The sequence below is a fragment of the Micromonospora polyrhachis genome (assembly GCF_014203835.1).
Lineage (GTDB): Bacteria > Actinomycetota > Actinomycetes > Mycobacteriales > Micromonosporaceae > Micromonospora_H > Micromonospora_H polyrhachis.
Map to the genome: position 1 here is coordinate 1902166 of NZ_JACHJW010000001.1, position 57671 is coordinate 1959836.

General features: G+C 68.4%; 45 protein-coding genes and 2 pseudogenes (2 of these 47 only partly in view). 25 read left to right on the forward strand and 22 right to left on the reverse strand.

From position 1 onward, the window contains the following. Positions 1-434, forward strand: partial view of a hypothetical protein gene (locus tag FHR38_RS07785; protein ID WP_184534037.1) — the 3' end only. It extends 2179 nt beyond the left edge of the window; 434 of the gene's 2613 nt are visible here — the last part of the coding sequence; its start codon lies beyond the left edge, outside the window; it ends in the stop codon at positions 432-434. Between the two features lie 132 nt (positions 435-566). After that, positions 567-3239, forward strand: coding sequence for an ATP-binding protein (locus tag FHR38_RS07790; protein WP_184534038.1), 2673 nt, complete (start codon positions 567-569; stop codon positions 3237-3239). Between the two features lie 93 nt (positions 3240-3332). On the opposite strand, the gene FHR38_RS07795 is transcribed toward FHR38_RS07790, so the two are convergent. Beyond that, the gene (locus FHR38_RS07795) at positions 3333-4661 is read right to left on the reverse strand and encodes an AAA family ATPase (RefSeq protein ID WP_184539376.1); all 1329 of its coding nucleotides are present in this window, start codon (positions 4659-4661) and stop codon (positions 3333-3335) included. 260 nt (positions 4662-4921) lie between these two features. Here FHR38_RS07795 and FHR38_RS07800 point away from each other — a divergent pair, with 260 nt between their 5' ends. The 6 genes and pseudogenes from FHR38_RS07800 to FHR38_RS32080 all read left to right on the forward strand — a co-directional run bounded on the left by FHR38_RS07800 (position 4922) and on the right by FHR38_RS32080 (position 11612). Further along, complete coding sequence (locus FHR38_RS07800) at positions 4922-6520, forward strand: restriction endonuclease (protein ID WP_184534039.1); 1599 nt, start codon at positions 4922-4924, stop codon at positions 6518-6520. Between the two features lie 3 nt (positions 6521-6523). Beyond that, positions 6524-7213, forward strand: a complete 690-nt coding sequence (gene darT, locus FHR38_RS07805; RefSeq protein ID WP_184534040.1) for a type II toxin-antitoxin system toxin DNA ADP-ribosyl transferase DarT — start codon at positions 6524-6526, stop codon at positions 7211-7213. Continuing rightward, positions 7210-8286, forward strand: a complete 1077-nt coding sequence (gene darG, locus FHR38_RS07810) for a type II toxin-antitoxin system antitoxin DNA ADP-ribosyl glycohydrolase DarG (RefSeq protein WP_184534041.1) — start codon at positions 7210-7212, stop codon at positions 8284-8286. Before darT ends, darG begins: the two co-directional genes overlap by 4 nt. 175 nt (positions 8287-8461) lie before the next feature. After that, a pseudogene (locus FHR38_RS32070) lies at positions 8462-9874 on the forward strand (DEAD/DEAH box helicase); the annotation flags it as partial. Between the two features lie 358 nt (positions 9875-10232). Further along, a pseudogene (locus FHR38_RS32075) lies at positions 10233-10409 on the forward strand (helicase-related protein); the annotation flags it as partial. 249 nt (positions 10410-10658) lie between these two features. Further along, positions 10659-11612, forward strand: coding sequence for a DUF3427 domain-containing protein (locus FHR38_RS32080; protein ID WP_312882528.1), 954 nt, complete (start codon positions 10659-10661; stop codon positions 11610-11612). 471 nt (positions 11613-12083) lie between these two features. On the opposite strand, the gene FHR38_RS07820 is transcribed toward FHR38_RS32080, so the two are convergent. From FHR38_RS07820 to FHR38_RS07830, 3 genes are all read right to left on the reverse strand, one after another. Continuing rightward, the gene (locus FHR38_RS07820) at positions 12084-12641 is read right to left on the reverse strand and encodes a class IV adenylate cyclase (protein WP_184534042.1); all 558 of its coding nucleotides are present in this window, start codon (positions 12639-12641) and stop codon (positions 12084-12086) included. Between the two features lie 129 nt (positions 12642-12770). Further along, positions 12771-14276 (reverse strand): hypothetical protein, encoded by a 1506-nt coding sequence (locus FHR38_RS07825; RefSeq protein WP_184534043.1) that lies wholly within the window; start codon positions 14274-14276, stop codon positions 12771-12773. Further along, on the reverse strand, positions 14273-15544 hold the full coding sequence (locus FHR38_RS07830; RefSeq protein ID WP_312881950.1) for a hypothetical protein: 1272 nt from the start codon (positions 15542-15544) through the stop codon (positions 14273-14275). Before FHR38_RS07830 ends, FHR38_RS07825 begins: the two co-directional genes overlap by 4 nt. A 201-nt stretch (positions 15545-15745) precedes the next feature. Between FHR38_RS07830 and FHR38_RS07835 the strand changes: the two genes are divergently transcribed. Both FHR38_RS07835 and FHR38_RS07840 read left to right on the forward strand, forming a co-directional pair. Then, the gene (locus tag FHR38_RS07835) at positions 15746-16999 is read left to right on the forward strand and encodes a PucR family transcriptional regulator (protein WP_184534044.1); all 1254 of its coding nucleotides are present in this window, start codon (positions 15746-15748) and stop codon (positions 16997-16999) included. Between the two features lie 182 nt (positions 17000-17181). Next, positions 17182-17436, forward strand: a complete 255-nt coding sequence (locus FHR38_RS07840; protein ID WP_184534045.1) for a cation:proton antiporter regulatory subunit — start codon at positions 17182-17184, stop codon at positions 17434-17436. 82 nt (positions 17437-17518) lie between these two features. Here FHR38_RS07840 and FHR38_RS07845 read toward each other — a convergent pair whose 3' ends face one another. Further along, entirely contained in the window at positions 17519-18766 is a 1248-nt protein-coding gene (locus tag FHR38_RS07845; RefSeq protein WP_184534046.1) for a globin domain-containing protein, read from the reverse strand. Positions 18767-19298: 532 nt separating this feature from the next. Between FHR38_RS07845 and FHR38_RS07850 the strand changes: the two genes are divergently transcribed. From FHR38_RS07850 to FHR38_RS07860, 3 genes are all read left to right on the forward strand, one after another. Further along, entirely contained in the window at positions 19299-19685 is a 387-nt protein-coding gene (locus FHR38_RS07850) for a hypothetical protein (RefSeq protein ID WP_221448945.1), read from the forward strand. Further along, positions 19682-20167 carry a roadblock/LC7 domain-containing protein gene (locus FHR38_RS07855; RefSeq protein ID WP_312881953.1) on the forward strand — a complete coding sequence of 162 codons (486 nt, stop codon included), beginning with the start codon at positions 19682-19684 and terminating at the stop codon, positions 20165-20167. Before FHR38_RS07850 ends, FHR38_RS07855 begins: the two co-directional genes overlap by 4 nt. 223 nt (positions 20168-20390) lie before the next feature. Next, complete coding sequence (locus tag FHR38_RS07860) at positions 20391-21101, forward strand: RICIN domain-containing protein (RefSeq protein WP_184534048.1); 711 nt, start codon at positions 20391-20393, stop codon at positions 21099-21101. A 2-nt stretch (positions 21102-21103) separates the two neighbouring features. Here FHR38_RS07860 and FHR38_RS07865 read toward each other — a convergent pair whose 3' ends face one another. From FHR38_RS07865 to FHR38_RS07895, 7 genes are all read right to left on the reverse strand, one after another. Then, positions 21104-22372 carry a PQQ-dependent sugar dehydrogenase gene (locus tag FHR38_RS07865; RefSeq protein WP_221448946.1) on the reverse strand — a complete coding sequence of 423 codons (1269 nt, stop codon included), beginning with the start codon at positions 22370-22372 and terminating at the stop codon, positions 21104-21106. Positions 22373-22468: 96 nt separating this feature from the next. Continuing rightward, the gene (locus FHR38_RS07870) at positions 22469-22933 is read right to left on the reverse strand and encodes a hypothetical protein (RefSeq protein ID WP_184534049.1); all 465 of its coding nucleotides are present in this window, start codon (positions 22931-22933) and stop codon (positions 22469-22471) included. Positions 22934-23016: 83 nt separating this feature from the next. Beyond that, on the reverse strand, positions 23017-24225 hold the full coding sequence (locus tag FHR38_RS07875; RefSeq protein ID WP_376771391.1) for an IS30 family transposase: 1209 nt from the start codon (positions 24223-24225) through the stop codon (positions 23017-23019). Positions 24226-24305: 80 nt separating this feature from the next. Continuing rightward, positions 24306-25394, reverse strand: a complete 1089-nt coding sequence (locus tag FHR38_RS07880) for a hypothetical protein (protein ID WP_184534050.1) — start codon at positions 25392-25394, stop codon at positions 24306-24308. A gap of 124 nt (positions 25395-25518) precedes the next feature. After that, complete coding sequence (locus tag FHR38_RS07885) at positions 25519-26175, reverse strand: response regulator transcription factor (protein WP_184534051.1); 657 nt, start codon at positions 26173-26175, stop codon at positions 25519-25521. After that, entirely contained in the window at positions 26172-27500 is a 1329-nt protein-coding gene (locus FHR38_RS07890; protein ID WP_184534052.1) for a sensor histidine kinase, read from the reverse strand. The genes FHR38_RS07885 and FHR38_RS07890 overlap by 4 nt, the downstream gene beginning before the upstream one ends. A gap of 62 nt (positions 27501-27562) precedes the next feature. After that, positions 27563-28531: a helix-turn-helix domain-containing protein gene (locus FHR38_RS07895; protein WP_184534053.1), complete on the reverse strand. Its 969-nt coding sequence runs from the start codon at positions 28529-28531 to the stop codon at positions 27563-27565. 143 nt (positions 28532-28674) lie between these two features. On the opposite strand from FHR38_RS07895, the gene FHR38_RS07900 reads away from it, so the two are divergent. Further along, positions 28675-32448, forward strand: coding sequence for a S8 family serine peptidase (locus FHR38_RS07900; RefSeq protein WP_184534054.1), 3774 nt, complete (start codon positions 28675-28677; stop codon positions 32446-32448). A 37-nt stretch (positions 32449-32485) separates the two neighbouring features. Here the strand turns inward: FHR38_RS07900 and FHR38_RS07905 are convergent, their stop codons facing one another. From FHR38_RS07905 to FHR38_RS07920, 4 genes are all read right to left on the reverse strand, one after another. Further along, positions 32486-33484 carry an RNA methyltransferase gene (locus FHR38_RS07905; protein WP_184534055.1) on the reverse strand — a complete coding sequence of 333 codons (999 nt, stop codon included), beginning with the start codon at positions 33482-33484 and terminating at the stop codon, positions 32486-32488. Positions 33485-33615: 131 nt separating this feature from the next. Continuing rightward, complete coding sequence (locus FHR38_RS07910) at positions 33616-34023, reverse strand: hypothetical protein (RefSeq protein WP_184534056.1); 408 nt, start codon at positions 34021-34023, stop codon at positions 33616-33618. Beyond that, positions 34020-34481: a hypothetical protein gene (locus FHR38_RS07915; RefSeq protein ID WP_184534057.1), complete on the reverse strand. Its 462-nt coding sequence runs from the start codon at positions 34479-34481 to the stop codon at positions 34020-34022. Before FHR38_RS07915 ends, FHR38_RS07910 begins: the two co-directional genes overlap by 4 nt. Positions 34482-34772: 291 nt before the next feature. Beyond that, positions 34773-35828, reverse strand: a complete 1056-nt coding sequence (locus FHR38_RS07920) for a winged helix DNA-binding domain-containing protein (RefSeq protein WP_184534058.1) — start codon at positions 35826-35828, stop codon at positions 34773-34775. A 202-nt stretch (positions 35829-36030) separates the two neighbouring features. Between FHR38_RS07920 and FHR38_RS07925 the strand changes: the two genes are divergently transcribed. Next, positions 36031-36990 (forward strand): TIGR03557 family F420-dependent LLM class oxidoreductase, encoded by a 960-nt coding sequence (locus FHR38_RS07925; protein ID WP_184534059.1) that lies wholly within the window; start codon positions 36031-36033, stop codon positions 36988-36990. Positions 36991-37021: 31 nt separating this feature from the next. Continuing rightward, entirely contained in the window at positions 37022-38161 is a 1140-nt protein-coding gene (locus tag FHR38_RS07930) for an L-dopachrome tautomerase-related protein (protein WP_184534060.1), read from the forward strand. Positions 38162-38209: 48 nt separating this feature from the next. On the opposite strand, the gene FHR38_RS07935 is transcribed toward FHR38_RS07930, so the two are convergent. The 5 genes from FHR38_RS07935 to FHR38_RS07955 all read right to left on the reverse strand — a co-directional run bounded on the left by FHR38_RS07935 (position 38210) and on the right by FHR38_RS07955 (position 45356). Further along, positions 38210-38869: a response regulator gene (locus FHR38_RS07935; RefSeq protein ID WP_184534061.1), complete on the reverse strand. Its 660-nt coding sequence runs from the start codon at positions 38867-38869 to the stop codon at positions 38210-38212. Beyond that, positions 38866-40020, reverse strand: coding sequence for a sensor histidine kinase (locus FHR38_RS07940; RefSeq protein WP_184534062.1), 1155 nt, complete (start codon positions 40018-40020; stop codon positions 38866-38868). Before FHR38_RS07940 ends, FHR38_RS07935 begins: the two co-directional genes overlap by 4 nt. Then, complete coding sequence (locus FHR38_RS07945) at positions 40017-40850, reverse strand: CPBP family intramembrane glutamic endopeptidase (protein WP_184534063.1); 834 nt, start codon at positions 40848-40850, stop codon at positions 40017-40019. The genes FHR38_RS07940 and FHR38_RS07945 overlap by 4 nt, the downstream gene beginning before the upstream one ends. A 185-nt stretch (positions 40851-41035) precedes the next feature. Beyond that, positions 41036-43180, reverse strand: coding sequence for a DUF262 domain-containing protein (locus tag FHR38_RS07950; protein ID WP_184534064.1), 2145 nt, complete (start codon positions 43178-43180; stop codon positions 41036-41038). A gap of 31 nt (positions 43181-43211) precedes the next feature. Then, positions 43212-45356: a UvrD-helicase domain-containing protein gene (locus FHR38_RS07955; RefSeq protein ID WP_184534065.1), complete on the reverse strand. Its 2145-nt coding sequence runs from the start codon at positions 45354-45356 to the stop codon at positions 43212-43214. A gap of 167 nt (positions 45357-45523) precedes the next feature. On the opposite strand from FHR38_RS07955, the gene drmD reads away from it, so the two are divergent. The 7 genes from drmD (at position 45524) to FHR38_RS07990 (ending at position 55688) form a co-directional block, all read left to right on the forward strand. Then, a complete protein-coding gene (gene drmD / locus FHR38_RS07960) occupies positions 45524-48748 on the forward strand; it encodes a DISARM system SNF2-like helicase DrmD (protein WP_184534066.1) in 3225 nt (1074 codons plus the stop codon). Continuing rightward, the gene (locus FHR38_RS07965; RefSeq protein WP_221448947.1) at positions 48748-52899 is read left to right on the forward strand and encodes an Eco57I restriction-modification methylase domain-containing protein; all 4152 of its coding nucleotides are present in this window, start codon (positions 48748-48750) and stop codon (positions 52897-52899) included. Before drmD ends, FHR38_RS07965 begins: the two co-directional genes overlap by 1 nt. A 32-nt stretch (positions 52900-52931) precedes the next feature. Beyond that, positions 52932-53459: a DUF6244 family protein gene (locus FHR38_RS07970; protein ID WP_184534067.1), complete on the forward strand. Its 528-nt coding sequence runs from the start codon at positions 52932-52934 to the stop codon at positions 53457-53459. A gap of 194 nt (positions 53460-53653) precedes the next feature. Then, complete coding sequence (locus tag FHR38_RS07975; RefSeq protein WP_184534068.1) at positions 53654-54001, forward strand: CdiA C-terminal domain-containing protein; 348 nt, start codon at positions 53654-53656, stop codon at positions 53999-54001. A 13-nt stretch (positions 54002-54014) separates the two neighbouring features. Continuing rightward, positions 54015-54464, forward strand: coding sequence for a SitI3 family protein (locus FHR38_RS07980; RefSeq protein WP_184534069.1), 450 nt, complete (start codon positions 54015-54017; stop codon positions 54462-54464). Positions 54465-54743: 279 nt separating this feature from the next. Next, positions 54744-55193 (forward strand): SitI3 family protein, encoded by a 450-nt coding sequence (locus FHR38_RS07985; protein ID WP_184534070.1) that lies wholly within the window; start codon positions 54744-54746, stop codon positions 55191-55193. A 72-nt stretch (positions 55194-55265) separates the two neighbouring features. Beyond that, positions 55266-55688 (forward strand): Imm1 family immunity protein, encoded by a 423-nt coding sequence (locus tag FHR38_RS07990; protein ID WP_184534071.1) that lies wholly within the window; start codon positions 55266-55268, stop codon positions 55686-55688. On the opposite strand, the gene FHR38_RS07995 is transcribed toward FHR38_RS07990, so the two are convergent. Further along, positions 55689-56078, reverse strand: coding sequence for a hypothetical protein (locus FHR38_RS07995; protein ID WP_184534072.1), 390 nt, complete (start codon positions 56076-56078; stop codon positions 55689-55691). It abuts the gene before it with no gap. A gap of 391 nt (positions 56079-56469) precedes the next feature. Between FHR38_RS07995 and FHR38_RS08000 the strand changes: the two genes are divergently transcribed. After that, positions 56470-56778, forward strand: a complete 309-nt coding sequence (locus tag FHR38_RS08000; protein ID WP_184534073.1) for a hypothetical protein — start codon at positions 56470-56472, stop codon at positions 56776-56778. Then, positions 56775-57671 carry the 5' portion of an alpha/beta hydrolase gene (locus FHR38_RS08005; protein ID WP_184534074.1) on the forward strand. It continues 738 nt past the right edge of the window, so 897 of the gene's 1635 nt are visible here — the first part of the coding sequence; the start codon lies at positions 56775-56777; its stop codon lies beyond the right edge, outside the window. The genes FHR38_RS08000 and FHR38_RS08005 overlap by 4 nt, the downstream gene beginning before the upstream one ends.

The following is a 57671-nucleotide window of genomic DNA, read 5'->3' on the forward strand; positions in this document are numbered from 1 at the left end:
ACTGGCGGGACCGGGCTGACTTCATCCAGTTGGTCCGGGAGGCCGTCGATCCGGCCAAACTAGCCGAGGCGGCCTTCCCACCGGCGGTGCCCGGCTTCGACGATGTGGTCATGGCCGGGTCCGAGGAGTTCGACGGTGACGACCTCCGGTCCCCCGTGCCGATCGAGGAACTCGTGCAACACCGGATGGACAGCGTCGACCGGACGATCCTGTCGGTGGAGATCGAGTTCGCGAAGCGGGGATGCGAAGCCAGCCGCCGGCACCGCACCGAGTTGTGCAATCGGGACCTGCGAGGCGGACAGTTGCTGGCGGGGCAGGCCCGCGAGATCTGCAACCGGCATGCGGCCCGGTGGCGGCGGGTCGCCGAACACATGGCCGAGGCCGGGCTGACGGTGTCGGCCAGCGAGCCGGTCGACATCCAGCAGCGCCCGTGACCGCTCGACCGGCTGATCGGGCGCATCGACTGGTTCCCGATACGCGCCAGCCGGTTCACGGGGCAGAAACAACGAGACCCGTCTGGGAGGATCGAAACCCACGATTGCCAGGTCATTCTGAGCGGAGTCGGCATGCCGATGAAGGCGTTCGTCGATCGGGAAAACGAGTTCGCGATCATCCGGGCCTTCGTCGAGCAGGCATGTGCTGGTCAGGGTGGCATTCTCGTCGTCGAGGGACCGGCAGGCATCGGAAAGAGCGCCCTGCTGGACCGGGTCACTGCGGCGGGTGGGCCGGCGACCTTCATCCCACTCCGCTGCCACGCCCAGGTGGGACAGCTTGAGGCGTACGGTCCGCTGCTGGATCTGCTCGCGCAGATGGAGGAGACCCGCAGCCGACGCAAACGGCTGCTGCGCCGTTCGGGCGAGTCCTTCCGCTCGCGATGGCCGGAGTTGCTCACCCTGGTACCCAGTTTTGGGCCGACACTGAAGATGGTCGCCGAGACACTGTCCGGTCCGGTCCCGGGTGCACCTCTCGTGGACAACCGGATGGCCGCCCGATCGATAGCCGAAGCCGTACTCCTCACGCTCCGCGAGAAGCAACCCGTCGTGGTAATGATCGACGATGCCCATCGCATCGACGGAAGCTCCTGCGCCGCGCTCTCGTATCTGTCCTCCGCCCTGGCGGACCAGCCGGTCCTACTCGTCCTGGCTGCTCGGGACGACGAGCTGACGGACAACCCGCCGGCTCGACACCTCGTGGAAGACCTCTGCCTACACGACATGGCCCGCCGGCTTCGGCTCGGAGGACTGCCGGTTCCGGCGGTTGCCGAGTTGGCCCAACTGGTCGTCGGTCGCCAGCCCTCCGCCTCCACGGCACGCCGGATCACCGAGCAGACCGGCGGTTACCCGTTCCTCCTGCAGTACTACTTCTCCGAGGAGAAGACCAGACTGGCACTACCTGCCGCAGCGGTAACACTGGGTGATGTGGGAAACGAGCTCGCGGGCAACAGCAATCCTGAGAGCGGGCTGGCCGACCAGGTCGGCGCGGTGATCTGGGCGAGGCTACGCCGGCTGAGCGACGACGACCTCCGTTTACTTTCCGTCGCATCGGTTCAGGGCAGGGAGTTTCACAGCAAGGTCGTCGCACGGCTTGTCGAGCAGCCGCACGACGCGGTCGCGACCCGGCTCCACCGGCTGGGGAAGGAAACTCGCCTGATCTATCCGGTCGAACCGGATGACTGGGACGAGTCCATCGGCAGCGACCGGTACTCGTTCGAACACGATCTCCTTCAGGAGACGTTGTACCGGGACCAGACTCCAAGCCAGCGGCGTGAACGCCATCGAAAGATCGGGCAAGTAATGGGGGCCTACTCGCAGGAGCATCCGGAACCACCACAGGAGATAGCACTAGACCTCGTCCGACACCATCGGATGGCCCGCGACTGGTTGGCCGCTGGACGCGCCGCCCATGACGTCGCCTGCCGTCTGGCGACGACCGGCGCGTCGACCCGAGAGGTGGTCGCGATAACCGCGCAGGGTCTCGACGACATCCGGAGGATGCGTGGTAGCAGCGAGGCGGACCGCCTCCGCGCGCAACTGATCGAACTGATGCTCACCGCGAGCGAACTGAGCTGGCGAACCCGTCCGGAAGCGGATGGCACCGTTCGGCTGGAGGCACTCTCCACCGAGGCGCTCGCCGCTGCCCGTACGGCCGGGGACATCGATCTGGAGATACGAATCCGCTACCTACATGGCAAGGTCCTGCTCTACACCCGGGGCGTGCCGGCGGCGCTCGGGCCATTGCGGGAGGCATGGGAGCGGGCTTTGCACAGTGGCAACGCGGTCAGCATCCTGCTCGCGGGATGCGAGTACGGGCGGCAGTTGCCGAAGGCCGACGTCGCGGCGGGGTTGCAGGTCCTCCACCAGACCGAGACCACCGTCGCAGGTCTCCCAGAGGTAGCGAACAACGCTGACCCCGTCGTGCAGCGGGCACGATACATGTTGGCCCTTCAGCTCGGCATCAGTCTGTTCGACGCGGGCCAGATCGGCCCCGCACTCGATCGGCTTCGTACGACCATTCCCGCCGTCCGGCTACGGGCCGCGCTCGGGCTGCTCCCGATCGGGCTGAACTATCTGGCCCAGGTGGAGGCGGCAGCCGGCAACCTGGCCGAGTCGGAGGCGCTGCTCACGGAGGCGGTCGAACTGAACGACGGCAGCGAACCGGACGGATGGCACGCGGTCAACCTGGCCTATCTCGGCACGAGGATGACGCTGGACCGGGCGGAACCCGCCGGTCTGCCCCTACTGGAGCAGGCGCGAGCCGAAGCGGAGCTGACCTGGCAGGCCAATCTCGCTCCCCTGGTAGCCAACCTGTACGCGACAAGCCTCATCGCCATGGCCGCCACGAATCCGATCCACTACGACACAGCTCGCCAGATATTAGAGGAATGCCTTTCCGAAACACGCCGCACCGGAATGCGCCGCAGCGAGATAGTTGCCCTTTCCCTGCTCGGCCGGCTGCATCTGGCGGTCGGTGACACCATGACGGCCGACGGGTACAGCGCGGCGGCGGTGGACAAGCTACGCGAGGTCGACTGGCGACTGGCCGCAGTATGCGTCGAGGAGGTTCTCTATCATCACAGCCGCATCCAGGAGGCAAGAGGAGACGGCGAAGGCGCGCACGAATCCCTCCGTCTGGCGCGGGCGGAGGTCCTTCGCAAGGCGGGCAGCCTGACCGGACCGGCCCGCGAACGGTTCCTCCAAGCGGTCGACCTCAACCAGAGGATCTCGGCCGGTCACGGCTGATCGGGCGCATCGCCGGCACACGACGTCGGGTCGCGTCAGACAGGCGGTGTCGGGTCGGACCAAGGAGGCTGTGCCGGCTCGTACCGGAAAGGGCTATGCCGGCTCGCCGGCCACGACGGCACCGGCGTGCGCCCGGAGCCGGGCCAGGACCGCCTGGTTGGCTTCCCAACCGTCGGGGAACTTGACCGGGACGTTGAGGTGGACCGGTTCGGTGGACGGGTGGGCGTCGAGCAGTTCGGCGATGCCGCCCCGAGCCACCACCAGGCAGGCGTGCCGGTGCCGGCTGGTGAGCACACAGAGCCGCCCGGACTCCAGGTGGAAGGCGGTGGCGTCCCGCCGGCCGGAGAGCGGATGCAGCACCACGGTCACGTCGTACTCCCGGCCCTGCAACCGGTTGGCGGTGTCGACGGTGATGTCCGCGCCGGCCGGGCCGAGCTGGGATCGGATCACCGCGACCTGGTCACGGTGCGCGGCCCCGATCGCGATCCGGTCGGCGGTGACCGGTGCGCCCGCCGGGGCGCGTTCGGAGACCGCGACCGCCTTGCGGTCCAGGATGCGCAACGCCAGCGCCGCGCAGGCCGAGGCGGCCTCCGTATCGGTACGGGGTACGAACCGGGCCGGCAACTCGTACCAGCCCCAACCGGTGGTGGCCGCCAGTTCCACGCTCGCGTCGAAGGCGTCACCCGGACCGGGCTCGGTCAACGTGAGCACCCGGTCGGCCTCGGTGGTGCCGGCCCGGAATCCGGTGAACGGATAGAACGCCGCCGCCACCACCGGAGCCGCCGAGGCGGGCAGCCGCCAGGACACCGGCAGCCGGTGCACCGGCAGATCCGGGTTGTGGCGCAGCAGCACCGCGACCGCGCTCTGCATCGGGTCCCAGGTCAGCCCGGTCCAGCGGACGGTCTCCACCGTCGAGAACGGGTCGAGCTGTCCGGGGTCGCCGACGAACAGCGCCCGTTCGAACCGGCTGGCCACGCGCAGCAGGGCGTCCGAGCGCATCTGGTACGCCTCGTCCACGATCGCCCACGGCCACGAGCCCTCGGTGACGGTGGCCCACTTGGCAGCCGTTCCGATGATGACGGCCGGTCCGCCGAGTTCCGCGACCTTGCTCCCGACCCGGACCCCCGTGTGCTCCTGCACCCGGGCCGAGGGTACGTAGTCAGTGGCTGACAACCGGCCGATCCGCAGCTCGGGGGCGGAGTTGGCCAATCGGTCGATCAGGTCGTCGACCTGCTCGTTGGTCTGCGCGATGATGATCAGCGGCTCGCCGGCCGCGGCCAGTTCGCCGGCGGCGCGCACCACCAGGGTCGACTTGCCCGCCCCGGGTGGCGAGTCCACCACCACCCCACGATGGTCGCCGGAGCGCAGGTCGGCCAGTACGGCGGTGATCACCCGTTCCGCCTCGACCCCCGGCGGCACCATCAACTCGGCTCGCAACCTCGCTCCAGCCTCCCCGCATGCTCCCCGGCACACTACCGCTCGGCCCTCCGCCGTCACGAACCCATCGACGTGGGACCGATTGGCCATTCATCCTGACCTGTCCGACCACCGGTAACCACCAGTCTCTGCATCCCCAGCACGCCAAACGGTCACGCATACCCACCCGGCACGGCACCGTCAGTTACATTCATCGTCAATCTTCGTTATGGTGTCCGCTCCACCCCTCGATCGAGTAGGACAGCATGGGCATCATCAAGGAGATGCAACGGGCGCATGCCCGACAGGTACGCGCCCAGCAACGCGCCGGCGCGGCCGCCCACCGTCATCAGCAACAGCTACGCCGCGATGCGGAGCGCGCCATGAAGGCCGCCGAGCGCGCGGCGGCCGCCGATGAGCGTGATCGAAAGCGCCTGTACATCGAAGCCCGGCTCGCTGAAGTCGCCGCTGACAACTCCGATCTCAACGCCCGCCTCGACGAGCTGGACTCGCTGCTGGCGATGACGCTCACCGTCGATGATCACATCGACCTCGCGCTTCTCAAGAAAACGGTCTCCCACCCTCCGTTCACCCCTGGGCCGGTCGGCGTACCGCTGCCCCCGCCAAACTGGCACCAGTTCGAACCGCCCTCGCCAAGTGGACTCGGCAGGCTATTCGGCAGCCAGGCAAAGCATCAGCAACAGATCGCTGCCGCACAGCAAGCCTTCGACCAGGCTCAGGCGCAACACGCAGCAGCTGAGACGCACCGACAGCGGCGGCTGACGGCCGCTCACCAGCGATACCAGCAGCAATGTCAGCAAGTCGAGGCACAGATTGCCGCACACAACGCGGAGGTTGACCGGTTCGCGATCGCGGTGGCGAAGGGAGAGCCGAACGCAGTCGTCGATTACCTCGGGATGGTGTTGGGCAACTCCGTCTACCCAGATGACTTTCCCCAACACTACCGGTTGGCCTATGTCCCCGAGTCGCGCCAGCTCGTCGTGGAGTACCACCTGCCGACACTGGAGGTTGTCCCAGCGGTACGCGAGTACCGGTATGTCAAGGCACGTGACGAGGTCACCACATCGGCTCGGCCGATGAAGGAAATCAAGGATCGGTACGCGAACCTCATCGCGCAGGTGACCCTGCGTACCGTTCATGAGCTCTTCGAAGCTGATCGTTCGAGCCTGGTCGAAACGATCGTCTTCAACGGGATCGTCGATACGACCGATCCGCGCACAGGCGCTGCTGTCCAACCCTGCCTGGTCAGTCTCCGAAGCACTCGTGAGGTGTTCACGTCGCTCAGTCTGGACCGAGTCGAGCCAACAGCTTGCCTAAATCATCTAAACGCTACAGTGTCAAGGCGGCCCGAGGCACTCGCACCGGTCCGGCCGGTGCTTGAGTTCGACATGGTCGACAAGCGCTTCGTCGACGAGGTCGACGTCCTGGCCGACCTGGACCAGCGCCCCAACCTGCTGAAGCTCAGCCCGACCGAATTCGAGAGCTTGATCCAGAACTTATTTACCAAAATGGGCCTGGACACGAAGCAAACTCGCGCTTCCCGGGACGGAGGTGTCGATTGTGTCGCCTTCGATCCTCGGCCAATCTTCGGCGGAAAGGTCGTTGTCCAGGCCAAGCGCTATCGCAACACGGTTGACGTGTCCGCTGTCCGCGACCTCTTCGGCACCATGCAGAACGAGGGAGCATCCAAGGGAATCCTTGTTACCACCAGCGGCTACGGGCCCGCGTCTTACGAGTTTGCATCGGGGAAGCCTCTGGAACTGATCGATGGCTCCAACCTGCTCTACCTACTCGCCGAACACGCAGGGGTGAGGGCCAGAATCGACGCCAGCGAGCTGGACTGACAGTTGAACAACTGGGCGCGTCCGCCCGAACGGGCACTGATCATGCACTTCACCCATATCACCAATATGCCGGCGATCCTCGCATCAGGACGGCTGATCGCGGACAGCTCGGTAGCCGCTCTCCTGGTGACAAATGTCGGCGCAACCGACATCAAGGCCGCACGCCGTCAACGACGTGTCAGTTGTCCACCTTTCGGTATGGTTGCCGATTATGTCCCGTTCTATTTCGCGCAGCGTTCACCAATGATGTACCGCATCGCGTGCGAGCACCGGGACCAGGCTGCAGACCGCTATCCCGGAGGAGACGATCCTCTGGTTTACCTGGTGAGCTCGGTGGACCGAGTACACGACGCCGGGTTGGCATGGGCTGCGAGCGACGGCAACTGCGCTGCCTCACTGACAAGATTCACCCGATCTCTTCATGATCTTGCCGAGTTGGTGGACTGGCCCCTGATGGGAGAGGAGATCTGGAAGAACTTGCCGGACGACCGGGATCGGGTCCGACGACGCATGGCGGAGTTCCTCGTCCATCGCGAGTTTCCGCTCGATCTGGTAACGGGGTACGTGGTACGTACCCCGTCTCGGAAGGAAGAGCTGCGGCAGGTCCTACGATCGGCCGGCGCCCCAAGGGCTTACGTTGATGTCAGACCGAGCTGGTACTACGGGTACGCTCCGGGGGAGGTGAGCAAGTGATCATCGTCAGCCATGGCAACCTGCTGACGGCAGACGCCGAGGCACTGGTCAACACCGTCAACACCGTGGGGGTGATGGGCAAGGGAATCGCGCTGCAGTTCAAGCGCGCCTACCCGGCAAACTACGCAGCCTATCGAGCTGCGTGCGCCACAGGCAAAGTCAAACTGGGCGAAATGTTTCTTTTCGACTCCGCTCGCCTCGGCCCTCGTCGCTATGTGATCAATTTCCCGACAAAGGGCCATTGGCGGTCAAACTCCAAGCTTGCCGATATCGAGGCTGGCCTGGCCGCCCTGGTCCGGTTGGTACGAGAGCTCGGGATCAGCTCCGTGGCAGTGCCCGCGCTCGGCTGCGGCAACGGAGGACTCGACTGGGATCGGGTCCGATTGGCGATCGAGCAGGCATTCGAGGCGCTGCCAGACGTACGGGTGCTCCTTTTCCCTCCCGAAGGTGCACCTGCCCCCGCCGAGATGCCGGTTGCCACCGCAAAGCCACCGCTTACCCCTGGCCGGGCAACTCTGCTGAGAGGAATCGATAGCTACCTTGATCGCGCCCGCACTCTCGAACCACGTGACGGTGTAACCGAGCTGGAGATTCAGAAGATCAGCTATTTTCTCCAAGCACTTGGTCAACCCTTCCGCCTCTCGTTCGGCCGTGGCCCGTACGGGCCGTACGCCGAGAGTCTTCACCGCGTTCTGGAGCTACTGGAGGGCCACTACCTCATCGGCTATGGCGACAGGTCGGCTCGAGTCGAAGAACTCAGGCCCATCAACCTGACACCCGGTACATCCGAAGCCGTCGCGGCCTGGTCCGCTTCACATGACACGGACAGCTCAGACAAGGCGTTGGACCAACTCGCCCGGCTCATCGATGGGTTCGAGACGCCCTACAGCCTTGAGTTGCTCGCCACCGTGCACTATGCCGCCCAGCAACATCCGCCATCCGCCGACATCAACGAGTTGGTCCACCGCATCCAGACCTGGAGTGGCCGAAAGGCAAGGCTATTTACACCCGCCCATATTCAGACCGCCTACGACCGCCTCCGGTCCGCCGGCCTGATGCCCAGTTTTCAGTAACGCCCGCCTGCCATCGATAACCTGTCCGTCGACAGCGGCTCGGCCAGCGACCGTGGGCTCCGGCAAAGTCGTGACTGTGTCCGGTTTGCGAGATTGAGACAGCCACCTTGCCCCTTCGACCTTGGTGATCATGACGCTATAGACATAGCCGGGCGGTTTTAACGTCCATAGGGTCATGATCACCTCGTCGGGGTGTCCCGCGAGAGCATCAACCAGCGGGACGGGTTACCTTCTCCCGGTGACGGATCTGCCCCGCGGCATCTACGAACATCTGATCACCGAAAAGCTCGCCGAGCGGCTCCGCCGCATCGACGCGGACCTGGTCCAGCGGATCGATCTCGACCCGGCCGACGCCGACGAGGTGCTCGCCCGACACATCGCCGCGCTGGCCCGCCGCGCATTACGAGCAGTCCCCAGCAGCGACCGGCACCGGCTGGCCCGACAGGTCGAGGTCGCCAACCGGATCGCCGAGGCGATCGAACACCTCGATCCGGGTGCGAGCGGCGCCACCGACCGGGTGGCTGGCTCACACGACCTCCTGACAGCAATCGTGGCGCGTCCCGCGCCGACGAACGTGGTCAGCTTTCCGGTACGACCCACCACTCCGCTCAACACCGGGGCGTTGCTGGTCAACGGCAAAGGTCAACCCCGCATCGGGCACGAGGTCGGTCACGAGCTCGCCTCCGCCGATGAGGCGGACCTGCTCTGCGCGTTCATCAAATGGCATGGTCTGCGCCTGGTGGAGCAGCCGATCCGGGACCTGATCGAGCGGGGTGGTCGGCTGCGGGTGATCACCACCACGTATCTGGGCGCTACGGACCAGCGAGCCCTGGACCGACTCGTCGAGCTGGGTGCGCAGGTCAAGGTCTCCTACGAGACCAGGACCACCCGGCTGCACGCCAAGGCGTGGCTGTTCCGTCGGGGCAGCGGCGCCAGTACGGCGTACGTAGGCTCGTCCAACCTGTCGAAGGCAGCCTTGGTGGACGGACTGGAATGGAACGTCCGGATAGCGGCGCTGGAACAGCCGCACGTAGTGGACACCTTCGAGGCGACGTTCGAGGACTACTGGGACGATCCGGCGTTCGAGTCGTACGAGCCGAACCGGGACGGGCTGCGCCTGCGGCGGGCACTGGGCGCCGAACGGGCCGGCGGCCGAACCGACCCGCTCGGCATCGAGGTCACGACCATCGACGTGCGGCCGTACGGCTATCAACGCGAAATCCTGGACGACCTTGCCGCCGAACGCGCGGTGCATGGTCGGCACCGCAATCTGGTGGTGATGGCGACCGGCACCGGCAAGACCGTGGTCGCTGCCCTCGACTACCACCGGCTACGTCAGGCGGGGACCGTCGACTCACTGCTCTTCGTAGCGCATCAGGAGCAGATCCTGCGGCAGAGCCGGTCGGTCTTCCGGCATGTGCTGCGCGACGGCACCTTCGGCGAGACGCTGGTCGGCGGTGATCGGCCCAGCCAGTGGCGGCACGTCTTCGCCAGCATCCAGTCACTGCACCGGGCGGAGCTCACGCCGGACCAGTTCGACATGGTGATCGTCGACGAGTTCCACCACGCCGAGGCACCGACCTACCAGCGGCTGCTGGGCCGGCTCGAACCGAAGATCCTGCTCGGGCTGACCGCCACCCCGGACCGCTCCGACGGTGGGGACATCCGCCGCTGGTTCGATGGGCGTACGGCGGTCGAACTGCACCTGTGGGAGGCACTGGACCGGCAACTGCTCGCGCCGTTCCAGTATTTCGGCCTGCACGACGACGTCGACCTGTCCCGACTGCGATGGAAACGTGGCCAGGGCTACGACACCGTCGAGCTGGATCGGTTGTATACCGGCAACGGCGCGCGCCCGTATGGTGTTGCAGGCCGTACGGGACAAGGTGGACGTGGACCGGATGCGGGCGCTCGCGTTCTGCGTCAGCATCGGCCACGCCCAGTTCATGGCCGACTGGTTCAGCCGGGCCGGAGTGCCCGCGCGCGCCGTCACCTCCCGGCTCGACGCCAACGGCCGACACGACGCGCTCGCCGCTTTCCGGGCCGGCGAGGTGCGGGTGCTCTGCACGGTCGACCTGTTCAACGAGGGCATCGACCTGCCGATGGTGGACACGATCCTGCTGCTCCGTCCCACCGAGAGCGCGACGATCTTCCTGCAGCAGCTCGGTCGTGGGCTGCGCCTGGACGACGACAAAGCCTGCCTGACCGTCCTCGACTTCATCGGTGGGCAGCACGCCAACTTCCGGTTCGACCTGCGCTGGCGGGCGCTGACCGGGGCGACGCGCAGGACGTTGGAACGGGCGGTCGCGGACGACTTTCCCACCCTGCCCAGCGGTTGCCATATCGAGCTGGATCGGGTCGCCAAGAGGATCGTGCTGGACAACCTGAAGCGCGCTCTGCCCAGCTCGAACAAGCGGCTCGTCAGCGAGCTACGTCAGCTCGGTGACGTCTCCCTCGCCGAGTTCCTGCACGAGACCGGCCTGGAGATCGAGGACATCTATCGCCGGAAGATCCTCGGCGGCTGGGCCGGGCTGCGCCGTACCGCCGGGCTGGCGAGCACGCCCGCTGGTCCCGACGACACCACCCTCAGCGCCGCCTTCGGCCGGATGCTGCACCTGGACGACCTCGACCGGCTCGACCTGCTAGTCCGGCTCGCTGCCGGACAACGGCCCGCAGCCGGCCGGTTGCTGCACATGCTGCACTTCACGCTCTGGGGCCCGGCAGCGCCACTGGTCGAACTGGACGGGCACCTGGCCCGGCTCTGGGCGGACCCGGCCCGCTGTGCCGAGCTACGTCAGGTCGCCGAGGTGCTGCGTACCCGCATCCACCGGATCACCACGCCACCCAGTTCCGACAACGTGCCGCTACGGATCCACGCCCGGTACAGCAAGAACGAGGCGTGTGCCGCCTTCGGCATGACCAACCCGGGAGCACTACGCGAAGGGGTCAAGTGGATCGAGGCGGAGCGCGCCGACATCTTCTTCGTCACGCTGGACAAGTCGGAGCACCACTACTCTCCCACCACCAGATATCAGGACCGGGCGCTCACCGCCGAGTTGTTCCAGTGGGAGTCGCAGAGCACCACCTCGGCCGGTTCGCCGACCGGCCGGCGCTACGTCGAACACGCGGAACGGGGTTCGACGGTGCACCTCTTCGTCCGGGAGAGCAAGGTCGCCGAGGGCGATCTCGGTGTGCCGCCCTACCTCTATGCCGGGCCGATGACGTACGAGCGGCACACCAGGGATCGTCCGATGCGCATCATCTGGCGACTCGACCGCCCGCTCCCCGCCGACGTGCTGCACGCGGCCCGGGCGATAGCCGCCTGAACAGGCAAGGAACCGCTTTACCTTGCTCACCAACGGACGCGGCAACACTGACGCCCGATATGGACAGCTTGATGTCATTCTCGGGTTACCCACGGAGACCCGTGAAGAACTTGATATGACCGTGCGACACGTCCACGAGCTATGGGATATCGCCGACGCGAATCCCGGTTCCTTCCGAGTCAGCGTCTTCGAGTTCCGCCCGTACCCCGGCATGGCATCGACTAATCGCGACCGGCCGCTATGACCAGCGACAGCTCTTGGACTACAGCGCAGTCGACCTAACGGCGGATGGCCTGGACGATGCGTTACGAGAGCGGGATGAGTTCAACTTTTCGGTCAATATCCAATTCGGCGAGGCCGAACTGGACCGTGCACCCACACGACGTGGCCGACCAGACGCCGGAAGAAATCGTGTCCGCGCTGTTGTCGCGGGTACGACTCCTGCTGCCGTACCGGTCGTGATCGGCGGGGTCAGACCGGCGCAGTCAATGCGGCACGGATCAGGGAGTCGTAGGTTTCCGTGCTGCGCGCCAACTCCACACCGAGCGACTGGGCGAAATCGTCCAACCTGGCCTGCACCTCGACCGCTGACCGGTTGTCATCGACCAGCAGTTCGATCTCAAGGAATGTGCCGAGGTGACGTATCTCGTCAAGGCAGAAGGACATCCCGCCCAGTCGTCCGGTACGCCGGGTCTTGACGATCCGTACCGTCGGCTGGAATCCCATCGCCAGAATCGCCGCGTGCATCGGCTCCCGCTCGGCCACCTCGGTTTCGTACTCCTGGCAGGCGAGTTCGTTGTCGAGTGGCCGCTTGACGCAGAACAGATGGCGGCCGTCCTGCGTACGGAGTCGGGCGAAGGAGACACCGGTCTTGCTCTGCCCGTACGCCCAGCCGGCTGGCGCGTACGCCTGATCGTCCTGCCGGACCGGCGCGGACAGTTCCACGCCCAGCTGCCGTAGCGCGACGACGATCGCGTCCGGTTCGGCGACCCGATACTTGACCTCGATCTCCCGGACGCCATCATTCATTACAAACTCCAGGAATGCTGCATTGACCACAGACTGCCGCAATCTATCTCAGGCGTCGGATATCGAAGCGACGGGACACACCCACTGCGCCGGCCCACCCGATGCTGACCAGGTCTTCAGGGACGAGGGTCAGTTCCACTCCTCGACGGCGTCCTCCTCGGCCGGGGCACCATCACCGGGCGGGCCACCGTGCGTCCACGGTGTCTCCTCCCGCGCCGGGAACGCTCCGGACGGCATGAACCCCTCGGAGAGCGTGGTGTAGCAGAGCCGCTCCCCCACCTCGGGCACACTGCCCGGCGGCGGGGTCAACGATCGGCCCATCCCACCGGAGAGTTCCAGCACCACCTCGGTCTTCTCGACGTCGGCGGTCGGGTTGACGAAGACGACCCGCGCCTTCTGGTTGGGCCGGGTCGGTGAGTAGAGCGACGCCCCCGGCCGCACCAGCACCGGATCGGTGGTGTGCAACATGATCCGGGGACGCAGGACGGGCCGTTTGCCGCTGTCATCGACCCGGGTCGGGGCGGCCAGGGTCACCTCGCCGACGAACGCCTCCCCGGTCAGCCGATGGTCGGCCATGACCAGCGGATCGTCGTAGGCCCGCTGTACCGCGTACGTGGTGAGGGCCCGTTCCAGCCGATGCAGGCGGTGTGCCGCCGCCACCGCCCCGTCCCGCCGGGCCTGCGGATGGCCGCCCTCGTCGACGTACGCCGCGTAGTCGGTGAACGCGTCCCGGTCCGCAGCCCAACGATCGGCCACCCGGGCCCCGGCCGGCTTCGACCGGAGCAGGTCGACCGCCTGCCACATCAGCTGCCAGGTGGGCTCCAGTTGTCCGCGCAGCAGGTCCGCGAGCGCGGCTCGGGCCCGCTGCTGGGCAACCGGATCGTCCGCTGCCGCCTGGTACGCGGCGATCGCCGGGGCCAACTGCCGGTTGTCGAAGTCCGGGTCGGTGGCGGGACCGGCGGGTGGACACACCGCGGGGTCCTCGGCCGCCTCCGCCGCCACCGCACCGGGCACCCCGGCTGGTGGTGTGATCCAGGCCAGCAGCGCGGCGAGGTGGTTGTCCTCCACCGCGCTCTGTCCGGTGGCCCAGTGCAGGGTGAGCGCGTCGGTCAGCGCCAGCAGCAGGGACGATCCGGGATGCTCGGCGCGGTCGGCGAGGAAGCTCAACCACCGACCGAGCAGCGGAACCGACGCGTCGACCGGATAGTCACCGTCGGTACGGCGGAACCGGGTGGACCGGCCCAGCAGCCGCACGAAGGTGACTCCGGCCGGGTTGGGCACCAGGATCTGGGGTGCGTCGACGTACCGGTAGCGCACGTCCTTGCCCCGGTCCACCGGCACCGCCTCGGCGACGCCGCGACGACCATCCAGATAGGGCACGAGGATCGAGGCCAGTTCGGTGGTGAAGGCGAACCGCTGGTCGCGGTTGCGTGGCTGCGGCACGATCAGCAGCTGCGCCCGGTCCGGGGCGGTGCCGACCAGCGCCGCCAGTGGCGCGTTCGCCTCACCGGCCATGGCGAGCGGAACGAGGACGAGTGGCTGCTCGGACAGGTGCAGGTGCCGGACGGTGGCGATCGGTTGGGCCACCCCGCTGGCCACCGCCTGGGCCCGAGCCAGCGCGGTCAGCGTACTCATCCGACGACCGACGGTTGCTCGGCGGCGCGCTGGCTGCCGACGATGCCGGCCGCCCACTCGCCACCGTCGACGCCGACGGTGGCCAGCACCTCGGCGCGTAACCGGGCGGCGGCCTGGAGCAGCGTGGTGGCCTCCACCTGCTCCGCAGCCGGGGTCAGCTCCCCGCTCGCCAGCCCCAGCACGGTCGCTACCTGGTCGATCCCGCCCAGCGCATCGCGGACCGACCTGCCCAGGCTGGCGGTGCTGCCGCGCGCCTCGTGCCGACAGAACCGCGCCAGCTCGCAGGCGGCCAGGCACTCTGGCGCATAACGGGCCTCAACCGCGCCGAGGGTGGCCGCCAGCGCGGCCGGCGGCCGGGTCGGCTGCCCGTCCGGGTCGGGGACCAGGTCGAGGGAGAACCCGTCGGGCAGTACCGCGACCAGTTCCTCGACCCGCGCCATCCGGTCGAGCTGTCGCCGCAACACCAGCAACTGCTTGCGTACGTCGATCAGCGCGGCGGTCGGCTCGTTGGAGAAGTCGCGGGGGCAGACGAGTATCACGTCGGACGAGACGGTTTCCGGATCCTGCCCCGCCTCGGTCAGCAGTTGGCGCATCGCAAGCACGTAGACCGCCGCCTGGGTCGCGGCAGCGGACACCTTACTGGCATCGGCCTGCCCGTCGATCACCGCGAACGACTTGATCTCGACCACGTGGAACCGGCCGGCGAGCTGGAACGCGATCAGGTCCGGTTCGAGGTAGACCCGCTGGCCGGCGACCGTCAGGTGCAACAGCGGATGGTCGAAGAGTGCCCCGCCCGCCGGGGACGGCTGGTCGTCGAGCGCCGGCCCATCAAGCTTGGTGGCCGAGGCGGCGAGTCGGGCCGCCCCGGTCAGCAGTCTGCGACTGTGCGTGTGGCGGTCGGCCGACGGTTGCGGGCGCGATGTCCCGGCACCGTCGGGGTCGTCCGGGTTGCCCAGATCGGTGTAGGACGCGTCGGGGATCGGTAGTCCCAGTACTTCGCGCAGCAGCCGCAGCAGGGTCGCGCAGCCGTCCGCCTTGACCTGGGCCTCGAACGCGTTGCCCCGGGTGATGGCGAACTGGGATTGGCCGAACTGGGCGGGAAAGCCGACATGGGCGGCGATCCGCTGCTTGTCTACTCCCGCACCGTCGAGCAACGCCCGCCGCCGGCACCCCGGGTTGCTGGTGAGGGCGGCGAGCGTACGGGCGTTGTGCCGACGGGGTGCGCTGGCACCACGCACCCGGTCGAGACGCTGGTCGACGTTCGTCACGTGATTCCCTCCGACGGACCTGGCCAGCGACCGTACCGGCACCCGGTGACAATCCGCGGTTCCCGCGCGGGCACAGGTTTTCCAGTTATCGGTCCAGTTACCGGTCTTCTCCCGCTGCGGGTCCTGCTCAAGTTGCCGGGGTCCGGCAGTCGCCAGGGTATGTTGCGGGCGTGGATTGCCCGGACGGTGGAGGCGCGGCTGATGGCTGAGTCACGTGCCCAGCCGGGTCGTGGCCTGGGCCGGGCCGGTGGACGACGGCTCGGCCGATCCGAGGAGGATCTTTCCGGGGTGGCCCGGGCGGCCAGCCGGGACGCCGGTGGCGTGGCCGACGATCTGCTCGGCGAGTTCCTTCCGCAGTTGGCCGAGGCGGCCACCTCGGGCCGCCGGCTGGATCGTCCCGCGCTGGACGCGATCGGTGCGGCCGGCCGGCGCGCGGCGGAGCAGGGCGTTCCGGTCGGCCGGGCGGTGGAACTCTACGTCTCGGCGGCCTGGCGACTCTGGCGGCTGCTGCCGGTGGTGGCGCAGGCCGACGAGGCGGAACCGGTACGACTGGCCGGCGAGGCCGTACTCCGAGTGGTCAACGACGCCCTGGCGGCGCTGGTCGACGGCTATCTGGCCGCCCGCCGGCTGATGGTACGGCGGGAGGAGGCGCTGCGCCGCGAGCTGATCGACGACCTGCTGCGTGGAGATCCGGACGTCGCCGGGATCGTGGAACGTGCCGAGCCGTTCGGGCTGGACCTCACCCGCGCCCATCAGGTGGCGTTGGCCCTGCCTGGCCGCCGGTGGGCCGAGGTGACCGCCGCGACCGGGGGCCTGGAGCGGGTGATCCTGGACCGGTTCGGTGACCGGGACGTGCTGGTGTCGGCGAAGGAGGGCGTGCTGGCGGTGCTCGTACCCGGGATCGCCGTTGCCCCCGAACAACGCGGCCGGCGGCAGCCCACCGGTGAGCTCGGTCGGGTGATGCACGCCGCCCTCCAGTCGATCCCGTCCGGTCGGCCGTGGCGGATCGCGGTCGGTCGCCCCTATCCGGGTGTGTTCGGCATCGCCCGTTCCTACGAGGAGGCGCGGGAGGCGCTGGACCTAGCCGGCAAGCTGGGCCTGCCGGACCCGGTGGCACAGGCGGAGGATCTGCTCGTCTACCGGATGCTGCTGCGGGACCAGGCGGCCATCGCCGACCTGATCGAGGGGGTGCTGACCCCGCTGACGCTGGCCCGGGGCGGGGCGGAACCACTGCTCGCGACGATCGAGGCGTACTTCGCCACCGGTGGGGTGGCCACCCATGCCGCCCGTCGGCTGCACCTGTCCGTACGGGCGGTCACCTATCGGCTGGGACGGGTCCGTACGCTCACCGGCTACGACCCGATGAATCCGACCGACTGGTTCACGTTGCATGCCGCCGTACTCGGCGCCCGGTTGTTGGACTGGCCCAACCGGGATCTGCCCCGCCCCACCTGATCACGGCCAGCCACCGGCTCAACACCTTGCCGACCGTCGGCAACCACCCGCCCCGGGTCATGGCTGGTGCTGGCCGATGTCACGGACCGCTGAAATGACGGAGGCTGGAACTTCCAGGCATGCCTCCGAACGGAGGCCGTTATTTCCGGATTTGCCCAGGTCAGAAGGAGGGCGGAGGCAAAATGTACGTCGAGCACGTCGCGCTCCCCGGGATCGGCCTGCGACAGGTGATCACCACCGACGATGATCAGCACGTCGGGGTGGTGTGTCACCACAACGGCCGTCGGGACCTCGTCGTCTATCGGCCCGACGACCCGGACGCCGCGCTGAGTGTCACCCTGACCCGCCGGGAAGCCGCCACCCTGGCCCGGCTGCTCGGTCTCGTCGAGGTCGAGGAGACCGACTGCGCGTGCCATCGGCAGCCAGCCGTCCGCTGACCGCCGAGCTGAACCGCTGATGGCCAGACCACTGGCCGCTGCGGGTCGTACCGAATCGACTACTGCGGGTCGTACCGGCTGACTACTGCGGGTCGTACCGGATGTCGTCGGGGTCGACGCCAAGTCCGGCCAGTCGGCCCGCGAGGGCCGTGACCATGCCGGCAGGTCCGGACAGGTAGGCGTGGTGTCCCGCCCAACTGCCGCGCCGGGTCACCACGTCGACCACGGTGCCCGACTCGTACGGGTAGGCGGCTCCCTCGGCGACCGCCCGGACCACCTGTAGCCAGGGGTAGCGCGCGGCGTACGAGTCGAGCAGTTCCAGTTCGTAGATCTCACCGAAGGTACGGGCACCGAAGAACAGCCGGGTCGGTGGTGGACTCGGCTGCCGGGCCAGCTCGCCCAGGAGAGCCCGGATGGGGGCCAACCCGGTGCCGCCGGCGACCAGCAGCACACCCTTGGCCGCCGTACCCGCCAGCGTCATCATCCCCCGGGCCGGGGCGAGCCGCAGTTCGTCACCGACAGTGACCTTGTTGACCAGCACGTCACTGAGCCGGCCGGCACCGGTGGCCCGAACGTGGAACTCGACCATGTTGTCCGGCCCCGGCGGATCGGCCATCGAGTAGCACCGCCAGTTGTGCGGCAGGTAGGGCGACTCGATGGTGGCGTACTGCCCGGCGACGTAGGGGTAGGGCTGCGCTGGTCGTACCCGGATCACGGCCAGGTCCGGGCCGGCCTGCTGGTGGTGCACCACGGTGGCGGTGACGTACGGCGGCGCGGAGAGCGCCGCCTGCGCGGCGTCGCTCATCACCCGGGTTACGAAGTGGTACGCCCGCTGCCACGCCTGGTCGTAGGCGGACCGCCAAGCGCCGCCCGCACGGGTACGCAGCGCTTCGAGCAGCGCGTCGCCGAAGGGCTGGAAGTGGGCGGCGCGTACCCCGAGCCGACGGTGTGCCTGGCCCAGTTGCTGGAAGTACGGGACGACCACGTCCGGCCGGTGCAGATCGCCGATGAGCCGACGCATCGACGCGGATAGTTGATCACGCTGAGCGACGATCGAGTCGGGAAAGAGGGATCGCAGATGCGGGGAGTCCCGGAAGAGCACTGTGTAGACGTACATCAGCGTGTCGCCGAATGGCTCCACGATGGACAGACTGTCCTGCATCATCCGCTGGTCACTCAGGCGCTGCGGCCAGCCGTCGAGCAGCATGGCGCTGCGTTCGGCAGGGTCACCGATCCCCCGACCGCCACCGCGCATGCTTCGGCGCAGCAGCATCGAGTGATGCAGGCCGAGCAGACTGTGGTAGTCGTTGCGCGCTTCGGGCTCCTTCATGCTGGGGATGATAGGGGCCGCCCCGCCGTTCATGATCGCTGCGGCCGAGCCCCGGACCACCCCGCCGTGGTGGGGAGTTTTCCCAGGTCAGCACCGCCGAGCGGGGCATTTCCCCAGCTCAGCATCGGTACGGGCAAGTTGACGAAGAGACCGGGTGGCGACCACCCCGACCCGGCCCACCGTCCACCCGACGGGAAACGTCAGAAAGATCACGGAGCGTGGTCACGGCTCCGTGAACCCGAGAACACCCACCGTGCGGCTCGCGCCAGGGCGATCGATCCGATGTGGCCGTCTTGGCCGGACCTGCCACGCCGAAGACGCGAGCGCCTACAGCCAACAGACAACTATGTGACAGTACGTATTTGTTTCGACGCACGTACAAATCGTTTGGCCTGCACTGATCCGACCTACTGGCGGATTCCCAGCCGGCTTGGACCACACTAAGTTAGCTGAACGGGCAACAGTTGACCCGCCGGAGAGATCTGGACCTAGGTGCCTACCGCCCCTCGCGGAAGTGGTGGCGTACCGAGACATGGAGGCAGCGCCAGTGGCGAACCTGGAAGTGGTGTTGAAGGAAGCGATGAGCATCGAGGGGGCGATCGGCGTCGCCCTGGTGGACTTCACCAGTGGGATGACGTTGGCGACCGCAGGTGGTTCCGCCGAACTCGACCTCACCGTGGCGGCAGCCGGCAACACCGATGTGATCCGGGCCAAGCTGCGCACCATCGAGATGCTGAAGCTCCCCGACGGCATCGAGGACATCCTCATCACGTTGGACACCCAATACCACCTGATTCGGCCGTTGCACTCCCGCGCGGGCGACGGCCTCTTCCTCTACCTGGCGCTGAACAAGGGGCGGGCCAACCTGGCGCTCGCCCGGCACCGGCTCCGCCTGGTCGAGGAAAGCCTGGAACTGTGATCGACAACCGAGGCGCTGCCGTCGAACCGCTGCCTCGTCGGGAGCGCTCGGCCCGGTTCGACGGGCCCCCCGCCTCCGCACACCGGGAATCGCTCGCCGGCCCCGACACCGACCACGCGGTACGAACCCAGTTGGCTGGGCTGCGACACGCGCTGCCCGGCGTACGGGGCTGCGTCGTCGCGGGCGTGGACGGCCTGCTGATCTCGCACGACCTTACCGGTGACCCCGAACCACACGATCTGGCAGCGCTGGCGGCCACCACGTTCGGCCTCGGGCGGCAGGCCGGGCTCGCCCTACGGCACGGCCCGTTCCGGGAGTCCACCGTGCACAGTCACCGGGGCTACTTCGCCGTGTACGCGGTGAGCGAAACCGTCCTGCTCGCGGTGCTCGGCGACGACGGGCTGAACGTGGCCCGGCTACACCTGGAGGCCCGGCCGCTGGCCAACCGGCTCGCCGACCTGCTGCACGTTCGCACCGCGTAAGCAGCATGGGCTGTGGTCGGCACCGGGTCGCTGGTGCCGACCATCGGCACCGGCACGGCGGGGCTTCTGCCCGGCCATCGGCACCGGCACGGCGGGGCCTCTGCCCGGCCATCGGCACCAGCCCGGCGGGGCCTCTGCCCGGCCATCGGCACCCGGTCCCTTGCTCGGTATCCCAGCCAACCCCCGTCGACCGGGACTCCGGCGCGTCGGCCACTATGCCTGAATGCCCACTGACGAAGTATCCCCGCCGCCGGGCGGCACGCTCTACAGTTCCGGTCCGCGATCCCGACTGCCCCGGGGACGGACGTTGCTGATCATCCTGACGGTCAGCGTGGTGGGCATGCTGGGCCTGGTGGGTGTGCTCGTCGGGACCGCGCTCGGCAAGAACTCCCGCGCTGATGGCGGACCTCCGACTGGGACGGCAGCCCCCACCGCCACCGTATCGGCGACCGAGACAGCGGAGCCGAGCCAGGACGAGCCCACCCCGACGCCGGAGGCCACGCCCAGCAGTCCGACCAGCAACGGGCGGATCCTCCGGTTGGTACACGCCTCGCTCTGCCTGGATGTCGTGAACGGGGTGGCACCCGAAGGCGCGGCTGTCCAGCAGGCTGAGTGTTCCGGGTCCCAGAGCCAACACTGGCTGAGCACACCGGCTGGTGAAGGCACGGTCACGCTGGTCAACGCGGGCAGCGGCATGTGTCTCGACGTCTACAACCTGAGCACCGACGACGGTGCGGCGATCATCCAGTGGACCTGTAACGGGGGCCCCAACCAGCAGTGGCGGCTCACCAGCGTCGGCACCGGTCAGGTGACCTTGGTCAGCGTCCACAGCGACAAGTGCCTGGACGTGCCGGAGGCCAGCACGGCCCCCGGCACCAAGATCCAGCAGTGGACCTGCAACAGCGGAACGAACCAGACCTGGACGGTTTCCTAGGGCTAGCTCGGCTGCCTTCCGAAGGAAACCCGGTGCAGCTCGCCCGGGATGTCGCTGGCGACATAGAGTTCGCCCCTGGCGTCCACTCCGAAGGTGCTCGGTCGGGCCGGCAGTTGTCCGATCGCCCGACTCTCGTAGCCACCGCCCCGGACGGGACGGATCGCGAACGCGGTGGCCGAGCAGTAGTCGGTCGCCAGGTACGTACCGGTGGCGATCCGCGCGAACTGCCGTCCGCGATAGACGTGCCCACCGATGACCGCGCAACCGTCGACCCGGGTCCCGTAGTGGAACACCGGGTCTATGTAGCGTGCGTCCGGCTGGCAGCGTTCGGGCAGGACCACCGCCGGCCCTTCCTTGCAGGACCAGCCGAAGTTGGCACCGCCGACACCAGCCCGCAGGTGGTTGACCTCCTCGTAGGCGTTCTGTCCGACGTCGGCGATCCAGAGCGAGCCGTTGCGCGGGTCGATCGAGAACTTCCAGGCGTTGCGGAGCCCGTACGCCCAGATCTCCGGGCGGGCACCGGGCTGCCCCACGAACGGGTTGTCCCGGGGTACGCAGTACGCCTGCTCCCCGCAGGAGCGCCGCACGTCCAGCCGGAGGATCTTGCCGAGTAGTGTGCCCAGGTCCTGGCCGGTGTTCAGCGGGTCGTTGCCACCGCCACCGTCACCCAGGCTCCAGTAGAGATGGCCGTCCCGGCCGAAGGCCAGGTCTCCGCCGTTGTGGTTGCTGAACTCGGCGTGTGGCTGGGTCAGCAGGACCTGCTCGTCGGCCGCCGGGTCGGTGCCGTCGAGCACGAACCGTGACAGGGTCAACGCCCCGTCCGGCAGGCTGGTGTAGGCGACGTAGACGGCGTTGGTGCGGGCGAACCTCGGTGCGGTGGCGATGCCGAGCAGCCCCCGCTCGTTGCCCACCGTCGAGACCCGGTCGGTGAGGTCCAGTAACGGCTCGGCCGCGAGACCGGTGTCGGGGTGGTAGACGCGTACCCGGCCGGGTTTTTCCGCGACGAAGAGCTGGCGGCTGCGGTCGTCGGGTGCGGCGATCGCGGTCGGCCGGTCCAGGCCGGTCGCGACCAGGGTGGTATCGATGGTCAGCTGATCGAGCGGCAGCCGGGGACGCCAGTCCGGGGCGGCGGCGCCGGCGCCGGTGTCGGTGTCGGAGCTGGCCGGGGCCGCTAGGGCGGCGGTGGTCAGTGCGGTCGGGGCAAGTAGCGCGGCGGTCGCGGCGGCACACAGCCGCCGGGAAAGTTGACGACGCAGCATATCGACTCCCATCAGTTGAGGGGAATCTATGGCAAAGTGCCGCGTTTCACCAAGCATCCATCCCAGATGGTGAGCAGACGATCACAGAAATGGCATAGGGGAACGGCTTCAGTGTTTCCGCAGAGCGCGTAGCTGCTCGGTGTGCGCGGGTAGGTGCACCCGACCGTGGATGTCCAGCGTGCGCCCCCACGGCAGCGGCTCGTCCACCCGCAGATCGAAGCCCTCCCGGATGTGCGTCCAGACCGGCGTCTCGGCCTTGTCCCCCAACGACTCGGTCAACGTGCACAACTTCGCGCTGCTGTCCCGCAGCACGGCAGCCAACCCGGCCAGCCCGCCGTACCGGGCTACCAGCTCGTCGAGCTGGGGTCGGTGGATCGCCTCGATGTCGTAGTAGGCCCACGGCGAGCCGGCGAGCACCGCCTCGGTCGTCTCGGTGAGCAACTCGTCGTTGACCGCGAGATGGGCGAGGACCTGCTCGGCGGTCAACTCGTCGGCTGGCGGCGGCCCGAATCCGCCCGCCTCGACCTCGGCGAGCAGTACGTCGTAGGCCCGGCGCAGCTCCGCCGTCTCCATGCCCCGAGTCTAGGTTCGGCGGTGGTGAGGAAGGGCCCCTTCCAAGGCAGGGCGGATTCCAGGGGTCGTTGCAACACAGGTGATCAACTGGCTTCGGTCAGAAGCTTAGCGATGCGCTCGGCTGGGGTGTCCCAGCCGAGTGTTTTGCGTGGTCGGCCGTTGAGTTCGGCGGCGACGGCGGCGAGGTGCTCCGGGGCGTGGACGGCGAGGTCGGTGCCTTTGGGGAAGTACTGGCGAAGCAGACCGTTGGTGTTCTCGTTGGAGCCGCGTTGCCAGGGCGAGTGTGGATCACAGAAGTAGACGGGAATGTCCGCAGCGGTGCTGAACTGGTGGTGCAGGGCCATTTCGGTGCCTTGGTCCCAGGTCAGGGATCGTTTGAGGTGGGCCGGCAGGGTGGCGACGGTGGCCTGCAGCGCGTCACGGACACGCTCAGCGGTACGACCGCGACCCAGGTGCACCAACAGGACGTAGCGGGTAGCGCGTTCCACCAGGGTGCCGATGGCCGAGGCGCTGTCCTTACCGATGATGAGGTCGCCTTCCCAGTGGCCGGGCACGGCCCGGTCGTCGGCTTCGGCGGGCCGGTCGCTGATCATCACCATGGGCGCGGTGAAGCGAGGCTGACGTTGTCCGGGTTGGCGGCGCGGGCGGCGGACCGCGCGGCCGGTACGCAGCGCCCGAGTCAGCTCGCGGCGTAGCTCACCGCGTCCCTGCACGTAGAGCGCCTGGTAGATCGTTTCGTGGGTCACGTGCATCCCTGGCTGGTCGGGGAAGTCTCGCCGCAACCGTTGCACGATCTGTTCCGGGCTCCACTTACGGTCCAAGCCGTCCTGCACTGCCTGGCGTAGCCGCGGGTTCGCGGCGAGCTTGCCCGTCTTCGGCCGTGGGCGCCGCTGTTCGGCCCGTGCCTGAGCCGCGTGAGGGCGGTAGTCCCCTGTCCCGGGATGGGCATTACGGCGCAGTTCACGGCTGATCGTGGACGGATCCCGCCCCACCTCGGCTGCGATCGACCGAAGCGACCTGCCCTCGCGCCGCAGGTCAGCGATCAGGATCCGGTCGTCCACGGACAGAAACCGACCGGAGGAAGTCCCGGGCCGGGCAGGAGGTTGCGCCTCCTGCCCGGCCCGGGACTTCCGCCCGTGCCGCCAACGATGGCCAGTACGCCGGTTGACCCCGACGATCCGACACGCCTGTGCGGTACCTACACCCTGCGCCACAAGATCAAGATAAGCCTGACGCTCAGCATGCAACTTCTTCCGGCCCTGAGGCGCCCGGTCCTTACGGATCTCGAACACTGCAACTCCTGAACAGATCAGGTGTTGCAACCACCACTAGAACTCAAGCAGAAAGCGGTAAGAAGGGACCCTCCTTTGCATCAGGGGGCGCAGTGGGCACAGGCGCCACGGCGGCGCAGGTGGTAGGCGAGGGCGGCGGCACCCAGCGCGATGCCCCACAGCGGCCAGAGCAGCATCGGGACGGTGGTGAAGCTGAGCGCCCCGGGCCGCCACAGCTCGGGCGAGCTGTACAGGGACAGCCCGGCGGCGGTGACCGCGATCGCGACGAGCGTGGCCGGCGCGACCGCCAACATGATCGGCACCCGCCGACCGGACAGTCCGATCATCCAGCGCGGGAACCGCTCACCCCAGCGTTGCACCAGGCCGAGCGTCAGGACCGCGCCGACCACGGCGAACGCGGCCAAGCCGCTACCGGCCCAGACCATTCCGTTGTCCCACATCTCCCGGAGGAAGTCCGCGCTGATCCCGAGCGGAATGTTGGCCAGCCAGGCGAGCCGGGAGACCGCGTAGAGCAGCGGAATGGCGGCGGCGACGTAGGTGGCCCAGCGGCCCCAACGGGCCGCCGACTCCGCCGAGGTCCAGCTCCGGCCAGCGGCACCCCGCCCGCAGGACAGGCACCACCCGCCGGTACGGAACAACCAGACGAGCGCGGTACGGGCCAGCAGCACCCCGCCGACCATGGCGAACACCTTGTTGGCCAGCGCCCAGGTGAAGACGTCGGCGTAGTCGACCGGTGGCCAGCCGAACGGTGCACCGACGATCAGGAGCGGCGCGTACCCCGTCGTGGTGAGGACCTGCACGTCCGGCACCACCACCAGCAGGATCACGGCGACCATCGCGCAGTAGGTCGACAGCAGCACCCGGGCGACACCCCGTAACCGGACCGCCTGCGGACCGGCCATCGCCAACGCCGCCACCGCAACGGTGATCGACAGTACGGCGAGCACCGGTGCACCCACGCCGGGCGGGAGGAAACGCAGCAGACTCACCGCCCCGTGCGGGTCGGCGGTGCCGTACGGGTATCCGCTGCCGCTGATCGTCCAGACCAGGGCGAGTACCCCGTACAGGCTGGCCCAGCCGGCGGCGAGGTAGCCGACCCGGTCGGTCCACCATCGTCGCCGGGGCGGAGCCGGAGACAACGGTGGGGGCAGGGTGGTGGGGTGGGCCATCTCGGGTTCCTCTCGCCGATGGTGGCGGTTCGTCCACTGCCACCATCGCGAGCGGCGCCGCGATCCGACTCCCGCACCGGGGTGAACCCGCTCCTCCGACAGAGGGAGAGCTGGATGCCTTGCCTCAGCCGGCGGCCGGTGTGACGAAGCCCGACTCGTATGCGGCGATCACCGCCTGCGTACGGTCCCGGGCCCCGAGCTTCGCCAGCACATTGCCGACGTGGGTCTTGACCGTCTCCACCCCCACCACCAGCTCCGCCGCGATCTCCGAATTGGACAGTCCGACGGCCATCAGGCGAAGCACCTCCGCCTCCCGCTCGGTCAGTCGCGCCCGGCGTAACCCGTCGCACCCACCTGACGGGCCGTACGCGGTGGCGAGTCGGCGGATCGCCGCGGGAAAGAGCAGTGAGTCACTGCGGGCCACCACCCGGACCGCCTCGACCACCTCGGTCGGGCGGGCCCGTTTGAGCAGGAAGCCGCTGGCCCCGGCGCGGAGCGCGTCGTAGACGTACTCGTCGTTCTCGAACGTGGTGACGACCAGCACCCGGGGTGGCTCGGCGACGGTGGCCAGCAGGTGCCGGGTGGCCTGGATGCCGTCGATGGCCGGCATCCGCACGTCCATCAGCACCACGTCGGGACGGAACCTGGCGACCAGGGGCGGCACCTCGGCCCCGTCGGCGGCCTCCCCGACCACGGTCAGGTCGGGCTGGGCGTCGATGATGGCACGCAGCCCGATCCGGACCAGCTCGTCGTCGTCGACGATCAGCACGGTGGTGGTCACGGCAGCTCCTTCGGGTGGTCGTCCGGTCGTACCGCCGGCAGGTGCGCGGCGACCCGCCAGTGCCCGTCGTCAGGGCCGGCAGCAAGCCGGCCGCCGAGCAGCAGGACCCGCTCGCGCATACCGGTCAGGCCCCGGCCCTGCCGCCGGGGACCGGGCACCGTGTACGGCTCGGGCACGGTGTTGACCAGGTCGATCTCCACCCCGGCGGCCCGTACGCCGATCCGCAGGGTCACCGACTGCCGGTCGCCGTGTCGGGCGGCGTTGGTCAGTCCCTCCTGCACTATCCGGTAGCCCTCGCGGGAGACCACCCCCGGCAGGGTGTCGACGGCCCCGGTCAGCTCGACCGTGACCGGCAATCCGGCGGCCCTACCGGCGGCGACCAGCTCGTCGAGATCCGCCAACGTACGCTGCGGGGCCCGGCCGACCGTCTCCCGGCCCGACACCTCACGCCCCCGGCCCGACACCTCACCATCCCGGCCCGACACCTCGTCGTCTCGTTCGCGGAGCAGGCCGAGCACATGGTCCAGATCTGCCGTGGCGCGCCGACTGGTCTCCTCGATGGCGTGCAGTGCCCGGCGGACGAACTCCGGATCCTGGTCGAAGAGTTCCCGGGCCGCCCCGGCCTGGAGTGTCGCCACGGTGAGGGCGTGCCCGACCGAGTCATGCAGTTCCCGGGCCAACCGGTTCCGTTCGGCGAGCTGCGCGGCCCGCGCTTCGAGTACGGCGATCCGCTCGGTCTGCGACGGACCGAGCAGGGCCGGTGCCATCATCGCGGCCAACGCGCCCAGTCCGGCGACGAGGTAACCCAACCCGACCAGCAGTACGACCCCGAGCAGGGTGAGCCAACCGGTGTCGTGCTCGTCGAGCGGGCCGAGGCGCAGACCGTCGATCGCCGAGGGGGCGATCCCGAACTGCTGCGCCACGAAGATCAATGCCATCGGCACGGCGATCAGCAGCCCGAGGCCGACCACCCCACCGGTGGCCAGGTGCACGACGAACCAGAGCGCGGAACGCAGTCGGGTCTCCCGATCGATGCCGGGGCCGGCGGCCGGCACGGGCAGGTCGACGCCGAGCAGGGACCGTACCGCCGCGATCTCCAATGCCCGGGTGCCGCCCAGGAAGGGTGGCACCCCGACGATCACCACCGACACCGCCATCAGCAGCGCCAGCGCCGGCCGGGGCACGTGCGGTTCGGCGAACATGTTGACGAAGGCGGCGGCCAGCAGCACGTACGGCAGCAGGATCACCCCGCCGAGCAGCAGGAAGACCCCCCGACGATAGGTGTCCACCCGGATCAGCGGGGTCAGGACCGTTCGCCGGATCATCCGCCAATGATGCCCTCCGCCACCCCAGCGGCCACCGGGATGGTCAGCGACGGGCCGGGCGGTCAGAGCCAGCCCCGTTCCCGGGCCTGCCAACCGAGTTGCAGTCGGGATCGGGAACCGGTGCGCTCCATCAACCCCTGTACCCGACGTACGACGGTCCGCCGGCTGATGCCGAGCCGGCTACCGGCCGCCTCGTCGGTGAGGCCGGCTACCAGCAGCGACAGCAGGTGCTGGTCCTCGGCGGAGATCGCCTCGGCACTGGTCAGCCCGGCCACGCCGGTCACCGACAGCGGGGTGCCCTGCGCCCACACCGTCTCGAAGAGCGCGACCAGGGCGTCCAGCAGTCCACAGGGGTGGACCAGCAGGGCGGTGTCATGCGCCGACGAGGTCCAGGCCAGCGGCAACAGGGCCAACTCCCGGTCGGCGACGGCCAGTTTGGTCGGTAGCGTGTCGACGATCCGGGCCTGCTCGCCGGAGCGGATGTGGGTGGCCACGCTGGCCGCGAACTCCACGTCCGCCAGGGCGGTGGCGTCGTACACGGCCCGGTAGGTGACGCCGGCCGCCTCCCGGTCCAGTTGGGTCGGGTTGACCTCCTTGGGCACCGCGTACGGCGGCGCGACGAGCACCCGCATCTCCTCGCGGGCGGTCCGTTGCACCCGGTGGAAGGCCCGGCCCACGGCGGCCCGACCGGACACTATCTCGATCAGCTCCTCGGTCCGCCGGTCCGCCGACCGGTTGCTGACCTCGGCCGCCAGCCGGTGTGCCGCCTCCCGGGTCCGGTCCAGTTCGGCGTACCGACGTTGGACGAACTGTTCGACGGCCAGGTCCGGTGGCACCGGCACGATCCGCTCCTGCGGTGGCGGCGTACGGTGCAGGAATCCCTCGCGTTCCAGGGTGGCGACGGCCCGCCGTACCTGGGGCACGGTGAGCCCGACCCGGTCGGCGAGTTGCGCCACCGGGGCGGCCCCGTGGCGGACCAGCACCAGATAGGTGGCCTCCTCCGCCGCGCTCAGTCCCACCGTTCTCAGCACGACTGCCCACTCCGAGACGCCTGCGATCGGGCACCTGGCGCAAGTGCGTCATGGCGCAGCTGCGCTGGCCCGAGATCCTTTACCCCCATGGTCACGAAATGTGACGCTGCTCGGTACCTGACCAGCACGTCAAGGGGTTATTCGTGTCCAAGAAGTTGCGCAGCGTAATAGCTGTCGCGGTATCCGTCGCCGCCGCGGTCTCTGCCACCGGCATGCCGGCAAACGCCCAGCCAGCCGGTGGCGCAACGGTGCCACCGCCGTCCGCCGGACCGGCTGCGGCCGTACACACGGTCACGCTGATCACCGGCGACGTGGTCAAGCTCACCACCTTTCCGGACGGTCGGCAGGTCGCCGAGGTCGACCACGACAGCGCTATCCGCAGCCGTGGCTTCCAACTGTCCGAACACGACGGCGACGTCTATGTCACCCCGGACGAGGCGCTGCCCTACGTGACCTCCGGGCGACTCGACCCGGCGCTGTTCAACATCACCGACCTGGTGGCCGACGGCTACCACGACGCGGCCCGCTCGACGTTGCCGCTGCTCGTCACCGGCACCCCGGGGGCACCGGGCGCGCGGGCCGCCGTGCCGTCGGCCCCGGCCGGCACCACCCGTACGCGGGAACTGTCCAGCATCGGCGCGGTGGCGGTGACCGGGGAGAAGGCCAACGCCCGCGACCTCTGGTCGGCGATCGTCCCCGACCAGCCGGCCCCGGTTGCCAGCGCGCAGACGTTCGCCGCCGGGGTGGGCCGGATCTGGCTGGACCGGCAGGTGCGGGCCGACCTGACCCGCAGCGTCGGGCAGATCGGCGCGCCCACCGCGTGGAAGTCCGGCTACGACGGCAAGGGCGTCAAGGTCGCCGTCCTGGACACCGGCTACGACCCGGGCCACCCGGACCTGGCTGGCCGGGTGACCACGGCGGCGAACTTCACCACCGACCCGGACGCTACCGACGGCTCCGGTCACGGTACGCACGTCGCCGCCACCATCGCCGGCAGCGGCAGGGCCGGACGCCTCGGCGGCAAGGGCGTCGCCCCGGGCGCGGAACTGCTGGTCGGCAAGGTCCTCGGTGGCAGCGGCACGGGCGATCTGTCCTGGGTGATCGCCGGCATGGAGTGGGCGGTCGAGCAGGGTGCCCGGGTGGTCAACGTCAGCCTCGGTGCGGAGGCGTTCGAGGGGCCCGACCCGCTCACCGAGGCGGTCGACACGCTGACCTCCCGTACCGGTGCGTTGTTCGTGGTCAGCGCCGGCAACACCGGCCCCGGCCTACAGACGATCGGCACGCCCGGCACGGCGGACCGCGCGCTGACCGTCGGCGCGGTCTCCGGAAAGGACCAGACCGCCGACTTCTCCAGCCGGGGACCGCGCCTCGGCGACGGCGCGATCAAGCCGGAGATCACCGCCCCCGGGGTGAGCATCATCGCCGCCCGCGCCGCCGGTACCGCCCTCGGTGAGATCGCCGACAACTCGTACACGGCGATGTCCGGCACCTCCATGGCGGCCCCGCACGTGGCCGGCGCGGCGGCGCTGCTCGCCCAGCGGCACCCGGACTGGCGGGCCGACCAGCTCAAGGCCGCCCTGGTCAGCAGCGCCAAGCCGGCCGACGCGTCGGTCTGGGAGCAGGGCGCCGGCCGGGTGGACGTACCGGCCGCGCTCGGCCAGGAGATCGGTGTGGACGTCGCCTCCGTGTCGTTGGGGAAGATCCCGGCCGGCTCGCCCGCCCGCACCACCAAGGTCACCTATCGCAACTCCGGTCGCCGGGCCGTCACCGTCGACCTGGCCGCGCAGGCCAGCGAGGTGGGGGCCACCGCCCGCCGGGCCGCGCTGACCGTCACCCCGGCCCGGCTCACCATCCCCGCCGGGGGCGCGGCCACCGCCACCGTACGGCTGAACACCGCCGCCACCACCCCCAACCTGTACGCCGGGCTGCTGACCGCCCGCAGCGGCGGTCGGCAACTGCGTACCCCGATCGGTTTCCACCTGACTCCCCCGACCCACACCCTGACCATCGAGGGGGTCGACCGGGACGGTCGGGCACCACATGGCTTCAGCAGCCGGGCCGAACTGTGGAACCTGGACAGTGGCGAGAGCTACTACGCCCACCTGCGCAACGGGGTGCCGGCCACCGTCGAGGTGCCCGCCGGGCGGTACGCGGTGCTGACCTACCTGCTCAGCGTCGACGCCGTCGAGGACGCCAAGGACGTCACGGTGCTCGGCGACCCGGAGCTGACCGTCACCGGCGACCGGACCCTGCGCTACGACGCGCGCACCGCCAAGGAACTGGTCATCGACACCCCGGATCCGACCACGATGACCAAACTGGGGCTGAGCTGGCAGCGCACCGCCGGCAACCGGTCCCGGATCAGCGGCATGTCGTACAACCCGAACCAGGTGCGCCGCGCGTACGTCGCGGCGACCCGACCGGTGTCGGTGGGCACCTTCCAGTTCTTCACCCGGTGGGACCTGACCGCGCCGCCGCTGACCGCTACGGTCACCGGCTCACACGACACCATGCTGCGGGATGCGCTCCTGCTCGACGACGCACCCGCCCTGGACGGCCGACACAGTCTGCGGCTGGTGGACGGCGGCAACGGCACTCCCGAGGAGTTGACCAAGGTCGGTGCCCGGGACGCGGCGGTGCTGCTCCGGGCGGTCAACGGCGAACCGGTCGAGGAGCGGCTCCGGGCTGCCGGCGCGGCCGGTGCCCGGGTGGTGCTCCTCGCCCCGGACACCCCGGACCGCCTCTTCGCCTCCGGGTTCGGCGCGTCGGCCCCGGCGTACGCCATCAGCCACGACGACGGTCGCCGGCTGCGTGACCGGCTGGGCAGGGGCGCGACGACGATCACGCTAACCGGAACAGCCCACTCCCCCTACCAGTACGACCTGCTGCTCACCGACCCGAAGCGGGTGCCCGCCGATCCGCACTACACGGCGAAGGAGCTGCGGCTGGCCGCTGTGGACACCGAGTTCCACGAGCACGCGCCGGGGATGCGGATCCAGGAGTCGCGGGCCGGCTACCCGACCGGGGTGAGCACGGCGTTCTCGTTCAGCCGGGTGGTCACCGAGGCGCGTCGGCGTACCGACTGGGTCAACACCCAGGACGTCACCTGGCAGAGCACCGCGGTCATCAACTCGATCGGCCCCGGCCAGCAGGCGGGTGCCATGTTCGGCCCACGGCGCGCATTCAAGCCCGGTGACCGGGTCCGCGAGGTGTGGTTCCCGGCGCTGACCCGTCCGGCGATGCCGCAGACCCTGGCCAGCTACGCGTACGGCGTGCCGGCGAACCGGGCGCACGACGTGATCCGGGTGGCCGTGCCTCAGTACGCCAACGGCGACGGCAGCCAGTACGGCTGGGTCGACGGCCGCTCCGACCGGAGCCGGTTGATGCTGCGCCGGGGCGGCAGGGTCGTCGGCGACAGCACCGCCTCGTCGGCGCAGTTCGTGGTGCCGGGCGGGTCGGCCGAATACCGGCTCACCCTGGACGTACAGCGGGACAGGTTCGACGGTCCGGCCTGGTGGACCACCTCCACCGCGACCTCGACGACGTGGACGTTCCGTTCCAAGCGGCCCAAGGGCCAACAGCCGAGCGTGCTACCGCTGCTCCAGGTCGGCTACGACATCGACACCGACCTGACCAACGCGGTCCGCGCCGACCGGCCGTACCCGCTGGTGCTGCACCCCGGTTACCAGCCCGGTGCCACCGGCCGGGGACGGTTCGGCGTCGAGGTCGCGGTGTCGTACGACGACGGGGCGACCTGGCGAAAGGTGTCGACCCTGGGCGGCGACACGGTCACCGCGACCATGCCGGCGGCACCGGCCGGGGCGCAGTTCGCCACCATCCGGGTCACCGCTCGGGATCGGGACGGCAACCGGATCGAGCAGACGGTCACGCGGGCCTGGAAGGTGACCGCCCGCTGATCGACATACCAGTGGTCCCGCCCGGTCCCGGGGTCGATCAGGATCGCTGGCCCACCGGCCCTGGGCCGGACGGGAACGCTGCCCTACCGGTCCCGGGTAGGGCAGCGTTCCCCGTATCGTTCCGGTTCGAACGGGACCGCTGTCGTACCGCTTCGTAGAGCACGACGGTGGCGGCCGTCGCGGCGTTCAGGGAACTGGCCGCACCGGTGATCGGGATGCGGACCATCCGGTGGCAGGCCTGCCGCCAGGCGGAGCTGAGCCCATGGGTCTCGTTGCCGATCAGCACGATCCGCGGGCCGGTGAGATCCTGGTCGGCGACCTCCACCTCGCCGTGCTCGTCCGTTCCGACGATCTTGATGGAGGGGTGCCGGTCGGCGAGCGAGTCGACCCAGTCCAGCACCTCCCGGTGTCCGGGCACCCGGACGACCGGTACGGCGAAGAGCGAGCCGGTGCTCGCCCGTACCGCCTTCGGGTCGTACGGGTCGGCGGCGTGGCCGGTGATGATCACGCCGGAGGCACCGAACGCGTCGGCCGACCGGACGAGCGTCCCGATGTTGCCGGGGGTGGTCGGCCGGTCGAAGACGACCACCAGCAGGTCGTCACCGTCGCCGGTCCGCCCCGGCGAGCGCCCAGTGGGGATCGTCCTACCGGTGGTCGTCCCGCCGCTGGCCGTCGTACCGGTGGTCGTCCTACCGGTAGTTATCCGGTTCAGTTGGTCCGGGGGCTGGGCGACGACCGCCACCAGCTCCGGACGTTCCTCGTCCTTGCCGCCGAGTTCGGCCAGCAGCTCCGGGTCCATCGCCACCCGGGTGACGCCGACCCGGTCGAGCAGGTCCCGTGCCCACCGGGACAGTTGTCGACCGTCCGGATAGAGCAGGGTGCGAACGTGCCAGCCGTGCTCGACGGCCAGGGTGATCGGCCGTACGCCCTGTACCAGAAACTCCCCGGCTCGCTGCCGCTTGGTGCGGTTGGTCAGCAACGCCTGCCACTGCTGAAAGCTCGCATTCCGGGTACTGACCCGCAGTGTCCTCGACACGTCGCCGCGGCGCTCCTCTCGTACCGTCGCGCGGGGCCTCGTACCGTCGCGCGGGGCCGGCTGGCGCAGCGGGTCGGACCCGGCACCGGTCGGATGCCGACCACCGGGGCCAGTCAACCATCCCGCGACGGTCAGGTGTGATGGTCCCGGTGCACCGAGGGATCGCTGCTGGCAACGATCCGCCGCAGCTCCTCGATCGTCACGTCCGGGGTGAGGATCGCCGACCGCCACCGGCGGATCACCATGGTCATCTCATGTACGGCGGCCCGCAGCTCGCTGATCTCGCTGTTGGCGGCTATCGCCTGCTGACGGGCCCGAGCCGTCTCGGCTTCGAGGTCGGCCACCCGGGCCCGTAGCGGGTCGATCAGGGTCAGGGCGGTGTCGGTCAGTACGTCTGCGGTGTCGGCCTTGAACTTGCGGCGCTGGGTGACCACGGTGGCCACCGCCGCGATCCCCCCGGTGCCTCCGAGCACCGCGACCGTGGTCATCAGTGTCTGCACCCAGATGGGGCCGGATGGGGCGGATTCTGCCCCGATCATGGGTCATCTCCTTCCACGAGCAACTCCACTTCGGCGAGCACGTTCTGCTCGCTGGCGTTGGTCAGTTTGCGCAGGTCACGCAGGATTTGCAGGGATCGCCACAGGGACGAGACGGCGACCGCGCCGATGAAGGCACCGGCGACCAGCGCCGGCCGGCCGCTGACGATGAAGACCGCGATGGAGTACATGGCGGTGGTGGTGCCGAGCAGGACCATCGCGCCGAGTTCGATCCCGATCCCGGTCACCAGATGGCCGGGCCAGGTGATCCCGAGTAGACCGCCCACACCGACGAGGACCAGGCCAAGCTCCCAGGTCGCCTGGACGAAGGGTGGCATGGCGATGTTGATCGACGGCGGCTGGATGTCGGTGACGATCAACAGGATGCCGCAGAGCAGCGCGGCGACGAGCACCATGATCTCGAACGGGTGCCGACCAGAGACGATCTGGACAGGACGCATCAGTGTGCCCGCCGATCACGGATCGAGTGCTGGATCATCCCATCGTCCTCTCCGGCCAGCGCCGCTACGGCGGTGTTCCGGAGCTGGTCTCACGCGCTCACGCGGTGGGTGTCGTCCCGAGATGCGGCGGCCATCATCGGAATCGAGAGCCGCGGTTATCTCCTCACCACAGTGATAGCACCCTGGACAATCACCCGTCTACGGTCCGGACGTGCCACAAATTTCCTGGTCAACGCCATGATCGCCTGAAGCTTGGTGGGGTTGGGCGGTGCTATCGGCCGGCTCGGACGCCTAGGGCAGTGCGGCGTAGCGTTCGTGGATCGCCTCGGTCATCTCGCCGGAGAACGACTCGAAGGGTGTCGCCGCCAGGGTCCGTTTCGCTCCCCGGCCCGTCTGCTTCCAGGTGCCGACGACCTGACCGTCGCTGACCACCGTAGATCGGAACACTCCGTTGCCGCCGGGAACAATCTGCGGCGCGTACTCGCTCCGCAACATCGCACTACGGTCCAGGTAGCCGAGGATGAACTCGTCGAAGCCGGGCAGCAGGAACAGCCCACTCGCCTCGGATCGGGCGGCGGCGAGCAGATCCGGCGTACCGGGATCGAGGAAGTGCTCGACGCCGTCGACGCTGAGACGGTCGAGGTACGGCGCGGCGAGCGCGAGCCCGGCCCGGACGTCGGCCGCCACGAGATTGGTCCACCTCGCGAAGTCCTTGGCGGTGGCGGGGCCGTGGCTCTGGAAGTAGCGCCGGGCCAGCTCGCCCAGCGCCTCGTCGCGCTCCAGGCGGCGTGGCTGGGGGATCCACTCGTCGACGAGGACGATCATCTGCTCGCCGTCGCGTACCGGGCCGAAGCAGAGGGTTCCGGTCTGCGCCAGCTGCCACAGCATGTGGTAGCCCCGCTGGCCTTCGGTGACCAGTCCCCCCGCCCGCCATGCGGCGAGCAGGTCGTCCCGTCGTAGCTGCCGACCGCCGGTCAACGCCTCGGCGGCCAACTCGCGGGCCCGTTCGAAGGTGGCGGTGTCGAGGTCGAGTTGGGCACGGCGGGCCGCCGCGCCGGCTATCACCCGGGGTGTCAACAACTCCAGCAGCCAGGACAGGTCCTCGGCCGGTACGACGTGCAGGGTGCCGCGCATCGGCCACGACTTGACGATCTCGCCAGCACTGAAGGCGGCCTCGACGGATGCCCGACTGTTGGCGGCGCTACGTAGGGCGATCGAGGTGAGCACCCCGGGGTAGTCCTGCGCCTGGAGAGCCGTCATCCAGCGGACCACCTCGCTCGCGCCGGCCAGGCGGGGACCGGCGATCCGCTGTGCCACCAGCCTGAGCAGCGCGACCTGGTTGGACATGCGACCCCTTCCCCCGTGTTCCGTACCGCGCGCAGCCTATGCCGGGGGTACGAGAGAAGCGGGCGTGGGTCACGCCGCGGGGCGGATCGCGGCGTGGTGCGGGCGGATCACGGCGTGGTGCGAGGTTTGCCGGGCTAGGGGATGGGAAGGGACAAAGCTAGCGGAAGGGAAAGAGCCGCATGAGTCGGCGGGAAGGGACGGCATGCGAATCGGTTACAAGCTCGCGGCAGAGGGGTTCGGACCAACGGAACTCATCCGCCAGGCGGTCCGAGCCGAGCAGGCCGGCTTCGACTTCGTGGAGATCAGCGACCACTACCATCCCTGGCTCGACGTACAGGGGCATTCACCGTTCGCCTGGACGGTGCTCGGGGCGATCGCGGCGCGTACCGATCGAATCGGCCTGGCCACCGGGGTGACCTGCCCGACGGTGCGCTACCACCCGGCGATCATCGCCCAGGCCGCAGCGACCCTGGCGATCGTCTCCAACGACCGGTTCGTCCTCGGCGTCGGCTCCGGGGAACGGCTCAACGAACACGTCGTCGGGCAGGGTTTTCCGAACGCTTCCGGCCGGCACGAGCTGCTCCGGGAGGCGCTGGAGATCATCCGGCGGCTCTGGTCCGGCGGATACCAGTCGTACGAGGGCAAGCATCTGCGTCTGGAGGACGCCCGGGTGTTCGACCTGCCCGACCGGCTGCCGTTGATCGCGGTTGCCGCCAGCGGACCGGCCTCGGTCAAGCTGGCCGCCGAGTTCGGTGACGGGCTCTTCGCCACCGAGCCCAAGCCCGACCTGGTCGACAACTACCGTGCCGCTGGCGGCACCGGCCCCCGGTACGCCGAGGTCGCGGTGGCCTGGGCCCCGGACGAGGAGCAGGCCGTACGGGCGGCCTGGGAAACGAGCCGGTGGTCGGTGACCGGGTGGAAGGTGATGAGCGAGCTACCCAACCCGGTCAACTTCGACGCCGCGTCCCGGACCGTCACCGACGACGACATCCGGCAACAGTTCGCGGTGGGTCCCGACGTCGAACGGCACGTGCAGGCGGTGCGGAAGTACGCCGAGGCCGGCTTCGACCATCTCGTCCTACAGAACGCCGGCCCCGACCCGGACGGGTTCATCGACTTCTTCGAGCGCGAACTCGCCGACCGGCTACGGGCCCTCGCATGACCGGCCCGACGACCGTGTCGCGGACACTGGCATGACCGGCCCGGCAGCCAACGCTGAGACCGGTCCTGGTGCGACCGGTCCGGCGACCGACGAGCCGGTCGGCAGCCTCGAACTCGTACACGCCTTCGACGGTGCGATGCCGACCGGGGTCAGTGTCTCGCACACCGGCCGGATCTTCGTCAACTTCCCGAAGTGGGGCGACGAGGTGCCGGCGACCGTGGTCGAGCTGCGCGACGGCCGCGAAATCGCCTTCCCCGACGAACGATGGAACTCCCCGACCTCGGACGACGACGCCGACGCGCTCGTCTCGGTGCAGAGCATCGTCGTCGATCCCGCCGACCGGCTCTGGATCCTGGACACCGGCAGTCCGATGTTCCAGCCCACCCGCCCCGGTGGGCCGAAACTGGTCTGCGTGGACCTCGGCACCGACACCGTGGCCCAGGTCATCACCTTCCCGCCGGACGTGGCACTGGAGACGACGTACCTCAACGACGTCCGCTTCGACCTGCGTCGCGGGCCAGCCGGGGTCGCCTACATCACCGACTCGGCCGACTCCGGCCCGAACGGCATCATCGTCGTGGACCTGGCCTCCGGCGAGTCCTGGCGACGCCTGCACGAGCACCCGTCGACCAAGGCCGAGCCGCTGTCGACGTTCCGCCCGGTGGTCGAGGGCCGACCGTTCCTGGAACGCCCCGCCGACGGCCCGCCGAAACCGGTGACCATGGGTTCCGACGGTATCGCCATCGCCGCCGACGGCTCCCGGTTGTACTACTGCCCGCTCGCCTCCCGCCACTGGTACAGCGTCGCCACCGACGCGCTGGCCGACCGGTCGGTCGCCGACGCCGAGGTCGCCACCACCGTGGTCGACGAGGGCGACAAGGGCGGTGGCGCGGACGGACTGGAGACCGACGACGCCGGCCGCCTCTACCTGACCTCGTACGAGCACAACGCCGTCGTGCGCCGGCGACCCGATGGGGAGTACGAGACGGTGGTGCACGATCCACGGCTGCTCTGGCCGGACACCATGTCGGTCGCCGCCGACCGGCACCTCTACGTCACCGCGAACCAACTGCACCGGCAGGCCAAGTACCAGCGGGGACAGGACCTACGAAGCAAGCCGTACGCACTGTTCCGTACCCGCATCGACGCCGGCCCGGTCCTACTGCGCTGACTCCTGGGCGGTTACCAGGAGCGCACGTGAGCGCGAGCGCATGACGCCTCAGGTCACCAGGCCGCGCCGGTAGGCGTAGACCACCGCCTGCACGCGGTCACGCAGGTCGAGCTTGGTCAGGATGCGCGACACGTACGTCTTGACGGTCTCCTGGCTGATCACCAGCGTCGCCGCGATCTCGCTGTTGGAGAGGCCGTCGGCGATCAGACGAAGAACTTCCAGTTCGCGTGGGGCCAACGGAATCTTGTCCGGTGCGCCCTCGACGGGCCGGATGCGCGCGGCGTACCTGCCCACGAGCTGGCGCGTCACCTCGGGGGCGAGCAGCGCCGCGCCGGTGGCGACGGTCCGGATGCCGTGTAGGAGCTGGGCGGGTGGCGCGTCCTTCAGCAGGAACCCGCTGGCGCCGGCACGCAGCGCCGCGTACACGTACTCGTCCAGGTTGAACGTGGTTACCACGAGAACCTTGACGGGATGCGCCACGCCGGTGCCGGCCAGCAGACGGGTTGCCTCGATACCGTCGAGCACCGGCATCCGCACGTCCATCACCACCACGTCCGGGTTCAGCCGGCCGGCGAGGTCGACTGCGGCGCGCCCGTCGCCACACTCGCCAACTGTTTCCATGTCGGGCTGGGCGTCGATGATGGTGGCGAATCCGGTACGGATGAGCGCCTGGTCGTCGCAGACCAGGACGCGGATCGGCGCGGTCATGACACGCTTCCCGCAGGGATACGGGCCTGGACGACGAAGCCCCCGTCGGGCCGCCGGCCCGCGCTGAACTCACCACCGAGCACGCCGACCCGTTCGCGGAGGCCGGCGAGGCCCCGGCCGCTCCCACCGGGTGATGCGGCGCGCGAACCCGAGCCGTCGGTGCTGACCTTCACAGTGATCTCCCTGCCGGTGTGCTGCACGTGGACCACGGTACGACTGCCGTGGGCGTACTTGAGAGCGTTTGTCAGCGCCTCCTGTACGACTCGGTAGGCCACGACCTCGGCGCTGCCAGCCGTCTCCTGGGGACGGCCCTCCTCGGTGAACTCCACCGGCTGGCCAGCCTGCCGCGTCTGCTCGACGAGGGTGTGGAGTTCGCCGACGGTCTGCGTTCGCGGCTCGGTGCCGTGGTCCGGGTTGAGCAGGTCGAGCAGGTGCCGCAGGTCGGTGATGGCCCGCCGGCCGGTGTCGGCGACCGCGGTCAGGGTCTGGTCGAGGCGGTCGGGCACGGCGGTCAGGTAGCGTGCCGACTCGGCTTGGACGACCATGGCCGTCACGTGGTGGGTCACGATGTCGTGGAGTTCACGTGCGATGCGGGTGCGTTCTGCGGCGCGGGTGGTCTCGGCGAGGTGCCGGCGGCGTTCGGCCTCGGCGACGCGGGACAGCCGCAGCCACCCCCCGGCGCCCCACGCGATGGCCAGCACCAGATAGAACGTCGCGTACTCAGCCACTGTCTCACCCGCCCCGAGTTGGTCGAGCGCGACTGCCAGCGGCACGTACGCCACGGAGGCCAGGACAGCGACGGTCCGGCGGTGACGTTCCACGTGAACGCCCGCGCTCAGCAGCGCGATGGGCAACGCGATGGTCGCCACCGTGTAGTAACCGCGGAGCTGTTCGACGGCGAAGCCGAGCGATACCAGAGCGAGACAGGCAACTGGCCACCGCCGGCGCACCGCGAGCGGAAGACACTCAAGGGCGACCGCCACGAGGGCCAGTGCGTCGAACGGGCGATTCGGCAGGTTGCCGAGCTGCGTCCCATTGTCGTTCAGCACCGGCAGGAGCGATACGACGGCGAGCAGCAGAGCGGCCGGAAGATCCCGGACCGTGACGTCACACCGACGCCACCGGTCCGGGATGCTCCGGAGGTCGATCATTTGACGAGCGTAGCGGTCGGGTCGACGCGGGCGGCGCGGCGGCGCGGCACGATGCGATCGCGGCGGCGGGCCAGCCGCATGAACACGACGGTCAGCACCACGCCGGCCAGCACCGCGTACAGGCTCGCCTCCGGCCCGAACTTGCCGCCGCTGATCAGGGTCGAACCCGAGGTCGCGGCGTCCAGCAGCCCCTTCGCCGTGTCATTGCCCGAAACCTCGGCACCGAAGATCCCGGCCAGGGCGAAGTTCCAGCCAAAATGCAGTCCGATCGGCACCCACAGGTTGCGGGTGGCGGCGTAGCAGGCGCCGAGCATGAAGCCGGCCTCGACCGCGATGGCGATCGCACCCCACAGGTTGGCGTTCGGGTTGAACAGGTGCGCCAGGCCGAAGATCGCGCCGGTCAGCATCAGGGCGATCCAGGTGCCCGTACGTTCCTCGACGATGCGGAACAGGACACCACGGAAGAGCAGTTCCTCCGTCACGGCGGCGGCGGCCATGAAGCCGAACAGCCCCAACATGCCCATCACCGACCCCATGCCGTTGACCTGGTAGTCGCCGACGAGCGCGATGTTGACGATGACGGCAACGCACATCCCGACACCGATCAGCACTCCCCGGCGGGTCGCGGCGACGGCTCCGGCCAGGGCCACCTCCGTGGGCTCGCGGCGTTCCGTCCGCCGAACCACCCACGCGTAGGTGAGCACCGCGAGCACGGCGGTGGCGATACCGAGTGGCAGCGTAAGAAGGGGAATCCCCTGCACGGCACCGACGATGTTGCCACCGACGAAGGTGACCGCGGCAACGGCCAGAAGCTGCTTCAAAAATCGCATGATGACTCTTTCGGGAGGTCTGCGGCCGGAGCGCCGCAGCTACCTAGACGCTAGAAAATCAGCCGCCCGAAATCGTCACCGCACAGTGGACATCTGCGTGTAGCTCGCACGGGGGACATGGCGATCGAGAATGGGCAGGGTTCTTCCGTTGGCCCCGCTACGTGCACGCGCCCGATTCGACTCGGTCACTGCTTTCTGATCAGCACGACCCACTCCGCAGCGGGCTCCACCACGCTCAGCTTGAACCCGGCCGCCGTTATCGCCCCGCCCAGCGGGTTGCCAGGCGCATCCCACTCACTCGGGTCGTGGGCAGCCTGCGGCACCGGAAGGTCAAGGATGTCTTCCATCTCTTCGAACCGCAGCAGCAGCGAGTCTGCTGTCTGTGCGCGCAACCAGTCGGTGAGCGGTCGATACCTACCCCCGGTGTCCTCGGGACCGGACGGTTTCGCGACAACTGGCAGGGCGTCCTTCTCGGCGGCGGCCAGCGACACCTGCGCCGCCGCGATGCTGCTCGGCGCTGGCCAGATGTCGACGACCACCTGGGCCAGCTCGTGGGTACGGGCGCGAATGAGATCGTCGTTCCACACCTCCGACGCACCGACCACCAGATCGACATTGGTCTTCAGCGTGGCGTGCTTCAGCAGTTCACTGCGCTTGCCGGTCTTGCCGAGCCCGCGTGCTTGCGCCTCCTCGTCGGTCCAGGGCCGGTTGGACAGCGCCGGGTTGAGCTTCTTGTTGACCAGGGTCAGGTTTCCCAGCGTGTGGATCAGCACATCACGCTCGGCCTCGGTGACCCCGACCACAGCGGGCCAGTGTTCCCGCCAGGCGCGGGGCATGACGTGTTCGACGGTCAGGTTGCGGGGGCATGCGCTGTGCTCGCTCTTGTCCGTACGCCGCCGGTCCTCGATCGCTTCCAGCAACATCCGAAGCCGGGCCCGAAGCAGTGACTTGTAGATGGGCATGTCCTGAAGGGCGTCGATCACCTGGATGTCGCTGGGCCAGAATCGGGAGTCCGCCTTCTGCGACTTCAGGAACCGCTCGGTCACGTCGCCGGCGAGGGCCGGCCCGGACGAGTGCAGTTCGCGCAGCAGATCCAGCATCAGGCGATTGATGTCCTTGCTGGTCAGCCGGCATATCGCCCGCCGGACCAGCCAGCTTTCCAGGGCATCGAGGGCCTTGTCCCGTTGGGCGGGTGGCAGCTCCGCCGCCGACCAGCGCAACAACCAGAGCAGGATCGGGGTCACCACCGCCGAGTCCATCGCCTGAATGACGCGGTAGTGGAAGCGGCCGACCGCCGAGTCCGCCGGCCAGGTGTCGAGCGAGGCATAGTTGTCCGCGTCGCGGGACAGCTCCGCCAGCAGCTTCTCGATGTCCGGCTGCTCGTCCATCAGGTGATCACGGAACGCTACGAAGATCCGGTCGGCCGGCACCTCGGTCCGAAGCCGCTCGATCAGCCAATAGTTGACGAAGATGTCGATGCGCGGGACGTACTGCCGGCCCCGGGAGAGCTTCTGCCGCCAGTAGTCGGTGTCCAGCTTTCGCCACTGTCGCCGGTAGAGGTCCGTGACATCGAGCTTCTGCGCCTCGGCGATCTGAAAGACGAAGTTCTTGATCAGATCCGCCGCCAACAGTGGCACGCCACGGTGGTTGAGCGTCTCGAAGATGACCTGGGCGTTGTCGCCGGGTTCGAGGTCGATGACGACGATCTTGAGATGGTCCCGCAGGGTCTGGGTCAGGGCGGTGAGCCGAGCCGCCGCCTTGGCCGGGTCACCGGTGACCTCCGCCCAATCCTCGATCACTGTCACGAAGAAGGCGTGGGCTCGGGCGACAGCGGCGTCGGCGAGCGCGGGTGGGACGGTCAGGGCGTTGTCCATGGCCGCCTGGAACGCTTCCTGGTCGCGGTCGGTCGGCCAGACCTTGAAGACCTCGTACGGCTGCGCCGCGATCTCGGGCTTGTTGCAGACCAGAACTCGCAACGCCTGGGCGTCCATGGTCGTGCCGCGCTGCTCCGTCACCCACTGGGCGGCGTCGAGCAGGAGTTGCAGGGTGGTGAGCCGCTGCTGCCCATCGATCACGTTTCGCACCAGGATGTAGCCACTCTGAACGAGCGGCTGTTCGAGCACGATGGCCCCGAGGAAGTGTGGGACGACCTTCGGGGTTCCGTAACCCACGGGCGTCTCCAGCAGCTGCTCGGCGACCCTACTGATGTCGTCCCAGAGCGGTGCCCACTGATCCTCCTCGGTCCAGACGTAGGGACGCTGGAAGAGCGGGATGACGTGCCGGACGTCAAGGCCGAAGATCTTGGCGGGGGTGAGCGTCTGCGCCTGCATGCTGTCCCTCTGCGAGTCGGGAACCGGGGGTCTAGATGGTTGCCAGGAAGGGGCTGGGGTGGCCCACGTACGAGACGTAGAGCGAGTCACGGGCGCGGGTGCAGGCGACGAAGAGCAGGCATCGCTCGCGTTGCAGGTCGTGCTGATGGGCGATCGGGTCTTCGCTGGCGGCGGTCACGGCGGCCTTGGCCGGTACGGTCGACGCGTCGACGCCGACGGCAGCGAGACAGCGGAACTCCAGGCCCTTCATCGCGTGCATGGTGCCGACGCGTACCGCATTGGTCTTGCTGGCGGTGGTGGAGCTGACCGGGATGCCGGCCGCACCGAGCTTGTCGCGGATCGCCCGCACGAGGTGGCCGTTGCGGGCCGCCACCCCGATGGCGTGCGGTTCCACCCCGCCGTCGAGCCACCGGCTGATCTGGTCGGCGAGCTGCCCGTACTCGGTGTCCCGGTCGGAGTGGGACCGCACGATGGGACGGCGACCGTGGATGGGTGATCGGTAGCCGGTCAGGCTGTCGGGCTGGTCGTCCAGCCCGGTGGGGGTGAGCCCGGTGAGCAGCCGCACCGACCAGGCCAGGATCTCCTGGGTGGTGCGGTAGTTGATGGTCAGTTTCCGGCTGCGTCCCCGGATGCCGACGCCGAGACTGCCCAGCGACACGTGGTTGTCGTAGATCCGCTGATGCGGGTCGGCGACGATGAACAGATCGTCGGGCCCGACAGCGACCGCCGCCCGGAGCAGCCGCCACTGTGCCGGGTGCAGATCCTGCCCCTCGTCGACGATGACGTGCCGGTAGGGCCGCGTCGTCCGCTCGGCGAGGAGGCGGGCCGCCTGGTCGGCGAGCTGTAGGTGGGTGTGCTGGTCACGCTGACGCAGACTGTCGGTGACCTGCCGGATCGCCTCCCACACCTGTTGGCGCTGCTCGGCACGGAGTGGGCTGCCTCGACCGTGCCGACGGGCGGCGAGGTATTCGGCCGGTTGCCGCAGCCGCTGAGCGAGGATGACGTGCTCCCATTCACGTTCCAGGAAGACCCCGGTGAACGCTCCGCCGGTGGCCTTGGCGGCAGTGTCCCAGAGCTGCCGTAACTCTCGCTGGTCGACCACGTTGGGTTGCCGGCCGAGCGCCTCGGCGACCACCCGGTAGGCGAGCCGGTCGACGTTGAGCACTTCGACCCGCTCACGGGTCGACGGATCGTCGGTGAGAGTGCCGAGTTGGCGGTCCAGGGCGTCGGCGAGGTTGCGGGTGAAGGTCGTCAGGAGGATCGAGGGTGCGGCCGGGCCGTCGTTTCGGTCGTCGGCGGCCAAGGCTCCGGCTTCGGCCCGCCGGGCGAGGAAGACGGCTCGGTGCAGCGCGGTCACCGTCTTGCCGGTGCCGGCACCGCCGGTGACCAGCGCCGGTCCGGCGTACGACGGGCGATGGGCGATCTCCCGCTGGGCCGGGTGCAGGAAGACCCGCCACGCGTCGAACGGGTGGGCCAGGATCTGGGCCAGCTCCTCCGGCCCGGAGACGAGCACGAAGCGGTCGGGGGTACGCGCGACAGCAGCGGCAAGATCGTCCGCGTCGACTTCTTCTGGCGGCGTGCCGGTGGGCAGATAGGCGCTGACCTCGTCCCACACCTGTTCCGGGCTCATTCCGGCGGCCAGCCCGGTCAACGCGTCGTACTGCGGGGTGGGCAGCAAATTGGCCAGCGCTTCCAGATGCGCCTCGGTGGTCAGCAGCCGTACGAGTGGCAAAATGTCGGCGTCGATACCGAGCCGGACCAGGTCGGCGTCCTTGACCTTGGCGAACAGCAGGGTCGGGCTTTCCTTGGCGGCCTGGCGTAGTGCGGGCTCGATGCCGTCGAGGGCCTGTTGGTTACGGACCTCAAGCACGCCGAGCGCCTGGTTGACGGTGAATCGGCGGCTGACCGCGTACGCGTTGGCATCGTCGTGCGGTAGCACTGTGAGCAGCAGAAACTCGTCACCACTGTCGGGTGCAAGGACGACTCCCCGATAGAACTGGTTGACCCGGATCGTGCGAATCCGCGAGTCTTTTGCATTGGCCAGCTTCTCAAGATGCAGGCCGGCGTGGGTGTGCTCGGCGAACTTCTCGATCGCTGCATCGACGGCTTTCTGTATGGGCTTTTGCAGCTTGGCGTAATCGGCCAGAAAATCCTTGGCGATGCCAAGCTTCGGCATACCTGTTCTCCCTTGTAGACGGTGGACTACCCTTGCTCGTCTGCGCGTCGAACCATCTACATGTTATGTCAGCCAATTGATCTTACGAATTGACCGATGACAGGCCCCCGACGCGCCGATGACATCTGGAGGCACGTACTGATGGAATGGCCCGTTTGGACACTCCGATGACGACGAACGGCGCGAAGCAGGCCGCCGGGGTGGAGAAGGCCGACGTACCGGCCCCGGGCCAACTGGTCACCATCCGCAACCGCCGCTGGGTCGCCGCCGATGTCGTCCGCAGCGAGGTGGCCAGCGGCGACCCGCACGTGTTCACCGGCCGGGCCCCACACCTGGTCACCCTGGTCAGCGTCGAGGACGACGCCCGCGACGAGGAACTGCGGGTGGTCTGGGAGTTGGAGCCCGGCCGGGTGGTGCACGACAGCGCCAACCTGCCCGACCCGCGCGCCGGCTTCGACGACCCGCAACAACTGGCGGCGTTCCTCGACGCGGTGCGCTGGGGGGCGATCGCCTCGGCCGATCGGACCGCACTCCAGGCCCCGTTCCGCGCCGGCATCGAAATCGAGGACTATCAGCTCGATCCGGTGGTCCGAGCGCTGTCCATGCCGCGTACCAACCTGCTCATCGCCGACGACGTGGGCCTCGGAAAGACGGTCGAGGCCGGGCTGGTCATGCAGGAACTGATGCTGCGTCACCGCGCCCGCACCATGCTGATCGTCTGCCCGGCCGGGCTGACCCGGCAGTGGCGCGACGAGATGCGCGACAAGTTCGGCCTCGACTTCCGCATCGTCGACACCGATCTACTCAAGGAGCTACGCCGCTCTCGCGGCCTCTACGCCAACCCGTGGACGCACTATCCCCGACTGATCGTCAGCGTCGACTGGCTCAAGCGGGACCGACCGATGCGGCTGCTCCGCGAGGTGCTGCCGACCACGCCACGCTATCCGCGCGCATTCGACCTGCTGGTGGTGGACGAGATCCACACCTGCGCGCCGTCCGGCCGAGGGCGCTATGCGGTGGACTCGCACCGCACCCGGGCCATCCGTACCCTCGCCCCGCACTGCGAACACCGGCTCTTCCTCTCCGCCACCCCGCACAACGGCTACCAGGAGTCGTTCACCGCCCTGCTGGAACTCCTCGACGACCAGCGGTTCGCCCGAGGCATCAAGCCCACCGAGGAACAGCTGGCCCGGGTGATGGTGCGCCGGCTCAAGAGCGAACTGCCGGCCAAGTGGGACGGCAGCCCGCGCTTCCCGGTGCGGCAGCTCGGCTACCTGGAGGTCGACTACTCCCCGGCCGAACGTAACGCCCACGCCCTGCTCTCCCGCTATGCGGCGAGCCGCCGGGACAGCGCCCAGGGCCGGGCCGGTGAGGTCGCCGCCGACTTCGTCACCACCCTGCTCAAACGGCGGCTCTTCTCCTCGCCGAAGGCGTTCGCGGAGACCGTCGACACGCACCTGAAGACCATGACCGCCCGGGACGCCGACAGCGTCGCCACCGCCGCTCAGGGCCGGGTCGAACGGGTTGCCGGTGAGAAGGTCCTGCAACCGATGATCGAGCGGCTGGCCGAGACCGCCGAGGACGACCAGGCGTACGGCGACACCGAGGCGGACGCGCTGGCCGCCGTACGACACTGCGTCACGCCACTGTCGACCGAGGAGCGCGCCCTCCTCGGCGAGCTGCGCACCTGGGCGCAGTCAGCCCAGGACCGGCCGGACGCCAAGTACGCCGCGCTGCGCGCCTGGCTCGACCCGATCGTGCGGCCCGACGGCGACTGGTCCACCGAGCGGGTCATCATCTTCACCGAATACCGGGACACCCAACGCTGGCTGCACGAACGGCTGCTCACCGCCGGCTATCCGAAGGAGCGGATCGCCCTGCTCTACGGCGGGCAGGACGCCGACGAGCGCGAGCACGTCAAGAACGTCTTCACCGAGCATCCCGACCTCGACCCGGTACGCATCCTGCTCGCCACCGACGCGGCCAGCGAGGGCATCAACCTGCAACGGCACTGCCATCGGCTGCTGCACTGGGAGATCCCGTGGAACCCGAACCGGCTCGAACAGCGCAACGGCCGGGTCGACCGGCACGGCCAGCGCGCCGCCCGGGTGGAGGTGCTGCACTTCGTACCGGCCGGATGGCAGCAGGTCGACTACACCGCCGGTTCGCTGGAGGACGAGCTGGCCTTCCTGCGGGTGGCCGTGGAGAAGGTGGAGGCGATCCGTACCGACCTGGGCAGCGCGGGCGAGGTGATCGCCGCCCAGGTCGAACAGAAGATGACCGGCAGGCGGACCGACTGGCAGGTCACCGACGCCGAGATCGACCGCCGGGCCAGCCGCGCCCGGTTGAAGGTGGAACGTGATCTCGCCCGTGAGCTGCACAAGCTCACCGAGACCCTGAAGGGCAGCCGGGCCGAGCTGAACCTCACCCCGGCCACCGTGGAACGGGTGGTCCGGACCGGGCTGCGGCTGGCCCACCGGCGGGACCTGGTCGACGCGCCCACCCCGGCCGACGCCACCGGCACCTGGTTCCGGCTGCCCGAGCTGCCCGGGGCCTGGGCCGCCGCGCGTAACGACGGGCTGCTGCACCCGGTCACCGGGGTCGAACGGCCGGTGACCTTCGACCCGGACGCGGCGTCGGGGCGTACCGACGTGGTGCTGCTGCACCTCGGGCACCGGCTGGTGCAGATGTGTCTGCGGCTGCTGCGCGCCGAGCTGTGGGCGCAGGCGCGAGGTGCCGACAGCATCGCTTCGAGCGCGGCGAAGCTGAGCCGGGTCACCGCTCGGGTCGTACCCGGGGATCTGCTGCGCACCCCGGCGGTGATCGCCCACGGCCGGGTGGTCATCACCGGGGCGGAAGGCACCCGGCTGCACGAGGAGATCGTGGTGGCCGGTGGGCCGATCGAGGCCGGCAGGCTGACCCGGGCCCGCCAGGAGGAGCTGGAGAAGCTGCTGGCCGCCGCCGGCGAGCAGGTGCCGGCCGATCGGGTACGCGAACAGTTGGCCGCGCTCTGGTCGACGCTGGAGATCCCCCTCGGCCGGGCGCTGGCGACCCGGGCCGACCAGCGGGCCCGCAGCCTGCACGGGCTGCTGGCCCGGCGCTGCGCGGAGGAGGTCACCGCGATCGAGGCGGTGCTCACCGAGCTGGCCGCCTCGATCCGGCACAAGCTCGCCGACGAGCCGCACTGGGAACAGCCGACCCTGTTCGCCCTGGAACAGCAGCAGTTGCGGGCCGACCGGGACGCGCTGCGCGCCCGGCTCGACGGCATCCCGGACCAGCGACAACGGGAAACCGACGCGCTGCGCCGCCGGTATGCCGACCCCACCGCCCGCTGGTTCCCCGCCGCCATCACCTTCCTGGTGCCCGCCGCCCTCGCCCGAGGTGACCGCTGATGCGCATCCCCGCCCCTCGTCGTCCCGCAAGCTCTGCGAGTACCGGTTCGGCCAGCCGTGGCCCCGGCCGGACCGCCGGTCGTCCGGCCCGGCCGCACGTGCCGAGGACCGACGAGCAGCACGCCGAGTGGCTGGCGCTGCTCGGCCCGGACGGCCCGTTCCTGACCGTGCCGGTGCTGGTCGACGCCCTCCCCCAGGGCCTGGACACCATCCCCGACACCGTGCGGGACCGGATCCGGCAGGGCTGGGCCGAGCTGCGCGGTGCCCCCGACCTGCTCGGCCCGGCCTGGGTGGAGCTGATCCTCGGCGAGTTGCTGCGCTATCCGCCGAGTGTCCGCGCCGACGGCACCAGCCTCCCCGCCGACCTGGTCACCGCCGGCTTCCGGCCCGACATCGTGATGTCCGGTCCGCAGCCCGGGGGCGGGCGGGCCGCTCGGCTGCACGTCTACCACTATCCGGCCGACACCGCGCTGACCACGGCCCGAGGTGACCGGCCCGCCCTGACCGAGCAGGCCGCGCAGCTCTGCCGCGACAGCGGCACCCCGCTGGCGCTGCTCACCAACGGGCAACACTGGGCGCTGGTGCACGCCCGGCCCAGCGAGTCCACCGGCGTCGCCGTCTTCGACGCCGATCTGTGGCTGGAGGAGCCGGCGCTGCTGCGCGCCTTCGCCACCCTGCTCGCCGCGTCCCGGGTGCTCACCCCACCCACCAATCCCGACGGCAGCGCGTCGGCCAGCCTCGCCGGGCTCTTCGCCCGCAGCGCCGAAGCCCTCACCCAGGTCACCACCACCCTCGGCGACCAGGTACGCCAGGCCGTCGAACTCTTCGTTGCCGAACTCGCCCGACTCGACCGGGAATCCAGCGGTGCGCTGCTCGCGCAGGTCAGCGATCGGGAGATCTACCGGGGCGCGCTGACCGTGTTGATGCGGCTGGTCTTCCTGCTCTACGCCGAGGAGCAGCGCCTGCTGCCGCTGACTGATCGGCTCTACGACCAGTCGTACGCCGCCACCACCCTCTACGGGCAGCTTCGCGCCGTACGCGATCTTTATGGCGACGAGGTGGGCGACCGGCGGACGGCGGCCTGGCCCCGGCTGCTCGCCCTCTTCGCCGCCGTGCACGGCGGCAGTGAGCATCCCGACCTGCGCATCCCCGCCCACGGCGGCTCACTGTTCGACCCGAGGCGGTTCCGCTGGCTGGAGACTGCGGCGATCACCGACCGGGTGGTCTTCGAGATGCTGGACGCGCTGCTGATCCTGCGGCACCGGGGTAGGGCCGCCGAGCAGCTCAGCTATTCCAGTCTCGGCGTCGAGCAGATCGGCCACGTCTACGAGGGTCTGTTGGACTTCGCCGTCGCCCGGGTCGACAGCCCGCACCTCGGGTTGATCGGCAAACATGAGCCGGAGCTACCGTTGGCCGAGTTGGAGGCCCACGCCGGGCAGGGCGAGGAGGCGCTACGCGCCTGGCTGCTCGACCGTTGCGGCCTGACCGCGCGGCAGCTCGACAAGGCCCGCGCCACCAACCCCGGTCCGCACGAGCTGGGCGCGCTGCACGCCGCCTGCGACAACGACGCCAGCCTGGCCGAACGGGTACGCCCATACTGGGGGCTGCTCCGTACCGACCTGCGCGGCCTGCCCACCGTCTTCCCGGCCCGCTCGGTGCTGTTCACCCAGTTCGGCGACCGGCGAGCCACCGGCACCCACTACACTCCGCGTGCCCTGGCCGAAGAGGTGGTACGCCACACCCTCGCCCCGCTCTGCTTCGCCCCCGGCCCGGCCGAAGGCATCATCGAGGAAGGCGTCTGGCGGGCCAAGAAGGCCAACGAGATCCTGAAACTCAAGGTGCTCGACCCGGCGATGGGCTCCGGGGCGTTCCTCGTCTCGGCCTGCCGCTATCTGGCCGAGGTGGTGGTCCGGGCCTGGGAACGCGACGGGCTGCCGCCCGAGTTGGCCGACCTGCCCGACGGCGGCAACCGGGACGATCTGCTGCTGAACGCCCGGCGGCTGGTCGCCGCCCGCTGCCTCTATGGCGTGGACCGCGACGACATGGCCGTGGAGCTGGCCAAGCTGTCGCTGTGGCTGGTCACCCTGGCCAAGGGCAAACCGTTCGGCTTCCTCGACCACGCCCTACGCTGCGGCGACTCCCTGGTCGGCATCACCTCCCTCGACCAACTCACCGCCTTCCACCTCGACCCGGCAACGGGCCGTTCCCTGCACGCCCGGCTCTACAACTCGGTCAGCGAGCGCCTACGGGAACTGGTCGGCGAGATGACCGAGCTACGCGAGTCGATCGAGTCAACCGTGGTGGAGGACGCCCGGGACGCCGCCGACAAGGCCAACAAGTTGGCCCAGGCCGACATGCTCGGCCACACCGCGCGCCTGGCCGCCGACGCCGTCGTGGGCGCGGCCCTCTCCACCGCCGTACGACCCCAGCGCCGCCCGTGGGACCCGGAAGACTTCGAAGACGACCCCGAGTTCAAGTACGACGACCGCCTGACCAGCATCAGCGACGACGTGTACGCCGTACTGGACGGCCTGGCCGGCTCTGAGTTGGAGATTCGGCTCGCAGCGACGATCGAGGACTGGCTACGTGGTCCACGGAAGACCCCGATCCGGCCGCTGCACTGGCCGCTGGAGTTTCCCGAGGTGGTCAACCGCAGTGGCTTCGACGCCGTCATGGGCAACCCACCCTTCGTGGGCGGGCAACGTCTTACCGGCTCGGTTGGCCACGATGTACGCGAATATCTGGTGGAACGAATCGGCCGGGGGAAGCGCGGCAGCGCCGACCTGTGCTCGTACTTCCTGCTGCGCAACCTGAGCGTGACGGGGCAGGGCCGGATCGGCATGATCGCCACCAACACCATCGCCCAGGGCGACACCCGCGAGGTCGGCCTCGACCAGGCGGTGATGGACCTGCACTGGACCATCTACCGCGCCAACAAGTCGCAACCCTGGCCCGGCAGCGCCTCCCTGGAGGTATCCCTGCTCTGGCTCGGCCACGCCGGCACAGGCGAGAAGCGCATCCTCGACGGCCGTTCGGTGCGCGGCATCACCCCATCGCTCGACGCTGAGTCCCGGGTCAAGGGCAACCCCCACCGCCTCGACGCCAACGCCGACCAGGCGTTCCAGGGTTCCAACATCCTCGGCACCGGCTTCCTCCTAGAGCCGGAGCAGGCCCAAGCGCTCATCGGCAAGGACCCACGTAACAAGGAGGTGCTGTTCCCCTACCTCAACGGGGAAGACCTCAACAGCCGGCCGGAGTGCTCCGCTCGCCGCTGGGTCATCAACTTCCACAACTGGCCAATTGAGCGAGCCCAGGAATACAAGGACTGCTTCGCCATCGTCGAACGCGAAGTAAAACCGTTCCGAGCAACCAACAAGCGCACGGCCCGCCGAGAGCGGTGGTGGCAGTTTGCCGAAAGAGCCCCGGCCCTATACGAGGCATCCGAAAGACTCGACCGCGTCCTCGTCATCGCCCAAACCAGTCGCACACAGATGCCCGCTCTAGTTCCAGCAGATCAGGTTCTGTCTCACATGCTTGTCGTGATTGCCACTGATAAGAGTGCCGCCTTAGCATTACATTCAAGCGACTTTCAATACTGGTGGACAGAAAAATACGCAGCAAGCATGAAGAACGACCTTCGCTTCATACCCTCTGACTGTTACGAGACGTTCCCCAAGCCAGACTTGACCGAGCAGATGGATCGAATCACAACGGAGTTGGACTCGTACCGGCGGTCGGTGATGTTGGGGCGGGAGTCGGGGCTGACGAAGCTCTACAACCTGGTCCACGACGAGGGCGTCACCAGCGCAGACATCCGACGGCTGCGGGAAATCCACGTCGAAATCGATGAGGCGGTGGCCGAGGCGTACGACTGGTCGGATCTGAGGCTCGGGCATGGCTTCCACGAGACTCGCCAGGGCATCCGGTACACCATCGACCCCGCCGTCCAGGTGGAGGTGCTGGACCGGCTACTCGAACTCAACCACCAGCGCTACGCCGAGGAGCAGGCCAAGGGGCTTCACTCGGGTCCGCGCCGCAAGGTAACCAAGAAGGCGAAAGGAATCCCCGCTCCGCGTACCCCAGGGTCTGCAACCTCAGCGCCGGTCGGCCTACAAGACGGCCTCTTCCCTCCACCCGACGCTCTCTTCTAACCTCGGTTCAACCTTCCCGTGGAGGACGGATCATGCCGCACACTGAGAAGATCACCGGCGAGCTGCAAGCACTGATGAGCGGTGTGGAGCGAACGCAGAGTTTGGCCGAAGTAACCGCCCACCAAGCGCAGGAGGTGGCGCTGCGAGCTGCGGGCGCGGGGTTTGCCTCCGTTGCGGCCGGCATGCTGCGGGTCCGGGAAGCGGTCGCCGCCTTCCAAAGTGGGCTAGGTGGCCTCGCGGCAGCGATCGGTGATGCAACACGGGCTACCGCTGCTGTGCCCGAGGGCACCTCGCCACAGGAGGCGACCGCCGGGCTGAGACTCGTGCAGAACGCCATCGACGCGGTACGGGAGAGGGTTGCCGGTCTCGTTTCCCAGGTTGACGGGGTCCGGCAACTCGTCGTTACAGTACTTCAGGGCGGACAACCAGGGCCACTCCTGCAAACACTCGGGAACATCAAGGAGACCTTGGCACTGATAGCCCAACGCTCCGATACCGCGCGTCAGTCCGTTGACACTGCAATCGCCGAGGCGGGGCAGTTAGGGGCACCGGGAAACTGACCTGGGCTGGCGGTTCTACACCGACCAGCCCGGCGATCACCGATCACAGCACCCCCGTGCCGTGGACCCGGCGCCCCACAGGTGTTCCCGGTGGAACGCCAACTGGGCCACGCACAAAGGTCTCACCGAAGGACGGTCCTCGTCAGCAGCGCGCCTTGGAGCTGGAGAACCAGTGCGCCGATACAGTCGCGCGTATGGGCTACCTGGTCCATCAAAACCCAACCAAACAGGAAGCCACCGAAGCGCGGCTAAACACTGGCGATGCGGGCGACCCGGATAGAACCCCGGACTATCTGCTCGAACGCCATGTCTTCGATTGCTACTCCCCGACCCCCGATAAGTCGACGCGCGGCATATGGAGCCAGGTCTCCACAAAAATTCAAAATCGGCAGACTCAACGAATAGCCCTAAACCTCCAGGACTGGGGCGGGGACCTTACCTCCCTACAGAAGCAGTTTGACGACTGGCCCATATCTAACCTAAAGGAGCTAGTGGCGTTGACAAGAGATGGTTCACTAATTCAGATAGTACGACAGGATTGAGAGGACTCTCCGAATGGCAATCGAGTATCAGTTGACCCTGGCGGGCGATATTCCTTTGGAGCAGATAGCTAGCCTGGCCGCCCCACAGGCTACCGAGGCTCCACCGCTGCCGGGGTATCCGCGACTGTTCAGCGCCGCACTAGAAGACGAGTGTGGCTACGCGATCAGTATCACAGCAGGCAACCATGGCTACTATGAGGCGAAGGACGATGACGGCTCATCATGGGAGTGGGAGCCAGAGGCATATATTGACATCATCTTCCGCCTACCCAAGGACGACCTTACTCGGAAAGGGGTTCCGAATATGGTCGCGACCGTAGGTCGAATTCTCGCCGCACGCCCCGAGGATGCTGCCCTAACGCTGAACGGCGACTGGCTACTACTCACGCGGATTCAAGGAAGAATCCACAAATACAACAAAGCCGAATGGTACAACGAAAGCTACAACGAACTCTTCAAATGATCACCCTAAAGGCAGACAAATTTCTGACATCGCAGCCACCTAAGCTATGCACCTTCACCGACCCGATTCTCGCCTGCCCTGGGTGTGACTCTTTGAGAAACAAATGCGCGAACATCGCCAAGGACCACATGCCCCTACACCTTCAACTGGAAGATCGATTCCGCGCCACATATCGACAACATCGCTGGCAAGTGCGATCTTGAATGCTGTCGAGAAGAAGTCGAGCAGAATCAGACTCAGCGCGTGGTACTAAATCCCCAAGATTGGCACAGACCAACATTGTCCGTTGAATATTGGCTGACGCTCGCTGGCAATATACCGCTTGAGGACGTTGCGAAGCTGGCAGTTCCAGATGCCACCGAATCGACTACGCCGTCAGGCGAGCGGATGCTCAGCGCAGACCTCAACGAAGAGTGCGGCTACGTTGTAGACATCATCTCTGGCAGTCAGGGCTACTACCAGGCAGAAAACGATGGCGGCACCCTGTGGCGGTGGGATCCAGAGACCTATGTAGAGGTGAGCTTCTACATGCGCAAAGACACTCTGACCGCCAAGGGAAAGCCCAACATGCTGAGGGCGGTGGCTAGAGTTCTGGCCGGTTTTACCGAGGATGCGTCACTAACGCTCAACGGCGATTGGTTGATGCTCACCCGATTCGATGGGAAGCTGCACAAGCACAACATGGACGGATGGTATGACAAGGAATACGACAGCATCCTTCCCCAATAAACAGACGACGACACAACGGACGGTTGCAGAACTTGTCGAGTACTCGTCCAGAGATTCCGAGAGGATAAAGCAATGAGCCTCACCGCAGTCTGGACGATCCTGACGCCGGAAGCTGAGAACTCTGGTGGTGAGATGGTAGTCCGCACATCCGACGATGTCGACGCGCTCATCATGGCGCTCAGTCAGCCCGGCTCGACGGCCGCACTTGTCCAGCATCAGGATCGCCCCACCGTTTACGACGAAGATCTTGGCGATATCCCCGACCACGATGTGACCATCGGCATATGGCGGGGGTTCGGCTATCTCAGCTTCGCCGACCTGGAGCACGAATTTATGTACTCGGACGGCGAGTCTGACTCCCCCAGCTTCGCTGGACACTACACCGAATACCCGGCCGGATCGGGAGTCAACCTGGCAACTCTCCGCGCTGCACTCGTGGAGTTCCTAGAAACCGCCCAACGCCCAACTAATATTCACTGGAAGGAAGACAGCTAGCTACATGTGCTCTGCCGCAACCTCTTCGACTTCCTTAATGAATTCTTCAAGCTGGCTTTCGGTGAAATTGGCATCCTGAAGGAGGGTTGCAAGAATCGCAATCTGCGCTGACAGTGCAGCTTCGGGATCGATGTCATCGACAGGGTCAGCCTCGCCAAGTGCCGCCCTAATCATTCCTTCCATCTCCAGGGCCGGAAGCGTGTCTCCCTCCTGGTACCGAGCACGTGTTTCTCTGACGAACTGAGCAATGCGTTGGAGACCTTGCCCATAAAATCGACGGTCAACGGCCAACGCAAAGGCTGCGCTGATGGTCTGCGACCCACCCTCCCAGCCAAGCCTGTTCAGTTCATTCAGAAGGCGATCGACCGTCTCCCAGTCCTGTCGAGCCATCGCCCGAATGAGGTCGCTAAGCTCTTTTCTCGGCTCCACGCGCCAGGTCAGCCCAGGAGACCGCTGTATTCACGGGCAGCGGCAGAACTGCCCTGGATCAGGACGGCAGCCTGGGCAACTGCGGCTTTGACTTCCTCAATGCTGGCCATGCGATCCTCCCTGCAAGCCGCCGTGGAGCGGCCGGACACGGACAGGCGCATCAGCGGGAATTCGTGACCCCCACCTGACCAGTCGGACACTATCCGATCCGACCAACCTCATGCAGTCCCCAACGGCCTCCCCCAAAGCCCCTTCTTCCCTCTCGGTGACAGTTCCACGACAGCACGCCGCTCAATGCTGATGATCGTTGATAGGTTTCAGGCCGTCGGATCGATGGGTTACGGGGGCATTTGTGGGTCAGCCGCTGCGGGTGAACATTCCGGGACTACGTGCGTTGGGCGGCGAGGTGGTCGGTCACGGCGCGGCATTGAAGCGGGACGTGACTGCGGTGGTGGGGCAACTCGCGCCCGGACCGGGGCCGGGTGTAGCCGGCTGGGCAGCCTTCGCCGCGCTGGGCAAGGCGGCAGCGGGCTGGAACGACTTCCTCACCGGCCTGGGTAGTCGCATGGAAGATACCGGGGGAAAAATCATCGACGCGGCCAACCAATATCAGGCCACTGACGAACGCGCGGGACAGCGCAACCAGGTGCGACCCCGATGACCATCACCTTCGAGATGTTGCTGGCCGCAGACGGTGCCGCGTACTCCCGGTCCGGTGTGATGTGGGATCAGCTCGGCCGGTCCCTGGACGGCCACGCCGACAACCTGGCGGTGACCGTACGCAAGCTTCCGGACGTGTGGGAATCCGGGCCAGCCGCCACCGCCGCCACCGCCCACTGCGATGGCCTCCGTAAGGAGACGGACTCCACCTATCGGCCGGTGCTGGCCATCGCCCAGGCGCTGGCGCAACACGGCGACGGCGTCGCAGCACTACGGGCACAGGCCGAAGCTCTCATCATTGAGGGCCGGCGGCTACGAGTCCTGGTGGGGCCGGACGGGTCGCTCACCATGGACCCCGATTACCCCGACGTGGGCACCGCCCGCGCGCTGACCACCCTGGCCGAACGCCGCGACGAGATCCTCCGGCGGGCCGCCGACCTGGACGCGCGTACCGCAAAGCTCATCGCCGAGAACACGGCCTCAGCTTCCGGTGCCCCAGCTGCACGTGTCGATCGGACCAGTGTCCCGCCGAAGGGGACCGACCCCGCCACGGTCAAGAAGTGGTGGGACTCGCTGACCCCGGCACAGCGCCGCTACGTCACCACCGAGTATCCGGATCTGATCGGCAACCTCGACGGCGTACCCGTCAGCAACCGTGACATGGCCAACCGGATCGTCCTCGACCGCGACCACGACACGCTCACCGCCCGGCGAGCCGAGTTGGAAGCCCGGGAGGCGCACATCCGGGCGCTGCTCGACCAGGGGCGCGGTAGGGAGCTGTATCCCGGGTCAACGAATCCGACCGGCATGGCGTTCGCCGAGCTCGACCGGATCAGGGCCGAAAGAGCAGAGGCCGACGGCACGCTGCGGGGCATTGAGCGCATCAGCCAGCGC

Excerpts from the sequence above, each read along its gene's own strand:
- FHR38_RS07790 (WP_184534038.1), top strand. The coding sequence starts at position 567 with ATGCCGATGAAGGCGTTCGTCGATCGGGAAAACGAGTTCGCGATCATC.
- FHR38_RS07795 (WP_184539376.1), bottom strand. The coding sequence starts at position 4,661 with ATGGTGCCGCCGGGGGTCGAGGCGGAACGGGTGATCACCGCCGTACTG.
- FHR38_RS07800 (WP_184534039.1), top strand. The coding sequence starts at position 4,922 with ATGGGCATCATCAAGGAGATGCAACGGGCGCATGCCCGACAGGTACGC.
- FHR38_RS07820 (WP_184534042.1), bottom strand. The coding sequence starts at position 12,641 with ATGAATGATGGCGTCCGGGAGATCGAGGTCAAGTATCGGGTCGCCGAA.
- FHR38_RS07825 (WP_184534043.1), bottom strand. The coding sequence starts at position 14,276 with ATGAGTACGCTGACCGCGCTGGCTCGGGCCCAGGCGGTGGCCAGCGGG.
- FHR38_RS07835 (WP_184534044.1), top strand. The coding sequence starts at position 15,746 with ATGGCTGAGTCACGTGCCCAGCCGGGTCGTGGCCTGGGCCGGGCCGGT.
- FHR38_RS07840 (WP_184534045.1), top strand. The coding sequence starts at position 17,182 with ATGTACGTCGAGCACGTCGCGCTCCCCGGGATCGGCCTGCGACAGGTG.
- FHR38_RS07845 (WP_184534046.1), bottom strand. The coding sequence starts at position 18,766 with ATGAAGGAGCCCGAAGCGCGCAACGACTACCACAGTCTGCTCGGCCTG.
- FHR38_RS07850 (WP_221448945.1), top strand. The coding sequence starts at position 19,299 with ATGGAGGCAGCGCCAGTGGCGAACCTGGAAGTGGTGTTGAAGGAAGCG.
- FHR38_RS07860 (WP_184534048.1), top strand. The coding sequence starts at position 20,391 with ATGCCCACTGACGAAGTATCCCCGCCGCCGGGCGGCACGCTCTACAGT.
- FHR38_RS07865 (WP_221448946.1), bottom strand. The coding sequence starts at position 22,372 with ATGGGAGTCGATATGCTGCGTCGTCAACTTTCCCGGCGGCTGTGTGCC.
- FHR38_RS07870 (WP_184534049.1), bottom strand. The coding sequence starts at position 22,933 with ATGGAGACGGCGGAGCTGCGCCGGGCCTACGACGTACTGCTCGCCGAG.
- FHR38_RS07880 (WP_184534050.1), bottom strand. The coding sequence starts at position 25,394 with ATGGCCCACCCCACCACCCTGCCCCCACCGTTGTCTCCGGCTCCGCCC.
- FHR38_RS07890 (WP_184534052.1), bottom strand. The coding sequence starts at position 27,500 with ATGATCCGGCGAACGGTCCTGACCCCGCTGATCCGGGTGGACACCTAT.
- FHR38_RS07910 (WP_184534056.1), bottom strand. The coding sequence starts at position 34,023 with ATGATCGGGGCAGAATCCGCCCCATCCGGCCCCATCTGGGTGCAGACA.
- FHR38_RS07915 (WP_184534057.1), bottom strand. The coding sequence starts at position 34,481 with ATGCGTCCTGTCCAGATCGTCTCTGGTCGGCACCCGTTCGAGATCATG.
- FHR38_RS07920 (WP_184534058.1), bottom strand. The coding sequence starts at position 35,828 with ATGTCCAACCAGGTCGCGCTGCTCAGGCTGGTGGCACAGCGGATCGCC.
- FHR38_RS07925 (WP_184534059.1), top strand. The coding sequence starts at position 36,031 with ATGCGAATCGGTTACAAGCTCGCGGCAGAGGGGTTCGGACCAACGGAA.
- FHR38_RS07930 (WP_184534060.1), top strand. The coding sequence starts at position 37,022 with ATGACCGGCCCGGCAGCCAACGCTGAGACCGGTCCTGGTGCGACCGGT.
- FHR38_RS07935 (WP_184534061.1), bottom strand. The coding sequence starts at position 38,869 with ATGACCGCGCCGATCCGCGTCCTGGTCTGCGACGACCAGGCGCTCATC.
- FHR38_RS07940 (WP_184534062.1), bottom strand. The coding sequence starts at position 40,020 with ATGATCGACCTCCGGAGCATCCCGGACCGGTGGCGTCGGTGTGACGTC.
- FHR38_RS07945 (WP_184534063.1), bottom strand. The coding sequence starts at position 40,850 with ATGCGATTTTTGAAGCAGCTTCTGGCCGTTGCCGCGGTCACCTTCGTC.
- FHR38_RS07950 (WP_184534064.1), bottom strand. The coding sequence starts at position 43,180 with ATGCAGGCGCAGACGCTCACCCCCGCCAAGATCTTCGGCCTTGACGTC.
- FHR38_RS07955 (WP_184534065.1), bottom strand. The coding sequence starts at position 45,356 with ATGCCGAAGCTTGGCATCGCCAAGGATTTTCTGGCCGATTACGCCAAG.
- drmD (WP_184534066.1), top strand. The coding sequence starts at position 45,524 with ATGACGACGAACGGCGCGAAGCAGGCCGCCGGGGTGGAGAAGGCCGAC.
- FHR38_RS07965 (WP_221448947.1), top strand. The coding sequence starts at position 48,748 with ATGCGCATCCCCGCCCCTCGTCGTCCCGCAAGCTCTGCGAGTACCGGT.
- FHR38_RS07970 (WP_184534067.1), top strand. The coding sequence starts at position 52,932 with ATGCCGCACACTGAGAAGATCACCGGCGAGCTGCAAGCACTGATGAGC.
- FHR38_RS07975 (WP_184534068.1), top strand. The coding sequence starts at position 53,654 with ATGGGCTACCTGGTCCATCAAAACCCAACCAAACAGGAAGCCACCGAA.
- FHR38_RS07980 (WP_184534069.1), top strand. The coding sequence starts at position 54,015 with ATGGCAATCGAGTATCAGTTGACCCTGGCGGGCGATATTCCTTTGGAG.
- FHR38_RS07990 (WP_184534071.1), top strand. The coding sequence starts at position 55,266 with ATGAGCCTCACCGCAGTCTGGACGATCCTGACGCCGGAAGCTGAGAAC.
- FHR38_RS07995 (WP_184534072.1), bottom strand. The coding sequence starts at position 56,078 with ATGGCTCGACAGGACTGGGAGACGGTCGATCGCCTTCTGAATGAACTG.